Consider the following 55,640-nt stretch of genomic DNA (forward strand, 5'->3'; position numbering starts at 1 on the left):
CGGCTGGCCGATGAAGTAGTCCCCGTCGGCCATGACCCGCAGATCGCACGCCCAGGCGAACTCGGCGCCGAGGCCGAGAGCCGAACCGTTGAGGGCGGCGACGAAGAGGACACCGCTGGCGTTCATGCGGAGGAAGGTCGTGTGCAGACGTTCCAGCTGGAGGGCTCCCCGCATCGGGGTCCTGCGCATCACGGGCCCGAGGAGGCGGGACCGGTCCACGTGCTTCGCCGCGCGTACGACGGCGGCGGCACCGCGTCGGCCGACGGTGGGGCTCGCGGCGCCCTCTTCCTGTAGCCACCGGACCGCGGCATGGCTGACGAACCGCTCGGGATGTGCCCCGGTGAAGACGACGGCACGGATCTTCGGATCGAGGTCGGCTCGGGCGACCAGCCTGTCCAGCTGCTGGGCGATGTCGAGGCCGAACACCTGGTGCCGGCCGCCGTCGACGCGGGCGACCAGGACGGTCCCGCGATCTTCGATCTCCAGATGGCCCTTGTCTTTGTACGGCATGAATTCTGCTCCCGGGCTGCGTTCATGGGGGTGGAAAATGCGGGGGAAGAACCGCGGATGCGTGTCGCAGTGCTGGGGCCGGGTTCCTCCCGGTGGTTGCTGAGTCCGCAACAGGCGGCAGGAGACTGGAGCAGCGGGTGATGAGGTGCCCGAGGGCGGGCGCGCGTGTCCGGGACGGCATGTCATCTGCGATGTGTACGATTGCCGTGAAGAATTACATAACCAAGTTATTTCTGGTGTGTCAACAGTGGAGGCGTGCGAGACATGGCAGGGCGGACGAGGCTTGATGACGCACCGGAACGGCTTGTGCAGGCGGCCATCGGTCTGCTGGCCGAGCAGGGTCCGTCGGCTCTGAAGGTGCGCACGGTGGCCTCCGCGAGCGGACTGTCGACGATGGTGGTCTACAGCCACTTCGGCGGGATCCCCGAGCTGATGAGCGCTGTCGCCGACCACGGGTTCAAGGAACTCGGCAGAGCGTTCGGCCGGGTACCGGTGACGGACGACCCGATCGCGGATCTCTTCGCCATGGCCTTGGCCTGCCGTCGGCTGGCCCGCGAGAACCCTCACCTCCACGACCTGATGTTCGGGCTGTCCACTCGGGCGACGTACCGGCCTCTGCCGGATACGGACCTTCGCCTGAGCGGGCATTCCCCGGCCTTTCGGGAAGCCCACGCCCATGTCACCGCAGCGTGCGAACGGCTCGTGCGCTCCGGCAGGGTCGAGCAGCAGGAACCCGAAGTCATCGCCGCCCAGCTGTGGAGCTACGTGCACGGTTACATCACCCTTGAACTGGCTGAGCATTTCGTCGAGTTCGACGACGCCGTGACGCAGGTCCTCCTGCCGATGGGCGTGAACTTCGCTGTCGGCCTGGGTGACGAGCGGGAACGCGCCGAGGCCTCCCACGAGACCGGCGCGCGCCTGTACGACTCGCTGGTCCAAGACCGTTGAGAGGTTGGGTGGTGGGGCGCAGCTCCGCCGTGTGCGGCTAGGACGACCTGGTCTCCGCGGCAGGGGCATCGGTACCGGGCGTGAGTTGGTCATGCCTCCCCAGCGCTGTGACCTCGCGTTCGAGGGACGGAACCGCCCGGGCCGCGAAGCGCCTCGCCCAGGGCCAGGCCAGCGGTGAATTCAGCGCTCCCTTCGCCCAGTTGGCCACGACGACCGCACGCGGGACGTACACGCGGCTGCGTCGGCGCAGGAGCCCGTCGACGATCGCGGCAGCCGCCCGATCGGAGCTCGTGGTGACGTTGCCCGGATAGGGCAGCCGCCGGCGCAGCCCCTGGAAGGAGGGGAGGTCCGCCTCGGCGCCCCGGACGAGGTCCGTGTCGATCCAGGAGGGGTGCACCAGACCGACCGTGACCCCGAGATGCGCCACCTCCTGGCGGTAGGTCAGGGCGAGCAGCTCGGCCCCGGCCTTGCTCGCGCCGTACGAGGCCATCGCGGCCAGCGGCATGAACGACAGCGCGGACGCCACGACCAGCACGTGGCCCCGGCTGCGCTCCAGGTGCGGCGTCGCGTACTTGAGGGTGCGGAACACGCCGTTCAGGTTGATGTCCAGGACCCGCTCGAACGACGCCTCGTCCGTCTGCCGCACCGTCCCGTACGCCACGACGCCGGCATTGGCGACGACGAGGTCGATGCCGCCCATCACCTCCGCCGCCGCATCGATCGCCGACCGCAGGGCGGCACCGTCGCGCACATCGGCCTCACGCCAGGAAACGGCGGGACCCAGGTCCTCGGCGAGGTCGCGCAACCGATCGGGTTCCAGTCCGATCACGGTCACCCGAGCCCCTCGGGCGGCGGCCAGTCGGGCCACCTTCTCGCCGATGCCGCGTGCCGCGCCGGTGACAACCAGCCTTCTGCCCTGCAAGTCTCGTTTCATGGCGGCAACATAACTTCGTTATTGATGGAGCACAAGAGACCGCGCACCGGTCGCTGCTCGCTCACCTGGTGGGTCTCACGACTGGACGAACCTATGCTGGCCGCTATGAGGCGGACATCCTTCGCGCAGTGGCCCTGCTCGATCGCGCGGACCATGGACCTGCTCGGGGACTGGTGGACGCCGTTGGTGCTGCGGGAGGCGTTCTACGGGATCCGGCGTTTCGACGCGTTCCAGGAGTCGCTGGGGATCGCCCGCAACACGCTGACGGACCGGCTGCGACGGCTGGTGGACGAGGGGCTGCTGGAGAAGCGGCCGTACCAGACGGAACCGGTGCGGTACGACTACATTCTCACCGAGAAGGGGCGCGATTTCTACGGCGTGCTGCTGGTGATGAACCGCTGGGGAGACCGCTGGCTGGCCGGTGAGGCGGGCCCGCCGGTGACCATGCGTCATGAGGTGTGCGGCCAGGAGACCCACGCCGAGGTGGTGTGTGCCTCCTGCGGCGAGCCCATGACCGCGGAGAACACCCGTCCCCGGATGGGTCCCGGCTATCCGCCGCATCTGGCCGAACGGCCGGATGTGCGGGAGCGTTTCGCGGACTGACTCGGCAGCGCCGTAAACCGGTGGCCGCCCTTGACAAGTGAGTCTATCTACGCAACTTTACTGATCAGCTACTGGTAAGAGGGTTCTCGGAGAGGCGAGGAGGCCGCGGGGCCATGGAGTGGACGGGCGCGCGCTATGCGGACAAGCCGACGGTCGAGGTCCACACCTGGATCGCCGTCCCGCCCGACCCGGTGTGGATGCTGGTGTCCGACATCGAGCTGATGCCGCGTCTGAGTCCCGAGCTGCAGTCGGTGGAATGGCTCGACGGCAGGAGCGGCCCTGCTCTGGGGGCCCGGTTCGTCGGCCGGAGCAAGCATGAGGCGCTGGGGGAGTGGGCCACCACCTCCCACATAGTCGAGTACGAGCCGTCGAGCAGGCTTGCCTGGGCGGTCGAGGATCCGCAGCACCCGACGGCGATCTGGCGGTTCACGTTGGAGCCGCAGGACGGCGGCACTCTGCTTCGGGAATGGATGCAGATGGGCCCGGCCCGCTCCGGCCTCTCCTTCGCCATCGACCGCATGCCGGACAAGGAGCAGAAGATCGTCTTCGTGCGCATGCGGGAGTTCGAGGCCAACATGACCCGCACCCTGGAAGAGATCAAGAAGCTGGCCGAGAGCCCCCGGACCCCGGGCGAGGCGAGTGCGTGATGCGTACCTCCACCACGATCGAAGCCTCCGGGGGCGACTGGAGGGAGATCGTCGACTACGTCACCGAGGCGGAAAAGCTCGGGCTGGACATCTGCTGGGTGGCGGAGGCGTGGGGCTCGGAGGCGCCCTCGCCGTTGGGCTATCTCGCCGCGAAGACGGAGCGCATGCTTCTCGGATCGGGCATCATCCAGCTCGGCACCCGCACACCGATGGCCATCGCCCGCGCCGCGATCACACTGTCGCAGATCTCCCAGGGGCGCTTCCTCCTCGGGCTGGGCCCCTCCGGACCGCAGGTGATCGAAGGGCTGCACGGCGTGCCTTTCGCCCGGCCGCTGTCCCGCATGCGCGAGACCGTCGAGATCGTGCGACAGGCCGCCTCGGGGGAGAAAGTCACCCACTCCGGGCGGGAGTTCCAGATGCCACTCCCCGGCGGCGACGGCAAGCCCATGCGTCTGTCCATGCGCGCCGAGTACGACATCCCCGTCTACCTGGCCACCCTCTCGCCGAAGATGCTGCACCTGACCGGTGAGATCGCCGACGGCTGGCTGGGCACCAGTTTCGTACCCGAGGGCGCCCAGGAGGCGTACTTCGACCACCTGGACCGGGGCCTTGCCGACGCCGGTCGCAAGCGCGCCGACCTCGACATCTGCCAGGGCGCCGAGGTCGCCTTCGCGGACGACGAGGACGCGCTGCGCGCGATGGTGGCCGGACGCAAGAAGGAACTGGCCTTCAGCCTCGGCGGCATGGGATCTGCGACCACGAACTTCTACAACAACGCCTACAGCCGCCAGGGATGGGCCGAGGTGGCGGCCGAGGTCCGGACCCGCTGGCAGGCCGGGGACCGGGACGGCGCCGCAGGCCTGGTCACCGACGAGATGGTGCTGGCGACCACACTGATCGGAACCGAGGACATGGTGCGCGAGCGGCTGCGCGTGTGGCGCGACGTCGGTGTCGACACCGTCCGTTTCTATCCCGCCGGTGAGAGCCTCGACGCCCGGCTCGCCACCCTGGGCCGGGCCATCGGCCTGGTCCGCGACCTCGAGGATGAGGCGGCACGGTAACGAGAGGCCAGGGCGCGGCCGAGGAGTGCCGCCCTGGGCCGACGCCATCCACCAGACCCGTTTCAGTCCGACCGGGCGCTGATGCCGTCGGCAGCCAGGCCCGACATCAGCAGGGTGATCGTATGGAACGTCCTGTTCAGGGCGTCCTCCCGGTCCGCCGCGGCGGCGATGATCTGGTTGCCCTCGCACAGGCCGGCCAACAGCAGCCGGGCGGCAGTGGGGACGGGAACGTCCGGTTGCAGTTCACCGCGTTCGTCCAAAGCGGTCAGCAGCCGTTCGATTTGAGGCTGGGCGACGGTGTCGTTGATGTGCCGGTACTGCGTTCCCAGGACCGAGGGTGCCTGGGCCATCAGCTCCCGGTGCAGGGGTCGTCGATCGCCGTCGCCCGCGACGCCCAAGGCCGGCCCCTGGCCACGGCAGCCCTCACCGGACCCGATCCGTACGAGATGACGGGAGCCCTCCTGGCCTGGGGCGCCGCCCATGCGGCCCGGCCGGATGCCGTCCTCGAGCCCGGTGCGCACGGCCCGGTCGCCGCCTTCGGCCTCGACACTCTCAGGCTCGGGGCCGCCGAAGCCGGAGTACACGAAGTCGACGGGGCGTCGGCCCGCCGTCGATGATGGCTGAAGGGGCATAGATCACGGCGCCGGGACGCTGAAGCGGATGCCCGGGGAACCACTGCCGAGGTGGTGAACCACAGGGGCGCTTCCCTCGTCCTCCACCGGCTTCCTCGCGGCGGGCGGTGACGGATGCCGCCTTTGTCGAGTTGATGAACAGGTTGTTGGATCGGGAGCGAGTCGGCCCGTCACCGGAGCCGGCGCCCCAACGGAGAGGAACCTTCCATGGATGAGCAGGGCGAGCACTTCGACGTCGTCGTCCTCGGAGCGGGCCCCGGCGGTTACGTCGCCGCCGTCCGCGCGGCCCAGCTCGGCAAGAGCGTCGCGGTCGTCGAGGAGAAGTACTGGGGCGGCGTCTGTCTGAACGTGGGCTGTATCCCCACCAAGGCCCTGTTGCGCAACGCCGAGCTCGTGCATGTCTTCACGCGCGAGGCGAAGACGTTCGGCATCAAGGTCGAGGGAAAGGTGTCCTTCGACTACGGCGAGGCTTTCCGGCGCAGCCGGAAGGTCGCGGACGGCCGGGTGAAGGGCGTCCACTACCTGATGAAGAAGAACAAGATCACGGAGATCAGCGGGCGCGGCACATTCCGCGATCCGCACACGCTCCAGGTGGCCGACTACGACGGCAACACCCGCACCATCGGCTTCGATCACTGCATCATCGCCACCGGCGCGACACCGAAGCTGCTGCCCGGCACCCGCCGCACCTCCCGCGTGGTGACGTACGAGGAGCAGATCCTCGCCGAGGACCTTCCGCAGTCGATCGTGATCGCCGGCGCCGGCGCGATCGGCATCGAGTTCGCCTACGTGCTGCACAACTACGGCGTGAAGGTCACGATCGTCGAGTTCCTGGACCGGATGGCACCCCTGGAGGACGCCGAGGTCTCCGCCGAACTGGCCAAACAGTACCGGCGCCTGGGCATCGACGTGCTCACCTCCACCAGGGTCGACTCCATCGACGAGTCCGGCCCACAGGTCCGCGTCACGGTCACCGGCAAGGACGGCGCGCAGCAGGTCCTGGAGGCCGACAAGGTCCTGCAGGCGATCGGCTTCGCACCGAACGTGACTGGTTACGGCCTGGAGAACACCGGCGTGGCGGTCACCGAGCGCGGCGCCATCGACGTCGACGGGCGCTGCCGCACCTCCGTCCCGCACATCTACGCCATCGGGGACGTCACCGCGCAGCTGATGCTCGCGCACGCCGCCGAGGCCATGGGCGTCATCGCCGCCGAGACGATCGCGGACGCGGAGACCATGGAGCTGGACTACGCGATGATCCCGCGCGCCACCTTCTGCCAGCCGCAGATCGCCAGCTTCGGCTACACCGAGGCCCAGGCCCGGGAGAAGGGCTACGACGTCAAGGTCGCGAAGTTCCCCTTCACCGCGAACGCCAAGGCGCACGGCCTGGGTGACGCGAGTGGCTTCGTGAAGCTCATCAGCGATGCCAGGTACGGCGAACTGATCGGCGGCCACCTGATCGGCCCGGACGTCACCGAACTCCTCCCCGAACTGACCCTGGCCCAGCAGTGGGACCTCACCGTCCACGAGGTCGCCCGCAACGTCCACGCCCACCCGACCCTGGGCGAGGCCGTCAAGGAAGCCGTCCACGGCCTCGCGGGACACATGATCAACATGTAGCAGGGCGCCCGGCGTAGCGGCAACAGGGCCCGTTGGTGCTCGGATCGGTTTCACGACCTCGAGTTTCCAAAGGGCCCTGACCCCTTGTCGGGGCGCCGCGACCGCCGCACGGTGGCGCGGCGCTTCCCGGGGGAGATGTCTCGCGAGCTCTCGTCCTGGCCGTGGCGCCCGCTCGGTACGGCAGAGACACGGTCGTGGAGCAGGGGCGGTGCCTCTGGGCAGTGAACCTCGGGAAGTCACGTACGCATCGAGGGGCCGTCGACGGCAGGATCCGCAGCCTAGGCCACGGGCAGTGCGGGCTGGGTGACGAGGGAGGCGTCACCGCCCTGGACGGCGTTCCGGGCGCGGGCGGTCGCCTCGTGGGGCACTCCCAGGGGGATGGCGCTGACGTCGGACAGAGGCCCGAACTGCTCCGGGGCGAGCTGGACGTCCAGGGCGCCCAGGTAGTCGTCGAGCTGGGTGAGGTTGCGCGGGCCGATGATCGGCACGAACGAGGTGGACGCCTGGGCGGCAGGCTCACGCAGCCATGCCACCGACACCTGGCGGGCGTGGCGCCGGTCTCCTCGGCGATGGCCAGGACGGTGTCGACGACGGCGGTCTTCTGGTCGGTGCTCTCGGTGTGCACGAGCGTCTTGAGATCGCTCAGCCGTCCCTTCGTGCTGCGGCGGTACTTGCCGGTCAGCAGTCCGCCGCCGAGCGGGGACCACAGGGCGGCGCCGAGGCCCAGGCTTTCGGCCATCGGCAGCAGCTCACGGTCGGGGGTCCTCTCGACGAGGCTGTACTCGATCTGGATGCCCGTGACCGGTGCCCAGTTCTTCAGGTCCGCGAGGGTGGCGGCGCGGGAGACACGCCAGGCGGGGAAGTTGTGCAGGGCGGCGTGGAGGATCTTGCCGGAGCTGACCAGGTCGTCCAGTCCGCGCAGGATCTCCTCCATGGGGGTGAGGTCGTCGGGGAAGTGGACCCAGTACAGGTCGATGTAGTCGGTGCCGAGGCGCTTCAGGCTCGCCTCCAGCGAAGTGACCATGTTCTTGCGGCTGTTGCCGGTCGTGGAGATGCCGGGCTGCGGTCCGGCCCCGTTGGTGAACTTGGTGGCCAGGACGAAGTGGTCCCGGTCGGGGGCGACGAACTTCCCCACCAGCTCTTCGGACTCGCCGAACTGGTAGCCGTCCGCGGTGTCGAGAAACGTTCCGCCGGCCTCGGCGAACCTCTCGAACATCCGGCGCGACTCGTCCGGCTCGGCACCGGCACCCCATCCGGTGCCGAAGTTCCCCGTGCCGAGTGCGTACTCGGAGACGCGAAGTCCGGTCCGCCGTCCGAAGGCCGTGTAACGCATCAGATCTCCTTGGTGCTGATTTCGCATCGATGGCCGGGGCGGGCGGTGGTTCCGGCGCCGGTCCGGACGTTGGCCCGGGCGGTGGCGTGAAGGGGGCGCCCAATGCGTCCTGGGCGGGCGCGTCGGCGACCGCCCTTCCCCGTGCGGCGCGATGCGGGCGTGGCTATGTAAGACGATCGGTCTACTTAAGCCTCCACCGTAGCGGGCCCGACCGGCTTATATAAAACGATCGGTATCCTTAGGGGCGTGACCGAATCTCCCCCCGTACGTCGGCGTCGTGGGCGCGGCGCCCGGGAACGGATTCTCAAAGCGGCGACCCGGCTGTTCACCGCGCAGGGGACCAACGCGACCGGGATGGACCAGCTGTCGACCGCCGCCGAAGTGTCGAAACGCACCCTCTGCACGCACTTCCCCAGCAAGGACGAGCTCGTCGGGGCATACCTGCAGTCCCTGTAAGACGATCTCCTGTCCGCCCTCCCGTCGCCCGCCGAACCGCCACCGAGCCCGCGTGAGCAGCTCCTCGCCGTCTTCGACCGGGAGTTGCCGGAATCCACCGCTCCGTTCCGGGGCTGTCCGTTCCTGAACGTCAGCGTCGAAGTACCAGACCCCGGGCATTCCGCCCATCAGCTGGCCACGGCGCACAAGAAGGAGTTCGCCCGCCGCCTCACGGACATCGCACGGCAGGCCGGGGCCGCGGACCCGGAAACCCTCGGTGAGCAACTGGCACTGCTCTTCGACGGCGCGGTCGCACGGGGCACCGTACTCAACAGCAGCCACACCGGCGCGTGTGCACGGTCCATCGCGGAGTCGTTGGTCGATGCCGCCCTCGCCGACGCCGGCCAGGCAGCCCCGTGACGAGGTCGGTGACCTCTCTGACGTGACAACAGCTGCGACACTGCTGACGTGGAAGACGGCGTCGTGGAACGGCTCTCGGGTGGCCGGGGTCGTGACAGTGAGGCGCCGGTCGCGCACTTCAGTACGCGTCCCGGCGCCTCTCGTCAGCCCCTCGCAGCCACCGCTCGGCCACGACGCTGTCCTGCCCGATGGGATCTCATGGCCGGCAGCCGTCGCCCCTTCGCGAGGGCGCTGCGATCCGGCGAAGGGGCTTTCTGCCGCTACTTGTACATGAACGTCGGGATCAGACCGTTCTCGTGGAAGCCGGTGATGAGTTCGCCGGCCTCGCACTTCGGCGCGGCGTTCGCGACCGCGACCACGTCGTAGGGGCTTCCGTAGTTCCCCATCCAGTGCCACTCTCCGGTCGCCCGGCTCTCGGAGATGCGCTTCTTGAGTTCCTTGCCTTCCTCAGGCGAGAGGGCTCGGTCGGTAGGGATCTCCTGCGTAGTCATACAAGGCTCCTTCGATAGAGGGGGGATCTCCTCCAGAATCCGTCCTCCTCACCCGTCCTGCCACTCGAAGCACTGTGGTTGCATGGGCAACGAGTGAGGCCTGCCCGCACGGAGGCATCAGTCGCAGCTGCACGATGGGCTTCAGCGGACGTCGAGGGCGAGGGCCAGGAGCGCTGCCGAGACCTCGCGGATGACGTGTTCGGCCTCCTGGTACGGAGGCTGGAACGAGGTGCCGCATTCGATGGTGTAGCCGAGGGTCTTGGTGGCGGCCGGGGTGGTGAAGTGGCGGCTGTAGGCGTAGTCGTCGCTGGTGCCGGAGGTGGGGTAGAGGCCGTAAGCCGACTCGAACCCGTAGTCGACGCCACGCACTCCGCGGACTGCGTCGTTCATACGCTCGGCCAGTTCGGCGGCGGTCTTCAGGTCCTGATGGGGAATGAACTCGCCGATGTCGTCGTCCTTGCGGCCGCGTATGGCGTCGAGTGCGGGGTTGCGGAAATTGTCGGTCGGGCTGGTGGACTGGTTCCGGTCCGAGCCCCAGTTGTGCAGGATCACGGGTACGGCGCTGTGGACGTCGACCAGCCAGCGGATGCGCGGATGGGTGTCGAGCGCCCAGACGACGTTGCGGGTCTCGGGCTCCGAGGCGGCGGACGGCCCCCGGTACGTCTGCGGGTCGCAGGGGTTGTCGGAGGTGTGGACGTCCGCGTCGGGGGCGAACTTGGCGGTGTGGTCCCAGAGGAAGTCGAAGTTGCGGTTCAGGTCCACGCCTGCGCAGGACGGGCTGCCGTGTCCGGCCGGTGCCGGACGGCGGTTCTTGCGCCACATCGCGTTGGCCGTCTGGCTGAAGGCGCGGCCGTCGGGGTTCACGCACGGGTAGAGGAAGAGGTTGAGGCTGTCGATGACGTGTCCGACCTGGGCGGCCGTGTACGACGTCGAGCCGTAGCCGAGGCCGGTGCCCAGGCTGTGGGCTTCCAGCAGGTCTGCGGCGAGTGAGACGAGGGCGTCGGGCGGCGCCCATTCGCGGCCGTGGACACCGCCCAGGACCAGAATGCCGTCGACGTCGTCGGCAGGCCTGGCCCCGATCCGCAGCAGGCGTGCCGTGCGGCCCTCGTGAGTGGGGTGGGGCGGCGTGAGAACCTCCGTCGCACCCGGGTGGACGGCGTGCAGGCTGCTGATCGCCGATTCGATCTCGGCCACATTGAGGTACACGGTCACTCCGTCCGGACGCGTGGGTTGTCGGATCGCGGTGTCACTCCTTGCGGCCGAGCCCTCGGGGCACGAACCCCCGGGCCGCGAAGCGGTCGCCCTCGCCGACCTCCTGCTTCCTGGCCTGCCAGTTCTCCGTGACGTTCTCGACCGCGGTGATGTTCACCCGTGGTGCCGACCTGGCCGATCGGGCCGAGTCGAGCTGGTCCTGGCGGAAGTAGACGTCGAGGCCGAGGCCGGTCGGGGTGTCCCGGGCGATGGGGCGGCAGCCGGTGTCGGGCCCGGTCTCCTCGATGAACTTCCGCAGTGCGTCGGCGTTTTCGGCGACGACGTGGCAGCGCAAGACCGTGGGGACCTCGCCCGCGCCGCCCGCGCCGCCCGCGCCGCCCGTGTCGCTCATCGCGCCGGCTGTCCCACTCGTGCCACTGGTGCCGTACGCCCGGCGACCAGTTGGGCGAGCGCGATGGCCTGGGCGGCGTTCACCCGGCCGAAGCCGTAGTCGTCGTTGTGGCCGTTGGCGTCGTAGACGACACCCGGGCCGCCGATCTTGTCGGCCGACTGGTGCATGATCTCGCGCAGTTGGTCGCGGGTCAGGTCGGGGCTGGCCGCCAGCGCCAGTGCCGCGCAGCCGGCTGCGCAGGGGGCGGCGAAGCTGGTGCCGGTGCTCGGGCCGAAGCCGCCTCCGGACGTCGTACTGAAGACATCGACCCCGGGGGCGATCAGTTCGACCTCGGGGCCGCGGGCCGCGTTGTCCTCCCGGTCCTTGTTGTTCGACCGGACCACCGCGATGACATCCGGATGGGAGACCACCTCGTCCAGCATGATGTCGACGTTCCTGCCGTTGCTGGCCGCCCAGAAGATCGGCAGTCCCTTGCCCTGGCGTCCAGTGGCGGCGGCGAATTCGAGGGCCAGCTTCAGCGTGTCGGTCAGGTCCCAGTCCGCACCGTTCGGGCCCAGGCTGCTGACCAGGATGTCCGCGCCTTGCTGCGCGCCGGCTCCGGGCTCAACCGAGGGGTCGGCGGCGTACGACACGGCACGGGCCAGGGTCGTCTGCGTGCCGACCTGGTCCCCCAGGCACGCCACCAGCATGAGCTCGCACTCGGGGGCCGCACCGACCCCGCCGGAGCCGTTGTGCCGGGCGCCGACCATCCCGGCGCAGAAGGTGCCGTGGTCCTCGTCGGGCATGCCCACGGTGTTCTGGGTGAAGGTCACGCCCACCACGCCGCTGCTGTAGAAGCCCGAGCCCGGGTGCAGCGCGTTGGCGAGATCCTCGTGCCGGACATCGAAGCCGTTGTCGATGACAGCGACGCGGATGCCCTCCCCGAGAGTGTGGTCCCACGCCTTCTCGATGTGGACGTCGGCGCCCGGCTTGCCGCCGTTGATGCCGGTGTTGTCCCACTGCCACTGCCTGGGGTACTCGGGGTCGGAGGGGTGGAACCGGGGCGGGACGTGCTCGATGAACGACGGTTCGGCGAAGAGGAAACGGTCGTTGTCGTGCAGCTCCACGGAGGCCGCGAGGGCGTCCTCGGCGGCCCTGGCCCGCACCTCGTACAGGTTCGTCGCGAAGCCGAGTTTGTTGACGACCGTCAGGCCTGCCGCCTCGATCTCGCGCTCCGCCTCCTCCTTCGAGAGCGACGGCTGCAGTTGGACGTTCAGCGCGTCGGTCGCGATACCGATCCTGCCGTTGGGCCGCCGGATGACCTTGCCCGCTGCCTCCGCCCTGGAGATGTCCTCGCCCACGTCGACCGCCGCTCGAGTCCGCCGGTTGGGCCTGACGAACACCCAGTGCGCACGGGCGAAGGCGGCGGTGGTCGCGTCGTCGATTCCCGCGTCGCGCATCGCTCCCCGTGCGCTGGTACCCAGCTCCGCCTCCGCGTCGACGGCGGCCCTGGTACCGTCCGTCTCCACTTTCACCGCGACCACATCGTCGAGTTCCTCCGCCTCGATGAGGTTGCCACGCTGGTAGTACTGACGCGACATCGCACTCGCCTCTTCTCATGGGCGTGGCTCTTCCCAGGGGCGCGGTCGTCCCGGCCGGATACGTCACGGCGACAGGAAACTGCCCGAGAGACAAAACCCCGTTTAGGTATGAAACCCCCTTTCTCGCCAGTCTCCTCGCCTCTTGGAAGGGGAGCAACCGCACGGGGAAGACGACCACGTGCCGGGTGGTGCCCCCCCCATGACCTCCACGAGGAGCCGGCCGCCGGCGGGCGTGAGGGCCCTCGCCGACCTTCGCGGACGCGCGCCGCACCGGGGTCTGACCGCGGACCTCATGGCCTGTGACAAGCTGTGCTTCCCACTGCCCGATCCAGGAGGCCACCATGACTGCAGAGCCCTCAGCGCAGGAAAGTCCGGAGCCGGCCGACATCGAGGAGCCCGCGCCGGCGCCCGAGGACGAAGGCCAGGACGACTTGAAGCGCAAGTTCCGGGAGGCCCTGGCGCGCAAGCGGGGCATGCAGGCGGACGCGGCCGCCCTCGCTGCGAACACGGACGCGTCGAAGATCCGCGGGGCGCACGGCCCGGCTGCGAGCCAGCGGTCGTTTCGGCGCAAGAGCGGCGGCTGAGTCCAAACGGCCGCCGGAGGGGACTCGGCAGGGCACGGTCCGGCTGCCGTGCTTTCCCAAATCGGCACGCGCAGTCATGAACAGGCTGCGACCTCTGCCCCTGTGCTTGGCCGCGCCCAACATGACCATCTTGCTGAAGGGTGCTGCCACGTTGTCAGGCGTCCGGGCAGCCGGACGCCTGACGGTGTGTCGGAGCGTGGGGGAGCCCCGTTCAAGGCCTGTGCGCAGACCGTGACTCACACGGACCCACCCAGCCTCTGCCTGCTGTGACTTGACTGTGACGGGAGGAGTGGCTTCCGCCACAGACGGGTCGGTTCGGCGCTGATGAGGTGGCCGCATGCGTGCCACCCCTCTTGTCTCTCACACCTTGCCCCCGCCCGGACGGGAGTGACGGGCGTGCTGGTGGCTTTCGGTCTCACCGCGGCCTGCGCCGTCGGCTCGCTCATAGCCGCGGCGAGGGTCGTCGCGATGGTGTTCCCCGGTCGGCCCGAGCCCTGGGCGGTGCATCTGCTGCGCCGTGCGGCGGGAACGGCCGCGTGGGCGGCCGCGGCTGTCTACTCGCTGGGATTCCTTGCCGTTTCGATGTCGGAGCAGGCGTTCGGCGACGGCGCGGACTCGATTCCCGCTCCGGACTGCCGCGACGGCTTCGACGCGGAAACGAAACAGGGCCTCTCTCACCATCGTTCCTCGTACCTGCCGCTCCGCTTCGACTGCGTCCGCGACGACGGCACGGTCTACTCCAGTGATCCCGGCTACGTGTGGATGAACTGGGCGACCGTGTCCCTCCTTCTTGCCGCCGCCCTGCTCGCCATCGGCGCGGGCTACGCGAACGAGTTCCGCGCCCGGAAGGCCGCCGTGCGGTCATGACGCTGCTCCCGGTCTTCGTCGACTCGTGGTCGTCTGGGTCACGCTGCGCGGGCCGCCCGTAGCGCGCAAGCGGACTTCCTGGCCGGACTGTCGGTCACCGCCACGGCCGAATTCACCATCGGTGCGCCGGCCAAGGACATGGTCCTCGGCGTGTGGAGTACGCGGTGGCGGACCGCGAAGGGCTCCTCGCCGAGGCTCTGGAGCGGATGGTCCGGGTCAGCCCGCTGCCCGCCGAGGTGCTCGAACGTGCCTACGCCGTACTGTGGCGCAGCTTCCAGCGCCCGGCCTGTACGCCCAGATCGACCACGAACTCGGCGGCGCGGACGTCCTCGACTGCTGGCGCGAAGTGCGGCTGCCCGACGACAGGCTCGCGGCCATCCGCGCGTTCCCGCCGCGCCTGGTGCACATCATGGCCGGCAACGCACCCGGCGTCGCGGCGATGTCCGTCGTGCGCGGCGCGCTCACCAAGGGCGTCAACCTGCTGAAGCTGCCCTCGAACGACCTGTTCACCGCGACCGCGATCCTGCGCACCATGGCCGCGGTCGCCCCCGGCCACCCCGTGGTCCGCTCGTACTCCGCGGTGTACTGGCGCGGCGACGAGACGGTGGAAAGCGTGCTGTTCCGCCCGCAGTTCTTCGACAAGCTGGTCGCCTGGGGCGGCGAGGCCACGATCCGGGGGGCGCCGAGATACGTCGGCCCGGGATTCGAGCTCGTGTCCTTCGACCCCAGGACGTCCATCTCCCTGATCGGCCGCGAGGCCTTCGAATCCCCGCACGCACTGGCCCTGGCGGCCGACGCGGGCGCCGCCGACGCCACGTTCTTCAACCAGCAGGCGTGCGTGGCCAGCCGCTTCCAGTTCGTCGAGGGGTCCTGGGACGACGCGGACCGCTACGCCGCCCTGCTGTACGAACGCCTCGGGGTGGCAAGGGAGTCCAGCTCGGCCGGCGGCCCGCGGGTCCCGGCGGAACTGCGCGAGGAGATCGACGTCCTGCGTTCCATGGAGCCCGAGTACCGGGCGTGGGGCGGATACGACGGCCGGGGCCTGGTCATCCGCTCTCCCGAACCGGTGGGCTTCCACTCCGACGGAAAGATCGTCGACGTCGTTCCCGTCGGCGCGCTGGCCGAGGCGGTCGCCCACGCCGGGGTCGCCACACAGACGGTCGGCGTGTACCCCGACACCCGCAAGGCGGAACTGCGCGATGCCCTCGCCTGCGCCGGCGTTCAGCGCGTGGTCTCGCTCGGCAGAGCGGGCGGCATGCCGCCGGGCCTCGCCCACGACGGCTTCTACCCCGCTGCAACGGCTCATGCGGTGGGTGAACGACGAGTAGCGGCTCGCGCCGCGCCGAACCCGGGCCGCGAGGTCCGTGCCGGAGGGGACGGGAGGCGTACCGGCAGGTGGCGTGCAGAGCCGAGGTGCTCAGGCGCGTCCAGACCCGTGCTCAGCCCACCGCGGTGGGGAGGGCTCGCAGCGTCCGATCGGTGTCCAGGGCTGATCAACCGGTCACCGGGTCAGGCTCGCACCGTCCTTGCCCCATGCCCGTCCATGTTCTGCCTGGTGCCTGGTGCCTGGTGCCTGGCGGAGCAAACCGGCTTCCTACTCACCCGTAACTCCCGCGCGAAGCACGGGACCTCCATGCCTTCCTCGAAGAGGTCAACGGCCGCATCCGTACCTCTTCCCGGCGCCTGCGCAGCTCCTCGGTCAGCCCGCCCCGTCCGGATACCGCATGCCTCCGGCGTACCAGCCCCAACGGACCGCGTCACCGGTCCCGACACAGATCCAGACCCGAACGCCGAAGTCAGTCGACGTCGAAGTGGTTGGTGGGCTCGTCGAGAACGATCTGATCGGGCTCGTCGATGAGCAGCTTGGCGAGCTCGATCCGACGCCGCTCACTTCGAGGGAGTCATGCTGGGTGAGCACGCCGAGACGCAGGCCACCGGAGTGGGTGACGCGCCCGGCGTCGGCCTCCTCCAGCTTGGCGAGCATCCGGATGAGGGTGGTCTTGCCGTCGCCGTCACGACCCACGACACCGACCCGGTTCCCCCTCGGACACCCCGAGCGAGATCCCGTCGAGCAGGGCACGGGTCCCGTACGCCTTGCTGACGTTCTCGACATGGACGAGGTTGACGGCCATTTTGCTCCTGAGGCGGGGTGGTCGACCTTCCGGAGTAGTTGGTGGGCCGGGCTTCGGCGCAATCGCAGGGCATCCGGTTCGGGCGGTCTCGGTTCGGTGCTCAGCGAGGCGGATATCCCGTGCACCTGATCACCTGGGGCCAGCACGAGTCACTCGCAACCTCCCCGACGTCCGCAGGCGACAACGGCTGAGGTCGGGAAACCTCACCGTGGGCCTACCCCCTGGGGTTGAGGGCGCCAGGACCTACCGCCGTGGTTTACCCGGAAAGTCAACCCAGCGGTGAACGCCCGGATGCCCCGCTCCTGAAAAGCTCCCCCCTGATCGCGAGAGACCGCGATCACGACCGTACAACCATGACCGACAGGGGGAACCACCCATGCGCATCCGTACGCTCGCGGCGACCACCACCGCCGTGGCCGCTCTGCTGGCCGGCGCTCCGACCGCGGCCTGGGCCGCACAGCCTTCCGTCTCCGTCGCTGCCGCCTGCTCCATCCACTGGAAGACCAGTGGCGGGTACTCCGGATTCACCGCGGACTACAGCTGGGCCTGGAACACGGTGGTCCAGCAGGGCGCCGTCGGCAACAGCGTCCGTGAGATCCAGTGCCTGGTGAACAACCACGTCTCGCACAACGGGCCGGACCTGGCCGTGGACGGTGACTACGGCGCCGCCACCAAGAGCGCGGTGCGGGCACTTCAGGCCGACTGGAACCGCGATGTGAGCCCCATCGGCGTCGACGGCATCGTCGGCCCCCAGACGTGGCGCGTCCTGCGATCCGCCTAATCCGCAGCACACCGGCCACAACCAACAGGAGAGAGAAAATACAGTGCCAGTTTCTCTGACGAGGGCCCTTGTAAGCGCTGCTGCCGTCATCGGGATCGCCGCTGGCAGCCTTGCGGGTGCAAGTACTGGCTTCGCGGCGTCCCAGCCGGCTGCCAGGCCTGCGGTAAACGTCCAGGACGCCTCCGTGCTCGCGGTGAACAACCTCGGCCTGACCACGACCCAGGCCAAGCACTGGCAGTGCTGGCTGAGTGGATGGGGTTTCGACCCGGGCACGATCGACGGACAGCTGGGCACCGGCAGCTGGAAGGCGGCCCAGAGGTTCTTCAACTACTACGGCGAATACGTCGACGGCAGACTCGTCGTGGACGGCATCGTAGGGACCGGAACAATCAAGGCGCTGCAGAACTGGCTGGACGTGGGCATCGACGGGGTCGCCGGAGCGCAGACAAGGGCCGCTTTTGCGAACTTCAACAACACGAACTACTGCTAGGTCGAACTGACGCACCGCCTGGTCGGGCAGCCATCAGGCTGTCGGACCAGGCCGCATCTGGGCTTCCTCGATACGGCACGGACGTTCGCCCCGACCCGTGAAGCCTTCCTGGACAGCTTTGCAGGCCATGGTCCAGGCGCGGCGAAGGTCTCGCCGATCCGGGCCGGCAGGATCCGACGATGGAGTGCCGTATCAGATGTTGCCCGCCCATCAGTGCACGGGAAGCCAAGCAATCCGATCCGAAAGGTACGCGCATCGATGAAAGCCGAACTCTCCAAATACCGCGCACTGGTAGCAGCTTTCACCCTGGCGGCGGCTGTGATCACTCCGGTGGCAACCGCGAGCGGCGCTCAGGCATACGCGAACTGCGGGAGAACCGCATCCGACCGGGACGGCGGCTCATGGCGTGCCACGGCGAGCGGTGCCCACATGCGTTCCGGCTCCAGCACCGGGTGTTCCAGCAACGGGCTGGCCTACTCCGGAGACGCGCTGGACTACCACTGCTACACCTGGGGCGCGCCGGATTCGCAGGGCTTCACGTGGGCCTGGACATATGCACGGAATACCCGAACCGGCGTACAAGGCTGGCTGCGGAGCGACGTTCTCAGTGACGAACGCAGCTCGGTGTACTGCGGCTTCTGACCGTCGGCAGCCGGACATCGGCCGGCCATGACGACCCCACGCGCGGCGGCCACCCGCGTCGTGTGGGCATGGGCGAGGACCGAGCCCATGTCGTCCCCCTGGGCCGGCAGTCATGCCAGGGCCACCTGCGCAGTCGTCAGGTGTCGTATTCGTCGGGGATGCGCAGGGCGGGGCCGCCGAGGTGGAGGCCGAGGGGGACCACTCGGTCCTTAGGCTCCTCCCATGCCTCTTGACGGCCGAGCGCGGTGAGGTCGAGGTGGGGGTATCCGCTGTGGAACTCCTCGATGCCTCGGCCGAACGTGGAGTAGGTGTGGAACACCTCGTCCCCGACGCGCAGGAACGTGCTGATGCCCGGCCAGTCACCACGCATGCTCTCCGACCATGGCATCCCGGCCTCGGCCATCTCTGCCTCCGTGCGGTGATAGATCTGTACCGGTGCGATCCGGCCGTCGACGGTCGCGTGGAAGTCGTAGTTGAAGTCGTTTCCGTACGAGGAGCACCAGGGGAAGGTCCAGCCCATCCGCTCGCGGAACGCGGCGAGCTTCTCGTACGGCGCGCGGCTCACCGCGACCAGCGTCGTGTTGCGGACGTGCAGCTGCCGCAGGTTGCCGATCTGGTCGGCTGCGGAGGAGCAGCTGGGGCAGCCGGTGTCGCGGGGCTGCTCGGCGCCGTCGGCATCGGTGTCGAAGATCCACATGAATCGGACGCCTCGTCGTTCGTCGCCGGCGCCGAACTCTTCGCCGACGGCGGCTACACCCGCGCCTGAACGACGGCCGGTGGTGCGCATCCGGTTCCCGCGAAGCGGTGGGGCGAGCATCCCAGACCCTCATCGGGGCGGTGCTGCAGGGGCGTGTGTCCTTCCTGGAAACCGCGGGGGTTTCTTACGTGCTCCCGCGGCGTGTTCGTGGGCCCGGTAGGACGCGGAGTCCACGCCCGCCATGGATCAGCCGCCATGGGCATGCCAATCAACAAGGCTGGGGCAGTTACAACATCCGCCGGACACGGCCGGCGGAGCGCTCAGCGGTGGCAGGTGGTGAGGCCCGGGCGCCAGGGGCAGGCGATCCCGGCGAAGCCTCCGTTGTCGACGACATCGACGCTGAGCGTGTCGCCGCCGCGCAGCACCTGACGGTCCTTCACGAGCCCGTCGGCGCCGTCCCGGACCGTCTCGACCAGCCACCGTCCGGGGCCGAAGGCCAGGGGTACTCCGGCCGTGCGGGCGGCGCCGGCGTACACCCCGCTCAGGAACCAGCGGTCGCCGCTGCGGCGGGCGAGGACGGCCTCCCGGCCGGGCAGGCCGGCGAGCAGCCGGGTGTCGTCCCAGGCGGCGGGGACCTGGTCGAAGAAGTCACGGGCGAGCGGCCGGGCGTCGTACGACTCGGGGGTGCCGGCGAACATCTGGTGGCCCGACTCGTAGGCGACACTGAGCCCGGCCTCGGCCGCGTCCGAGTTGGGGCGCAGGCCCACCCGCTGGAAGGCGCCGGGGGTGAAGTCCATGGAGCCGATGACGTTGCGGGTGAAGGGCAGGGTGGTGAGGTGGGCGGCGGTGTTGGTGCGCTTCTCCTCGCCGCTGACGCCCTCCAGGGTCATGACCTGCGGCCAGGTGCGCTGGATGCCCTTGGGGATGGTGGAGCCGTGGAAGTTGACCATGAGGTGGTGGGCGGCCGTCTCCCGGAGGATGACGTCGTACCACTGGAGCGTGGACTGTGCTTCCGAGTCCATGAAGTCGATCTTGACGCCCTTGACGCCCCACCGCTCCAGGGTGGGCAGCCACTGGGCACGTTCCTCGGGCGTGTCGAGGTCGCGCTGGTGGATCCAGACGATGATCCCGACGCCCTTGGCGCGCGCGTGGTCGACGAGTTCGGGCATCCAGCTGTTGGTCTGCCAGTTCGGGTCGGTGGTGTCCCACTCGTCGGCCTTGAAGTACCAGCCGGCGTCGACGGCCTCGTAGGGCCAGTTCCGCTCGGCGGCGTAGTCGACGTACGCCTTCTGCGCCGCGAGGCTCTGACCGGCCTCGCGGCCGCCGGCGAGCCAGGTCCACAGCACCGTGCCGGGCCGGATCCACGAGGAGTCGGCGACCTGGGAGGCGGGGGCGAGGTCGTCGGTGAAGGTGGACCGGGTGACGGTAGCGAGGTCGCCGGTCACCATGGCCCGCCAGGGAGTGGCGAGCGGACCGTCGGTCCGGACCCGGTCGTCGGCGAGCTTGATCCGGTAGGTGCCGGTGCCCTGGTCGTGAGCGAGCCGGGCGCCGGAGTACGCGCCGGTGAGGTCGGACTCGGCGAGCAGGGTGTATCCGCCGTCCGTCGCGAACAGCGCCTGGTGCGAGTACGCGCCGGTGGGGGCGGTCGCGGCGGTGTACTGGGCGAACCGGCCCTCGTTGTCGGCCCGGTAGGTGCCGAGCCATGCGCTCGCGTCGGGCGGCAGGTTGAACGCGGAGGTCTCGCCGAGCACGTCGCCGTACCCGGCGGGCAGGATGTACCGGTAGGCGACGCCGTCGGCGGAGACGCGGACGGCGAGGTCGAGGCGGGCGCCGGAGGAGGTGGCGAACGACAGGCGGGTTTCGTTCATGAGGGCCCGGCGTTCCAGCCGTTTGCCGGACTTGGTCCGGTATCGCTCGTCGACGAGCCGTTCTTTGCGGTGCAGGAAGCGCAGGCCCTGGGACAGGTCGGCCCGTTCCGTGACGATGCCGACGGGCGACGGCTCGATGACCGTCCGGCCGCCACGGGACACCGACAGGCTCAGCGTGCCGGCGGTCGCGTCCAGGGACACCTGCGCGCGGGGTTCGCGCGCCGCTGCCGCGCGCTCGGGGCCGGACACCGACCAGACGCGCCCGGCGGAACCGGCGTCCTGGTCGGCCCGCGCGGGCACGGTCGTGAAGAGTGTGGCCATCAGTCCGGCGCAGAGCGCGGCGACCGCGGTTCTGATCGGAACCGCCATGGGGCCCTCCTGGGGGATGAGGTGGGGTGTCGGTCAAGGTCGTGCCCGGCTCACCGGGGTGCGGGGTGCCAGGCAGGCCGCACGGGGGGCGTTCGGGGGCCGAGGCGGGTGACGTTCGGGGCCAGCCACCATGGCGGCGGGCCCTCGTACTGGTGCGTGCGGACGGCCGCTACGACAGGTCCCTGCGCTGGTGCGTGCGGACGGCCGCTACGGCAGGCCCCAGGCCGGGCCCGGTTCGCTGACGGCGACGGGTGCGATGGTGAGGTCGGGCCGTGTGCCGGAGTGGACGAGCACCTCGCGACCCCGGGGCAGGTCGATGGCGAGGGTGCCGTCGCCCAAGTCCTGGGTGCGGGCCGGGGTGCCGTCGTCCAGCAGCACGGTGAGGGTCCCGCTGAGGCCGTGGCGGAGTCTGAGAGGCTCGCTCGCCAGGCTTTTGACGCGGATGAACCGGGTTGCCCCCGCCTTACGGACGGCGCTGACCAGGAAAGCGCCCTGGGTACGGAAGTCGTGCAGGGTGACGTCCGCCCAGGCGGACGGGACGGCCGGGAACACGCGGATCACGCCGCCCCAGCTCTGGCAGAACATGTCGTGCAGGGACTGCGAGGCGGACAGCGGCGTCTCGATGACCGGACCGGCCTCGGTGTAGTGCGTGTTGGCCTGGCACGGGTAGCGGGTGGTGGGGTCGAAGAACTTTCGCAGGTAGGTGATCGCGGTGTCGCCGTCGCCGGTCATCGCGTACATGGAGGCGGCCCCGGTGTAGCTGTAGCCCCGGTGGGCGGCGGCCAGCGCCTGCCAGCGGACCACCGACTTCGTGATCAGGTCGCGGTTCTCGGGCTGCTCCCAGTTGACGAGGTACAGCGGGTACACCATCAGCAGGTGCGAGTAGTGGCGGTGCGACTGGGCGTACGGGGTGCCGGCGCCGATCATGAAGCCGTTGTCGTCGACCGGGTACGGCGTGAGTTTGGCCAGCACCTCCTGCCAGCGCGGAACCAACTCGTCGTCGACGCCGAGCACTTCCGCCGACTCGATGAGGGTCTGGCAGCCCCAGCGGATCAGAGCGAGGTCGTAGTTGGTGTCCTGCGGTGGCACGACCGGGTATTCGGGGGAGAGCGTGCTCGGCAGGTGGAGCTTGCCGTCGCTGCCCGGGGTGAGGAAGTGCAGGTAGTAGTTGATCGCCCGGCGGAGCACCGGGAAGACCGTGTCGCGCAGCAGCGACTCGTCCATGGAGTGCCGGTAGGACAGCCACACGTTGTGCAGTGCCCAGGTGAGATTGCCGGCTTCGTTACCAGTGCCCGGCATCCCGACGGTGCGGGTGGCGAACATGTCCGAGCTGCGGCCGACACCGGAGCTGTCCGAACGGTAGGCGGCCGGCACGTTGGCGATGAGCTGTTCCTGGTTCTGACGCAGCGTGGTGGCGAGCGAGTCGAGCTCCAGGTGGTTGGCGCCGTGGATGAGCCAGTACTCCAGTTGGACGTTGAGGTTCCACCAGACGGCGGGCCAGGGTGTGGGCTCCAGCCACGGCCCGGAGGTGGCCATGACGGGGCCGCCCGCGCGGCTGGCGGAGGCGACCTTGTAGAGCTGGATCCAGTAGAAGCTCTGCAGGCGCTGATCGGGGAAGGAGACGAAGCTCTTCTGGTAGAAGGCGTGCCACCAGGGGGTGTGCCGTCGTCTGAGGGCCCGGTACGACGCGGCGCGCCGGAGGTTGCGCAGAGAGGCGGCCTCGGCGGCGGTGTCGGAGGGGAAGCTGTGTCCGACGCTGAGCAGCAGTTCGTCGCCGGTGCGGCGGTACGCGGTGGCGGTCTGGCCGCCGCCGATGAGGGGCTGGAGGACCTGCTCGGTACCGTCGTCGGCGGTGCGGGTGGTCCAGGGCGGGTTGACGGTGTAGTCGGCGGGCGGGGCCTCGCTGATGCGCCGGGGGCTGACGGCCTCCTCGGGGTGGAACGTCCAGGTGACCTGTTCGCCGCCGTCGGCCGTCACGCGGGCGGCGAAAACCTCGTCGTGGATGAGTGCGGAGAGGGTGAGGGTGCCCGCGGTGGTGGTGACGGTGCCGGTGAGCTCGGCGTTCCACAGGCTCAGCCGCCAGTCGACGGAGGTGATGGTGCCGACCGGATCGAGGGTGAGGTGTCCGACCGGCAGGCGGCAGGTGCCCCAGCTGCTGCCCAGCTCGGGCCGGTGGTCCTGGACGCGGCCGTGCTGGACGGTGAAGCGGATCCGGTTGGCGCCCGGCTCCTGGTAGACCATGCTGCCGAGCAGTCCGTCGCCGAGGAACGGGCCTTCGTACCAGCGGGTGGGCAGCCTGGTCCACAGCAGGTCCTGGCCGCGCAGGAACGTGTCCCAGGCGCGGTCGGTGGCCATGGTGTCGCGGAGTCTCCAGGGGCGTCTGCCGCCTGCGGCAACTGGCGTGGCGTCTGCCAACTGCTCGGCTGACAAGGGTTGTCCGGCGTGTGCCGTTCCGGGCAGGGCCGCCGCTGCCGCTCCGCCCAGCGCGGTGCCGAGCACGGTTCTGCGGGGCACCGGCGCATGCTTCCCCGGCTGCGAGGTCATCATCGTCCTCCAGACCTGACGGATCATCGATACATCGGGTGTATCGGGAACCTAAGCATGTGCCATGCATCTGTCAATGACCTTAACAGTCCTCTGTTTTCGGCCAGAGTTTGCGCATCGATGGGCGGATTCGGACTTCACGCCCACATCATCATTCTTGGTCGAAGGGCTTGACTCCTCCGATGTATTGGGGTTGCCTGCGTTCGCATTCCGCAGCCTTCTCCCTCACCGGAAGGACACGCGTTGAACAGGAGATCCGTCTTACGCACAGGAGCCGGCCTACTGGCCGGAGGTGCCGCGCTCGCCCTGCCGCCGGCTCCGCTCGCCGGTGCCGCGCCGGCCGCCGACCCGACCGACGGCTGGACGCAGACCGCGTTCACGTACAACTGGCAGAAGCCCTGGAACCTCGACCTCGGCGACCGGCACAGCTACGGCGGCGGCGTCCACCGCATGTGGGTGTACGCCACCGACGAGCCGTTCGAGCAGGGCAGTTCGACCGACCCGCGCACCGAGATGCGCTGGAGGGCCGACTACACCACCGGCAACCACATGTGGGACGCCGACGTCTACATCCCGTCCGGCACCGACGGAGCCTCCTTCGTGCAGACCCTGCGGAGCGTCCGTCCCTCGGGCACCCCCGCCACCGACATCATGCTCAACGCCTACAACACCAACGGCGGAACCGTGCGGCGCTACGACGGCACGGTGCTCAAGACGGGTGCCTACGACACCTGGTTCAACGTGAAGATCGCCCACCAGGCGAGCAGCGGGACCGGGACCGTCAAGGTCTACTTCGACGACTCCCTCGTCCTGACGGTCGACGACCGGGGCCCCGCCACCCGCTACTTCAAGAACGGCGTGTACCACCACGGCTCCGGCCGTGCCGAGGCCCGCTTCCGCAACATCCGCTACTGGAAGAGGTGACCTCAGCGCAGGCAGCCCCGAGCGGGGGTCCCCGGTGTCCCGCAGCAGACCCAGCCGGCCTTCGCGGGCATGGAACTGGCGGGCGGCCGCCACCGGGACGCCACCCCGGATCCACCTCGGCGGGCTGAGCGGCTCGGTCGGCAACCCTCGCCAACCGAGCTGCTCAGCATGGTGTGGGCGTCGTCGTGCCCGCCCGCTAGGAGTCGGCGGACGTGGCGTTGCGTCGGGTCTCCACGAGGTGGATGTCGAGGTACCGGGTGAGGGCCAGCGCGTCCTGGGGCTCGTCGGCCTGGAAGGTGACCCGGCGCAGCAGGCTGACGCCGTCGAGCGCGACGCCTGCGCGGGCGAGGACAAGGGCAAGGACGAGGAGCCACCGCTGCCGCATCGGCCGCTTGGCCTGGGATGGTTCGTTGCGGGCACGTCACGGGTTGATCTCATTGGTTGAGACTTCACCTACTGAGGTGGATCAGGTAAGGCATGCCTTATATGCTGACGCGGCCCCTCCACCCGTTCTGGCGGTCAGGGGACCAGACCACCTCTCCCGCACGACAGGACCCCCATGCGTACGACCTCCCGCGGTCTCTTCGTGGCGCTCGCTCTCACCCCGATGCTGGCCGGCTGCTTCGTGTCCGGAGAGGGCGGCACGGGCGGGGAAGAAGGGGCGGCGAGCAGGCTGAGGGTCGCTCTCGCGGTGCCGCCGGCGCAGGCGCTGTCGCCGTACAGCAATGACGCCACCGTGCTGAGCAAGCTGTCCGTGGCCGAAGGGCTCACCGCGCTGGACAGGAGCGGTGCCGCCGCGCCCGCGCTGGCGAAGTCCTGGAAGCAGGCCGACGACACCACCTGGACATTCGAGCTCCGCAAGGCCGATTTCCAGGACGGCACCGAGATGACCGCCGACTCCGTCGTGAACGCCCTCGACCACGCCCAAGCCGCCGAGCCCAAGCCCCGTGTCCTGAGCGACGTGACGCTCACGGCGAAGGCCGAGGACACCGACACCGTCACGATCACCACGAAGAGCCCCGACCCGGTGCTCCCGCTGCGGCTCGCCAGCCCAGCGCTCGCCATTCTCGCCCCCAAGGCGTACGGCAAGGACGTCACGGTCAGCCCGGTCGGGACCGGAACGGGCCCCTTCGAGATCACGAAGCTGACCGGCAAGACCAAGGCCGCACTGGACCGCTACGACGGTTACTGGGGCGGCAAGGCCAAGGCGCCCGGCATCGACGTGACCTGGATCGCCGACGGCACCGCCCGCGCCAACGCCCTGCGCGGCGGCGACGTGGACATCGCCGAGTGGATCCCCACCGCCCAGGCGAAGCTGCTGGACGACAAGACCCGACACGAAGTGCCGTCCGTACGGACCGACAGCCTCGTCCTCAACACCGGCAGCGGCCTCTTCACCGACCCGGCGCTGCGCGCGGCGGCCCGTGCGGCCGTGGACGGGTCGGCACTCGTCGACTCGGTCTTCGGCGGTTACGCCGACCCCGCAGGGCCTGTTCGGCCCCGCCGTGCCCTGGGCGGCAGACAAGCGCGTCACCGTCACCGGCCGCGCCGAGGCCGCGACCACCGCACAGGTCAGGTCGAAGACGAAGGGCCGGACACTGCGCCTGGCCACCTACACCAACCGCGCGGAACTGCCCGAGGCGGCCACCGTCCTGCAACAGCAACTGCAGAAGGCCGGGTTCACCGCGAAGCAGGACGTACGCGAGTACACGCAGATGGAGGCCGACCTCCTCGCCGGCAAGTACGACGCCCTCGTCTTCTCCCGGGTGACGCTCCTCGACACCGGCGACGCGGTCGCGTATCTGGCGAGCGACTACACGAGCGACGGCGTGTACAACATCGCCCGCCTGAAGGACGCCAAGGTCGACCAGGCCATCAAGTCCGCCGCCGAGGAGAGCGACCCGGCGAAGCGACAGCGGAACATCATGTCGGCCGAGGCGGCGATCCTGCGCACCGACGCCGTCGTACCCCTGGTCCACGAGAAGGTCGTCCAGGGCATCGCCCCCGAGGTCGAGGGCGTGCTCCTCGATCCTCGCGAGCGCTCGCTGATCGACGTCGACACCCGCATGAAGTAGCGGCGTATGAGCGTCAGATCGGTCAGTGCCGATGCCGGCCCGGCCCGGTGGCGCGCGGGCCTCGGTCGCCTCGTGGCCGGGGCGGCGCTGCTGACCGCCGTGGCCCTGCTGCCCTGGCTGTCCGGGAACGACCCCGCGCTGACGGTCCTGCGGGCCCGCTCGGCCGACCAGGACCCGACCCCCGCGCAGCTTGCCGCCATCCGTGAACAACTTGGCCTGGACGACGGGCCGTTCACCCACCTGGCGCACTGGCTGAGCGGGCTGCTCGGTGGCGACGCGGGGACCTCCTGGGTGTCCGGCGAAGCGGTCCTGCCCCAGGTGACGGCAGCCTTCGCGGTCTCCTTCACGCTGATGCTCGGCGCGCTGGTGGTCACGCTCGTGGTGGCCGCTCTGGTCAGTGCCCGCACGCTGTATCTCGGATCGCGGCGGCGGCTGCGCCGGGGGAGAGGGGCCACCGGGGCCGCCGTCCTGGCCGCGCTGCCCAAGTTCCTGCTCGCCTCCCTGCTCGCCACCGTGGGCGGGGTGTGGCTGGGCTGGTTCCCGTCCAGTGGCTGGGCGGGACCGTCGTCCATGGTGCTGCCCGCGCTCGCTCTCGGGGTGCCGTCGGGGGCGATGATCGGCGGCCTGCTCGACCAGGCCCTGCCCGCCGCCTTCCACGAGCCGTGGGCGCGCACCTGGTGGGCCCACGGGTTCGCGCCGGGCCGCATCGCCCGGCATGCGCTGCGTCGCACGTTGGCCGGTGTGCTCCCGCAACTCCTGCCGACCGTCGTGTCGTTGGTCGGCGGTGCCGTCGCGGTGGAGAAGATCTTCAACATTCCGGGGCTCGGCCGCCTCGCCCTGGACGCCGCCATCGCCCAGGACCTTCCGCCCCTGCAGACCGCCGCCCTCGTCCTGGTCCTGCTCGGCACCGCCGCCGGCCTGCTCATCCAGGCCGTGCGTCGCGCTCTGCTCGGCCCGGCACTGCGGGACGGGGCCCTGCCCGCCCTGCACCCGCCGACCCTCCCGCGAAGCCGTCGCAGTCACTGGGTGGCCGGAGCCTGCGCCGCCGCGCTGCTCACCATGGTCATCGCCGGACTGTTCCGCGATCCTCTGCACGTGGACACGGCGGCACGGCTGCTGTCGCCCTCGCCGGCACACCCGTTGGGCACGGATGCGCTCGGCCGTGATCTCCTGGCCAGGCTGGGCCATGGAGCGCTGCGTACCGTGGGCGTGGCCTTCGCGGTGACGGCGGTGTGCACCGTCACCGGGCTGTTGCTCGGCATGGCGGCTCAGGTGGGGGCGGGCCTGACGGAGGCGGTGTCGACCCTGCCGGCCGTCCTTGCCGGCATGCTGGCGACCGCGGTGACCGGCCCGTCCGTGTGGGGTGCCGCGGGTGCGGTCTGCCTGGTCGGCTGGACTCCCTACGCCGCACAGGCCGCGGCCCTGCTGGAACAGGAACGAGCCAGTGGCCACATGCTCGCGTCCCTCTCCTTCGGTGCCGGCCCGGGATATCTGCTCCGCCATCACCTGCTGCCCGCTGCCCTGCCCGCCGTACTGCGCAACGCCCTCCTGCGCCTGCCCACCACCGTCCTCGTACTGGCCTCCCTCGGCTTCCTCGGCCTGGGTGAGCAGCCGCCCACCGCGGAATGGGGCCGCCTTCTGTCGGAGAACCAGCCGTACGTGGAACTGGCGCCCTGGACCGTACTCGGTCCAGCGGGCGCGCTCGTCCTGCTCTCCGTTCTGGCCGTATCCGGTACTGCCGCGGGCCGGAGCAGCGCCCGACGAACGGCCAACCGGTGAGAGCAACACGGCCGGCCCGATGAGCGGTCGCCGCCGCATCGCACACCTGAAGAACCGGCGGGCCCTCTCCCCTCACCACGGGACAAGCTCGTTAGGCTCGCATGATGGGGAGCTTCACCACACATCACCTGCGGGCGCACGACCGTACGCGGTCACCGGTGCAGCGCTTCGGGGCGCTGCGCACGTGCATCACAGAGTTCGCCCCCTACGGGTTCCACGCGACCTATCACCACCTGTGCCGCAGCGCCGGGATTCCGGCCCAGCCCGAGATGGACTCTGAGGCGGTGGCGCGGGCAGTCGAGGAACTGCACGCCGCGCGGGAAGTCTGGCTGGTGCAGTTTCGTGAGTGGCAGGTCCGCCGCCGCGCGCAGAAGGCCGCGGGCATGCGCACTCCCAACCCACCCGAGCCACGACGCCGGCTCTGGTACCCCGATCCGGAGTTCCACCCGGCCGAACCGCTCACGGCAGTCATGCCCCGCATCCTGCGCGCTCCTTCGGGGGATCTGACCGAATGCCCGGTCTGCCGAGCGGACCACGGTACGAAGTCCTGGCATGACGGGTTCACGGCACACGTGCTCTGCGCGGGATGCGGGGCAAGCCTCGCCGGACGGCCCACCCAGCCCGCCCCCGGGGTCGAGGCCGCCCGCGCAGAACGCTGGAACCTGGTCTGGAAACGCCAGGTGTGAGAACGGGCCGCCGCCCGCCGAACGCGTGCCATGATCGCCACGCGCCGACCGCCGGCAGGGAAGAGACGCCGGCCAGTCATTTCGGCCTGGGCAAGGGTTCTCAGGCGTATCCGACGCCGTCAGCCGGTGCGCCGAGCGCGGGTCAGAGCCAGGCCGCCGAGAGCCGTGCCGATCAGCCCCAGTGCCAGGGCCATGGCGCCGGCGACTACTCCGTTGCCGGTGCCGGGGCCGCCGTCGGCGACGGTCAGGTTCACTACGCCCATGACGAGGCCGACCAGTCCGGCCGCCAGGGCCGTAAGGGCCCTGTTCCGCCTGGTGCCGAAGGCGGGACGATGGGCGGAGCGGGCCAGGGCCAGTCCACCCATGACCACGCCGGCCAGTGCCACGACGGCGGCCGTGGTGCCCACCAGTCGCCCGGAGGTCAGGCCGGTGGTGGCAGCCGACTGGACTGCGACGTGCACGGCTGCCGGTGCGGCGAACACGGATTCGACTGCCATGAGAGGCCTCCTGGTCTCCTGCGAAGCGATGTCGCCTCGGTGCGATGCGATGTCGGCCCAGCATGTCCGTCGGGCCCGCCGTCAGTCGTCCGGCGAACGCAGACAGTTCGCGCTGCTGTCGGCGGTCCATACGCCTGCTGCGGGTGCGGCAGACGACCACGCCGGTACCGCGGGCGCGGTAGCCGGCCGCTCGTTCGTGAGCGGGACTCGCCCGTTGTGGCGTCACGGCTAGGGTGCGCGTATGGACAGAAGGCGATGCGGTGTCCCGGCCGGTGTCTGGGACTGGGCGGTCGCCGTCGGCGTGGCGGCGCTGCTGGTGGGCACCGGTCTGGCCGGTGAGAGTTCCACGGCGAACAGCGATCTGCTCGGCTATGCGCTGCTGGCCGGTGGCGGGCTGGTGCTGGCCGCCGGCCGCCGGGCTCCGCTTCTGGTCCTGGCCGCTACCGGATTGTGTGCGGTGGGGTATCAGGCGGCCGGGTTCGACGTGCTCGCGGTCTCCTATCTGGTCGCGGTGTACGGCGCGGTGCGGGCCGGGCACCGTGCCATCACCGTGACGGTGTCCCTCACCACGGTCTTCGCTCTCCACCTCACGGCGCTGGTGTTCCAGGACGAGCCCGTGCGCGAGGCGTTCGGGCGAGGCGGCGGGGTGCTCGAGATCGCCTGGCTGATCGCCGCCTTCGCCGCGGGGGAGGCGGTGCGGCAGGCCGAGCGGCGGGCGGAGGAGGCCGAGCGGACCCGGGAGGAGACCGCGCGACGTCGCGCCGATGAGGAGCGGCTGCGCATCGCGCGGGAGTTGCACGATTCGCTCACTCATCAGATCTCGGTCATCAAGGTGCAGGCCGAAGTCGCGGTCCATGTGGCCCGCAGACTTGGCGAGGAGGTACCGGAAGCGATGCTGGCGATCCAGGAGGCGGGCCGTGAGGCCAGCCGGGAACTGCGCGCCACGCTGGAGGCGTTGCGCGACGACGACACGACCCCGCCGCGTGGGCTCGACGACGTTCCGGCGCTGGTGGAAGGATCCCGGACGTTGGGCCTGGACGCCACGCTGACAATCGACGGGCGGCGGGACGACGTACCGGCCGCGGTGGACCGTACCGTCTACCGGATCGTGCAGGAGGCGCTCACCAACATCGCCCGGCACGCCGACGCCACCACCGCGGTGGTCCGCATCGACTGCCTTCCGGATTCCCTCGCCATACGCATCGACGACGACGGCAAGGCGACATCGGCCACCGCCCCGCTGCCCGGCCTCGGGCTGGTGGGCATGCGCGAGCGCGTCACCGCCCTCGGCGGCTGGCTGCGCGCCGAACCACATGACGGGGGCGGCTTCACCGTCCAGGCCGAACTCCCCGTGGACCGGACGTCATGATCCGTGTCCTGCTGGTCGACGACCAGCCCCTCATTCGCAGTGGATTTCGCGCCCTTCTCGACCTTGAGGACGACATCGAGGTGGTGGCCGAGGCCGCCGACGGCGGCGAGGGTCTGCAACGTGCCGAGGAGTACCTGCCGGACGTCGCGCTCATCGACATCCAGATGCCGGGTGTCGACGGCATCGAGGCGACCCGGCGCATCGCCGCCAACCCGGCCCTGGCCGGGGTGCACGTGGTGATCCTGACCAACTACGGCCTGGACGAGTACGTCTTCGACGCCCTGCGCGCCGGCGCTGCCGGGTTCCTGGTCAAGGACGTCATGCCGGAAGACTTCTTGCACGCCGTACGCGTCGCCGCTCGTGGCGACGCCCTGCTCGCTCCCTCGATCACCCGCAAGCTGATCCACCGGTACGTCACCCAGTCGATCCCCGCAGGAATCGGCACGGGGCTGGAGGAGCTGACCAGCCGGGAGCGTGAGGCTGTTGTCCTGGTCGCGCGGGGTCTGTCCAATGACGAGATCGCCGGAAGCATGGTGATCAGCCCGCTGACCGCGAAAACCCACATCAATCGGGCCATGACCAAGCTTCAGGCCCGTGACCGGGCCCAACTCGTGGTCCATGCCTACGAGTCCGGCCTGGTGACCCCACGCAACTCTTGACCGTGCGTCACGCACAACACCCGCCTCGTGGTGAGCAGGCGAGTCGCCGCGCGGGCTGCGCCAACGACGCGTGCTCGGTCGCGTCCGTGACACGACGTGCTCGCTGCGTCGGAGGCCGCGTACTCAGAGCGCGTGACCTCGCTCGGTTCGGTCGCCACCCGCGACGTCGCGAACGCAGAATCCGCTCGTGCGATGAGGTGCTGACGTCAATAATCGCCGGATGCACGCTGTGAAGCTCTCCGATGGGATCGTCACCCTGTCCCCGCTGCGCTTGGACGATGTGAAGGCGCACCTTGCGGGGGAGGACGAACTGCTGGTGCGCCGGCTCAGCGGAGGTCCCGGGACACGTCAGGGAGTCGAGGCATACATTCGGCACTGCCTGGAACAGTGGGACACCGCCGGGCCGCTCCGTGCTTTCGGTATCCGATCGGGCGCCGGTGACACGCTCACGGGGACAATCGATGTGCGGTTCGCGCAGAAAGGCTTGGCCCCCGGCCAAGTCAACATCGCCTACGGGCTGTATCCGTCCTATCGCGGCCAGGGTCTGGCGACCCGCGCAGTCCACTTGGCCTCCCGATACGCGGCGAGCGAGGGCGCGGCCGAGGCAGTGATCAGGGTGGAGCCGGAAAATCCCGGATCCGCCGCCGTGGCGCTCCGGGCGGGATTCGTCCACCGCGAGCGCCTTCGGGCAGAGGATGGCACCTGGCTGGACTGGTATGCCCGGGGCCTGCGCGACCGGCCGTTCACGGGGTAGGACCGCTGAGCGGAGGCGGGAGGGTCAAAACCCGACCCGTGCCCTCCTCCACTCCACTTCCTTGGCAGCCACCGGGGCATGAACGCTGTACACGTCGCCGACCCGCAGATTGTCCGGGGTGCTGTACTCGCCGTAGGTGCCTATGACGGAGACGGCCACTTGGGAATCGGGCTGCCAGAAGGTACGGAAATACGGGGCGCTCGCCGGGATTTCCGGGATCTCCCACAGGGGGACACCGCGGCGCACCAGCAGACGTTGCAGTTTTTCGAACCGAAGCCTGGGAGTGAACCGCCCGTACCGGGCGCGAAGCGTGTTGTTGACGAGGGTGCGGTCCCGGTACGCGAGCCGGTGCACCTGCAGAGTGAAGTGGTGCCCCGACCAGGGGTGGTGGGCGGAAGCGCGGTCCCAGTAGAACTCGGCGAGGCCGTAGTCACGGCACATGCTGTTGTCGCCGAAGGTGTCCTCAGCGAAGTCCGGCCCAAGGACCTCGGTGACGTGGTCGGGAGAATCCGTGAAGCCGACGCCGAGCAGGGTGCCGGTGGTGACGACGTCCACGTAGAACGCCAGGGAATGCGGGGTCAAGGCTGATCCTCGCCTGATGTGGTGTGGTCCAAGGTGATGTGGGAGACGTTCCGACTCAATCGGACGGAGTGATCGAGGACCACACGCCGAACCACTGCTCGGCGCCGTAGTCCTCGAACCGCTCCACCTCGGTGAACCCCAGCTTCGCCGCGAGGCGCATCGAGCGGAGGTTGGCGGTCTGGGTGGCGAGTGCCACTGGTTCGCCGGGAAGTGCGCCGGCGAACCAGTCGAGGCCGCTGCGCACGCCTCGGCGGCGTAGCCGTGGCCCCACGCCTCCGGCAGGAACAGGTAACCGAGCTCGGCCTTCCCGGCAGCCTGACGAAGGTGTCCCGTTTCGCTGGTGAGCGTGACCTGGCCGATCACCGCTCCTTCGAGATCGACTATGAAAAAGCCCAGGACGCCGACTGGGCACCCTGGGCGTCTCGCGCTCGAGTTCGTCACGCGGTCGAGGGCCACCGAGGTAGGTGCCCACCTCTGGCGAGGCCAGCAACTCGATGACCGCCGGACGGTCCCGGATCTCGGGCTCGCGGAGCACGAGCCTCTCGGTCCTGACCGGGGCAGGTGGCCAGGCGACGGTTGCGAGCTCAGTCATGCCGGCCAGCCAATCAGCCGGCTCGGCACCGCGGCAACCGCGGTTCCCGAGGCGGTCGTTGCATCGGCTTCGACAGCGAGCACTACAACAAGCGCCAGCCCCGCGGCCCTCACCATCTGGCTTCGCACATGATCCGGCAAAACAGTGCCTAGTGGTCCTGATCGTCCGCAGTGGGGTCGGTCTGCCACCGCGCCCGTACCACTCCGTCGCTGTCCGGCATGACAGCGGTGTAGAGAGGCAGGTCCTCGCCCGCATACCCGGACTTGAGCGAGGCCGCGCTCGCAGCGGATATCAGGGAGGACAGCTCGGGGAAGGCTGTTTCGTCGCAAAAGACACTGCGGATACGGCCGTCCTTGTCCTGCCAGACCCCTTCAACGAGGCCGTCCGTGGGGAAGGAGGCAAGGACTGAGTCGATGTCGGAGGACAGGGGCGGCCACGCGGCCAATCGGGCACGGGGTGCCAGGCCGGCGCGCACCGTGTCGATGGTGTCGCAGGTGAGACGGTGCCAGCGCGCGGCACCTTCGACGTGGGTCTCCTCCAGGACCCCGATGCGGCCGGTGGCTACCGCCCGGCGCAGCCCGTCCCAGAAGGCGTCGTCAGCCGCCCGCGGAGGGTCTGTCCCCTCAACCTCCCAGCTGATGTCGTAAGGGGAGGACGCCAGGCGCTCAGGGAACAGCCCCAGCGCACTGGTCTGCGCCAGAGCCGCCTCGCAGTTCCGGCTGCTGCCGATGTAGAGGTACTGATCCCAGCCCACGTGAACCGTGAATACGTCCTCGACTTCCAGTCGGCACCATGCCCCGTTGTCGCGGAGCATCGCCCTGACCAGTTCGAGGCCCGTGTTCAGCGGCACCTGTGCCCCGTCGTGGAAGCCGGGCGGGACAACTGGCTCGGACGAGCCATGCCGAGCGGGCGGGAAGAGGCCCTTCAGTCCAAAGCCGTCCACCACCGGTTCAAGCCCGAAGTGGACAAAAGACGAGACTTGCGGCTCCCGTATGACCAAGTGGTCGACGCCGGTTTCCGCGGCGAATGCAGCGACCGCCTGGAGGTAGGACGCCTCGACCTCGCCGTGGTCACTGCGGGTGTCCTCGGCGCCCGTGCAGTGCCCGTGTTCGTCACTGTCAGCGGGATCGTACTTCGTGACGCGGTAGACGTAGGCCGGCATGACCCCACCCTTCCTCGGATACCCAACCCCAGCCGGTGTCGCGGCGTTTGGTAGGGGACGGCTTTAGTTGAGCGTGCTTGGCCTGCGATCCAGGTGGCTGGGTGATTGTTCCGCGTCCTCGCAAGTTGTGTGCGGCGCCGGGTTCTTGAGTATCTCCGTCAGGGCGGAGATGCTGTGGTCGCCGTAGCCGGCCTCGACGGCTCGCTCAAGCAAGTCATGGAAGGGCTTGTGCCACTCCGTGTCGAGGTTCGCTTCCTTGCCGAGTTCCTCGTCATGCGCGGCTCCAGCCAGAAACAGACTTACCGAGGACGCAGGCTTGCTGTAGTCGCCGCGGTCGATCTCCTCTGCGAAGACCGGCAGCACCGAGTTGATCATATCGAACCACTTGATGCTGAACCGCACCATTGAGGCCACCTCCAGTCCACGCGCCTGGAGAGCTGCCGCACCCTGGAAGAAGCCGACGAGCGCGGGCAGCAGGGTGCCACCCACCGCCATCTCGTACAAGGCGGCGAGATCGGCGTCGGTACCGAGGTAGACGGTGTCACCGCCCAACGCCCGCAGCGTCGACGCGAACTCCTCGAAGACGGTGTTGTCGCCGCCGTAGTACAGGAGGGTGTCCTCAGCTCCGACGGCAGACGGCACGTTCTTGATCGCCCCGCCGAGGTATCGCGCGCCGTGCCCGAGCGCCCATTCGGCCATCTGACGGGCACCGGCCGGCGAACCGCTGTTCAGGCTCACCAGAGCCCGCCCCTTGAGCGTGGCAGCGGCCGGTTCCAGGACCTCGATGGTGCTCTCGTATGTGGTCAGACAGACGATGACCAGCGGACTCGCCGCGACTGCCGCGTCCACGGTCTGCGCGTGAACGGCGCCCTTGGACACGAGCGGCACGGCCTTCGATGCTGTCCTGTTCCAGACGGTGGTCCGGTGTCCGGCGTCAATGAAGGCCTCAGCCAATGCGCTGCCCATCGAGCCCAGCCCGACGACGGTCACGGGAGCGCGGTGGTGCCCGGTCATAGGTCTACTCCTGCCTGATGCCGATGCATCTGAAGCGCAATCTGGGCCGAATACCCGTGGCATCACGCGGAGTTGCTGCCCTCCTGGTGCGACGCCTGATCCATGCTGCGGCGGCACCAACCTTTCTGCAAGTACCTACAATTCTGTCTGGTACCCACAGTTTTGTTAGGGGGAATGCTGGTGCGGAAGCGGAGTTATACCTGCGGCCTGGACGCTGCCATTGACGTCATGGGAGGAAAATGGAAGGGATTGATCCTGTTCTGGCTCGGAGAGGGGCCGCTGCGCTTCGGCACGTTACGCCGAACGGTGGTCGGCATCAGTGAGCGGATGCTGATCCTGCATCTGCGGGAGCTGGAGGCCAGTGGCCTGGTGCACCGCGAGGTCCATCACCAGGTGCCACCGAAGGTGGAGTACTCGTTGACCGAGTTCGGCCACTCGCTCCTTACCGCTCTCACCCCACTCGGCCAGTGGGGCGAGGACCACATAGAGCGTCTCGAAGCCCTCCGTGAGCCGGGCACACGGGAAGGCGGTCGAGATCACCGCGGCGACGCCTCGGCCCCTTGACCTACTGCCCGGCCCTCAAAAGGCACCCCCTGCGTTCCGCCCATCCCCCTGGGCGTTGTCCTCCACCGATTTCGCCCGCGACTCCTCCTCCCGCACGATCAAGCCGAGACACCGGCCACTCGCCCGGCATGGGCTGTACCGGCGCTGGCCGCGCCGGGGTGGCCCGTCAGCCGAGTACGGCACGTCCCTCGGCGATGATGGCCGCGAGTTCCGCGACCTCCGGCTCGGTGAGGGGCGTCAGCGGCGGACGGACCGGACCGGCCTTGACGCCGGAGAGGGTCACCCCCGCCTTCACCAGCGACACGGCGTATCCCGGCACCCGTCGGCGCAGTCGGACCAGGGGATGGAAGAAGGTCCGCTGCAGCGCGTCGATCCGTGCCTGGTCGCCCTCCTCGATCGCCCGGTGGAAGGCTAGGGAGATGTCCGGCGCGAAGGCGAAGGCGGCCGAGGAGTACAGCTCGACGCCCAGTGCCCGGTAGGCCAGTTGACTCGCCTCGGCCGTGGGCATGCCGTTGAAGAACTGGAAGCTCTTGCCGGACGCGCTCAGCGCGTCACGTACGGCGGGGACGATCCGCGCGACGAGGTCGAGGTCGCCGGTGCCGTCCTTCAGGCCGGTCACGGTCGGCAGCTGTGCCACCTCCGCCGCCGACGCCTCGTCGAAGCGGGCGTTCGCCCGGCTGTAGACGATCATTGGCAGGTCCGTCTCCTGGCCGACCGCACGGGCGTAGGCGACGAGCCCCGCGGCGGGTGACTCGACCAGGTAGGGCGGCATGAGCAGGAGGCCGTCCGCGCCGGCCTCGACCGCGGCACGGGCGAACTGCCGGGCCAGACCCAGTGCGCCCCCGGCTCCGGCGTACACCGGGACGCGTCCCGCCGCCGAGTCGACGGCGGTGCGCACGACCGCGGCGTACTCCTCGCGGTCCAGGGCGTGGAACTCGCCGGTGCCGCAGGCTACGAACACGCCGCCCGGTCCGGCGTCGACCCCTGCCGTGACGTGCTGGTGCAGGGCATCGAAGTCGACGTCACCGGTGGTGGTGAAGGGGGTGACGGGAAAGAAGAGAACGCCTTCGAGCACGAGTGGGCTCCTAACGGGTCGGGGAGGTGGGAGAGGTGGCAGGGGTGGCTGTCGAACGGCCGTCGTCCACGGCCTGGTGATCACCGGCGTGCACTACGTTGACGAGCGGTTCTCCGCGTCGCAGGCGCCCGATGTTGTCGGCGATCTCCGCCGCGCGCGCGGCGAAGGTGTCGGTGGTGTGACCTGAGTGGTGCGGAGTCATGAGCACGTTGGGCAGTTCGTGGAAGGGCAGTCGGCTCGGTGCCTGGGGCGGGCCGCACCACCACACGTCCAGCGCGGCGCCGCCGATGACGCCGGAGCGCAGCGCCTCGTACAGCGCCTCCTCCTGCACGACCGGCCCCCGCGCCACGTTGACCAGCAGTGACCCGGGCCCCATGGCGGCCAGTTCGGCCGGTCCGATCAGTCCGCGGGTGGCGGGGTCCAGGGGGACCGTGACCACCACGACGTCGGACTCGGTGAGGAGTTCGAGCAGTCGGTCGTTTCCGCCGACCCAGTCGGGTCGCAGGTCGGCCGGGAACGGGGCGGAGGGGTCGCGCCGCACGGCGCGCACCCGCAGGCCGACCGCCTGGCACAGCCGGGCGACCTCGGTGCCGGTCTCGCCGAACCCGATGATCCCCACACGGCGGTCCCGCACCGTCGTCCCGAAGGGGAGCCCGGGGTCCACGGCCACGTTGCGCCATCGCCCCTGGCGCAGGGCGCGGTCGGCGCCCAGCACGTCGCGGGAGAGCATCAGTACGGACATGAGCACGTACTCGGCGATGGAGCGGCCGTGGTGGTGGGTGGTGGTCACCGTGACTCCGGGGCCGAGCGCGGCCAGCGGGATGCCGTCGTAGCCGGCGCCGACGACGTGGACGAGCCGTAACCGCGCGGCCCTCCGGGCGTCCTCGGCCCGCAGTTGCGAGCCGACGTAGACCTCGACGCCAGGGAGGGCCTCGGAGATGCGTGCCGCGTCCCAGTCGCAGGCGTCCAGCCAGTCGTGGCTTCCTTCCGTACGCGCCTTGAGCGGCTCGTGGAACCGGCTCAGGATGCGGTGATTGAGCATGATGCGCACGAAGAGGTCACCACCGGGGGGTCTTGGGCGAGAAGGACGGGTCGAAGCGGCGCATGTATCCCGTGTCGTCGCGGTCGCGCAGTCCGCAGTCGAGGTACTGCCGGTGGAGGCGGGCGAGTGCGTCCCGGTCCAGTTCCACGCCCAGCCCGGGTGCGGTCGGCACGGCGACGGCGCCTTCGCGAAACCGCAGCGGGGCCGGGTCCACCACGTCCTCGTCGGCGCGCTTCCAGGGCCAGTGTGTGTCACAGGCGTAGGTCAGCCGGGGAGTGGCCGCCGCCAGGTGGGTCATCGCGGCGAGGCTGATGCCCAGGTGCGAGTTGGAATGCATGGACAGGCCCAGTCCGAACGTCTCGCAGATCGCCGAGAGTTGGCCGCAGCGCCGCAGGCCGCCCCAGAAGTGGTGGTCGGACAGCACGATGCCCACCGCTCCCTGGGACACGGCCGGGGCGAGGTCGTCGAAGGAGACCACGCACATGTTGGTCGCCAGCGGGGTCGGGGTCCGCCCGGCCACGGCTGCCATGCCCTCGATGCCCCGGGTCGGGTCCTCCAGGTACTGCAGGACGCCGTCCAGCTCGCGGGCGACACGCAGTGACGTCTCCGTGCTCCAGACGGCGTTGGGGTCGAGGCGCAGGGGGTGATCCGGGAAGGCCGTCCGCAGCGCCCTGACCGCCGCGATCTCCTCGTCCGGCGGGAAGACGCCGCCCTTGAGCTTGATGGAGGAGAAGCCGTACTGGCCGATCATGCGCCGGGCCTGGTCGACCAGCCCCGCCGGGTCGAGGGCCGCGCCCCAGTCGTCGTCCTCCTGGCCGGGGTGCCCTGCCCACTTGTAGAAGAGGTACGCGCTGTAGGGGATTGAGGGGCGCACCGCGCCTCCCAGCAGCTCGCAGACCGGCCGGCCCACGAGCTTGCCCTGGATGTCGAGGCAGGCCACGTCGAACGGTGCCATGACCCGGTCCACGGTGCTGCTGCCGGTGACCATGCCGGCCATCCCGTCGCCGCCCGTGGTGTCGGCGCCCAGTGCCCGCGTGGTGCGGCTCATCAGGTCATGGAGGCTCCAGACGTCCATGCCGACCAGCTCGGCGGCCGTACGGCGCAGCCGCTCCAGGTGCAGAGTGCCGCCGTAGGTCTCACCGACGCCGCTGATCCCGTTACCCGTGGTGATCTCCACGATGGTGCGCAGCGCGTAGGGCTCGTGCACGCCCACCGAGTTGAGCAGGGGCAGGTCGCGGAACGCCACGGGCGTCACGACTACGTCGACGATGCGCTCGGAGATGCCCGCCATACCACGTCCTCATACATAATCGATGTTCGCATATGTAGACATCAGTTGTACGCACGGGCGCGCCGTGGTGTCAATGGGCAGGACGGCTCGACGACGGGGTGCGACGGAGCCGGCCGGGCGCCGCCACCGACGCGCACGTCCCCGGTTCACGAGGCGACGGCCTCCGGTGCGGGGGTGGGCAGGACGCTGTCGGTCATGAAACTCGACAGGTGGCGATATCCGACACCGGACACCGGCGTCCGCGTCCGCGTGCGGTACGCGACGTCCACGCCGAAGTCCTCGAGCCGTCGCGCGACGCCCGTCCGGTCCGGTCTGGTCCGGGTCCAGGCCCAGGGCGCCGGGACGTACTGCGCTCAGCCGCTGAGGACTGCTGTCGGACGCCGAGGACTGCTGTCCCACCCCGGTCCGCCGAGGCTCCGGGCCGGATCTCGCGGAGGTCCGTCATGGGCCGGCCGATGCGCCGGCCGCCGGTCGGGCCAGGCCGCACCGGAGGGCTGACGTCCGAATGACCGATCCTCCGCATGTCTTGACGCTGCCACTGTGCCGGTTTAGCTTCGGCGTTCACAGATGGAGACCGAGTGCGCAAGTGTAGACAACTGGTGGTGCCCGGTCCCAGACCCCCGAGTTCGGAACGACACATCAGCACTTCCCCGGAGACACGCGACGATGAAGTCCTCCGTTTCATCCACCCAGCGCGCCGCACCGCCGCGGCCCCGCAAGACGAGCGCGATGCTCCTGGCGGGCGTCCTGCTCACCTCCAGCGGGTGCGCCGTGGCCAACAGCGCGGGTGGCGACACCGGCCGCGCCGACGGCCGCACCTTACGGGTGGTGCTCACCCAGGAACCGCCGACCCTGGAGCCCTGCGAGGCGTCACTCACCGGCACGGGCGTCGTCGTCCGGTCCAACATCACCGAACCCCTGGTCGAACGAGACCCCACGTCCGGTGAACTGAACCCCCTGCTGGCGACCGGCTGGAAGCAGACCGCGCCCCGCACCTGGACCTTCGACATCCGCTCCGGGGTGACCTTCCAGAACGGCGCCCCCTTCACCGCCGAGGACGCCGCCTTCTCCATCGACCGGGCCGTCAACTCCGACCTCGCCTGCAACGTGGAGGGCTACGTCTTCGGCGACGAGGACCTCGAGGTGAAAGCGGTGAACGACGACCGTCTTACCGTGACCACGAAGGAACCGGACCCCATCCTGCCGCTGCGCCTGAGCTTCGTGGAGGTCGTGCCCCGCACGACCGACACCAAGGCCAAGGTCCGTGTCCCGGTCGGCACCGGCCCCTTCGCCGTCCGCTCCTGGCAGCCCGGAGCGGCGATCTCCCTCGACCGCTTCGACGACTACTGGGGCAAGGCTGCCGACTTCGCGCGGGCCCGCTATGTGTGGCGCAGCGACGCCAGTGTCCGCGCCGCCATGATCGACAAGGGCGAGGCGGAGATCGCCGTCTCGCTGGATCCGATGGAGGCGGAGAAGGGCACGACGGTCGCCTACCCCAACAACGAGACGACCGCCCTGCGGCTGGACGGCCGCGAGGCCCCGCTCGACGACATCCGGGTGCGCCGGGCCATCGACCTGGCCGTGGACCGCGACGGCATCATCGACGCACTCCTCGGCGGTCTCGCCGAACCGGCCGGCCAGTTGGTGCCGCCCGGAGTGGTGGGGCACAGCGACGCGATCGAACCGCCCCGGCAGAACGTCGCCGAGGCCCGCGCCCTGGTGCGGGAGGCGACCGCGGACGGAGTGCCGACCGACCGGCAGATCACCCTGGTGGCCCGCAACGGCATGTTCTCCGGGGTGTCGGAGACGGCGGAGGCCCTCCAGTACCAGATGCAGGAGATCGGGCTGAACGTACGGGTCCGGATGGCCGACACCGCCACCCAACTCCAGTACCAGCTCCGCCCGCTGCCCAAGAACGTCGGCCCCATCGCCCTGCTGATCATGCACGGCAACCAGGCCGGTGACGCGGCCTTCACCACCAGCCAGTACCTGCTGAGCGACGGCCCTCAGTCCACGTTCGGCACCGAGGCTCTCGACCGGCGCATCGCCGCGGCGGGAGCGCTGTCCGGCGAGAAACGTCAGGAGGCCTTCGCCGGTTTGCTCACCGAGCAGAACGAGTCCGTCGTCCAGTACGCCCATATCGCCCACATGAACGGACTGCTCGGCCTGTCACGGTCGATCCGGTACGAACCGGACTCCGCCAGCGGAGACGAAATGCGGCTGTCCGAGGTCCGCTCGGCCAAGGGGGCGAAGCACTGACATGATCCCATTCCTGCGCAAGCGCGTACTCTCCAGTGCCGTCCCCCTGGTCTGCGTCGTCCTGGGCGTGTTCTTCCTGGCCCGGATGACCGGCGACCCAGTCGACCTCTATCTCCCCCTGAGCGCCACCGCCGAGCAGCGCGCGGAGTTCTCCGCCGCGCAGGGCTTCGACCTGTCGATCCCGGCGCAGCTGTGGAACTACCTCGTCGACGCCGCACAGCTGGACTTCGGCACCTCGCTGCGCACCGGGCAGTCGGCGGGCTCGATGGTGATCGACGCGTTCCCCGTCACCCTTCAGCTCGCCGGTGTGACCATGCTGCTGGCGATCACCGGAGCCGTGCTGGTCGGCAGCCTCGCCGCCTACCGGCCCAACTCCGTGATCGACAGGATCGCCAGCCTGCTGTCGATGACGGCCGCCAGCATCCCCGACTTCTGGTTCGCCATCATGGGCGTCCTGGTCTTCGGTGTGAGCCTTGGGTGGTTGCCGACCTCGGGCACGCTCGGCGGCCCCGAGATCTGGGTCCTGCCCATCGCGACCCTGCTGATCCGCCCCTTCGGCGTACTGGTCCAGGTGGTGCGCGGCAGCATGGTCAGCGCGTTGTCCGCGCCCTACGTCAAGATCGCCCGGAGCAAGGGCGCCACGCCCCGGCGCGTGGTCTTCGGGCACGCCCTGCGCAACGCCGCGACGCCGGTCCTGACCGTCGCGGGCGACCTGACGGTGGGTCTGGTCAACGGCGCGGTGATCGTCGAGACGATCTTCGGCTGGCCCGGCATCGGCAAACTCATGATCGACTCCATCCTCCAGCGCGACTTCGCGGTCCTCCAGGCAGCCGTGCTCCTGACCGCCGTGACGATCTTCGCGCTGAACATCCTCGTCGACGTCTGCCACGCGCTGACCGACCCCCGAGTGCGACAGGCGGTGCCGGCGTGAGCGAGGCAACCAGCACGACGCGAGAAGAGACCGACGTCCCGGAGGAAACCACCCCCGACCAGCACCGGCGGCCGAGCCTGTGGCGGATGCTGGGCCGGGACCGGGCCGCGGCCGTAGGGGCCGTCATCCTCACCGTGGTCGCCCTCGTGGCCCTCTTCGGCCGGCTGTTCATCGGCGACCGCGCCCAACGCCAGGACCTGGACGCCTCCCTGCGACCACCGTCCCTGAGCGACGGAATGTACGGGCTGCTCGGCACCGACGTCCTGGGGCGCAGCATGGTGGCCCGGCTGATCGAGGCGGCGGCGACGACGCTGTCCGTGGCCGTCCCGGCGGTGCTGTGCTCGCTGGCCATCGGCTCGGCCCTCGGACTGTGGGCCGGCTACCACGGAGGACGCCGCGAGAGCGTGGCGATGCGGCTCGCCGACGTGATCCTCAGCTTCCCCTCGCTGCTGATCGCGGTGGTCGTGCTGTACGTCTTCTCGCCCAGCGCGCTGAACCTCGTACTGATCCTGGCCGTGACCCGTATACCGGTGTACCTGCGCACCGCGCGGGCCGAGGCGGCGGAACTGCGCAGCCGGCTGTTCGTCGACGCGGCCCGGACCTTCGGCACCCCCAGCCAGGTGATCATCTACCGGCACCTTCTGCCGATCGCCCTGCCGACCCTGCTCACCGTCGCCACCCTCGACTTCTGCTTCGTGATGCTCACCGAGTCGTCGCTGAGCTTCCTGGGCATCGGAATCCAGCCCCCGGACGTCAGTTGGGGCCTGATGGTCGCCCAGGGACGGCAGTACCTCCAGACCGCGTGGTGGATCACCGTGCTGCCGGGACTCGCCATCGTGCTCACCACCGTGTCCGCGACGGTGCTCGCCGCCTGGGCCCGCATCGCCACCGACCCCGCCCAGCGCTGGCGCCTGAGGCTGCCCAAGAAGCGCCGGGCCGTCTCGGCCGCCGTTCCTCCGGAGATGATCCCGTGACGAGCAACACCGCTTCCGCCCCGACCACGACGGACACCCCCGCCCTGGAAGTCGAGGGACTGTGCGTGGACCTGAGCACGCCCTCCGGGACGGTACGCGCCGTCGACGGCGTCAGTTTCAGCGTCCGCCGCGGCCGCACCCTGGCCCTGCTGGGCGAGTCCGGCTGCGGCAAGTCGATGACCGCACTGTCCGTGGTCGGTCTGCTGGACCCCGCGGCGGCGGTCACCGGCGGTGCCGTCCGCGTCCGGGGCGACGACACCCTGCGCATGAGCCCCGCGGAACGCCGCAAGCTGGCCGGCCCGGTCCTGTCCATCGTCTTCCAGGACGCTCTGACCGCCCTCAACCCGGTGCAGCCGGTGGGCAGGCAGATCGGCGAACCCTTCCGCATCCACCAGGGACTCTCCCGGCGCCAGGCCCAGGAGAAGGCGATCGAGCTGATGACGCGGGTGGGCATCCCCGAGCCGAGGCAACGGGCCCGGTCCTATCCCCACCAGTTCTCCGGCGGCATGCGGCAGCGGCTGCTCATCGCGATGGCCGTCGCCCTCGCACCCGACGTGCTCATCGCCGACGAACCCACCACCGCCCTCGACGTGACCGTGCAGGCGCAGATCATGCGGCTGCTGCGGGACCTCCAGGACGAGCGGGACATGGCCGTCGTTCTGATCACCCACGATCTGGCCGTGGTCGCACAGCGCGCCGACGACGTGGTCGTGATGTACGCCGGCACGGTCGTGGAGAACGGACCGGTGCACGACGTCTTCTCCGCACCCCGCCACCCCTACACCCGGGGGCTGCTCGACTCGGTGCCCGAAGGCAGTGTGCGCGGACGCCCGTTGCCCGCCGTTCCCGGCAGCCCGCCCGAGCTGAGCGCGGTGCCGCCCGGCTGCGTCTTCCAGGCCCGTTGCCCGCTGGTGCGCGAGCGTTGTGTCCAGGAGCGGCCGTCCCTGCGTCCGTCGGGCGACGGTCGCTTCGCCGCCTGTCACTTCTCCGAGGAGCTCGACCGTGTCTGAGTCCCGCGCCACCACCGCCGCCCCCGGGCCCCGCGCGGACGGCACCCAGGAGAGCCCGCCGCTGCTGGAGGTACGAGGGGTCACCAAGACCTTCGGCAGCGGCCGGCGCCGGCTGACCGCCCTGGACGGGGTGGACGTACGGATCGGCCGGGGCCAGACCCTCGGGCTCGTCGGCGAATCGGGCTGCGGCAAGTCCACCCTGGCCCGGGTGCTGCTCGGGCTGGAGCGTCCGGACTCCGGCACCGTGCGGTTCGACGGAACCGACCCCTTCGCCCTGCGCGGCAAGGAGTTGCTGGCCTGGCGCCGGCGGGTGCAGATGGTCTTCCAGGATCCCTTCGCCTCGCTCAACGCGCGCATGTCCGCCGCCGACCTGATCGGCGAACCCTGGCGCACCCACAAAGACGTCGTACCGGGCGCTAAGGCCCGCGAGAAGCGGATCCGCGAACTGCTCGCCCTGGTCGGACTGCGGGAGAGCGACGCCCACCGCTACCCCAACGAGTTCTCCGGCGGCCAGCGCCAGCGCATCGGCATCGCCCGCGCGCTCGCCCTGGACCCCGACCTCATCGTCTGCGACGAACCCGTCTCCGCCCTCGACCTGTCGGTCCAGGCGCAGGTGTTGAACGTACTCTCCGACCTGCGCACACGCCTCGGCGTCACCTACCTGTTCATCTCCCACGACCTGTCCGTGGTCCGCTACATCTCGGACCAGGTCACCGTGATGTATCTGGGCAAGGTCATCGAACACGGAGACACGGAGGAGGTTTTCGAACAGCCCCAACACCCCTATACGGCCGCCCTGATGTCGGCCGCCCCCGTCCTCGGCACCGCCCGCACCCACCGTCCGGAGATCCAGCTCCAAGGGGAGATCCCCTCTCCCTTCGACATCCCCTCCGGGTGCCGCTTCCGCACCCGGTGCTGGCGTGCCGAGGACCGGTGCGCGACCCAGGCACCGCCGGTCGTGGTGCGGGAGAGGGCGGACGGGGCCGAACCCCACACGGCCCTGTGTCACTTCCCGTTGGAGGAGACGTCCGCGCGGGCGTGACCGGCCCACCGTCAGATCCGGCCTCTCGAATCCACGGTGGTGCTGCTGCTCGCCGGCGGCAGGACCGTGTCGGTCTGGGGGGACGGGGGCGGGCGGCAGGACCTGCGTGGCCGCGGCCGCGGCTGGGCCCTCGCCCACCACCTCCCGCTCCCTGTCGCCGGAGTGGTCCTCGTCGGCGCCATGGTGACCGTCGCCTGCCACGTCTCGCGACAACCGCCTCCGCAGTGGTCGCCGTCCACCGGACATCCGGCAGTATGACCTTGTGACCCTCATCCGTGGCCCAGGTGACCGTGGCGTCGTCACCGTCGCCGATCCAGTACGGACCCGTCTGGCGGCGGCCGGGGCCGCGGTGGTGACGGCCGGTGCGGGCCTGGGGCTCAGGGCAGTGGCGGCAGGGGACGTGGCCAAGTACGGCGGAGACGCGCTGTACACCGTCCTGATCCATACCCTTGTCGTTCTGACAGTGCCGCGCGTGAGGCCTGTGACGGCCGCCGGAAGCGCGTTGGCGTTCAGTTGGGCGGTCGAGTTCCTTCAGCTCAGCAACGTGCCGGCCGAGCTCTCCGCCCGCAGCTCTGTCGCCCGCCTCGTGCTGGGTTCCACCTTCAACCCACCCGACCTGTTCTGGTACGCAGTGGGCGCGGCGGCGGGCTGGCTCGTCCACACTGCAGCGGGGTCTTTCCTGTCATGCCGGCCGAAGGGACGCGCCTGAAGCCATCTCCATGGCGGCGAAGCCGCAGGCCTGTCGGTACGCGCCGGTCCCTCCTTCCGGCACACGAGGAACTCCCGCGGGACTTCCCGCAGGTCGTGATCCGCGTCCGTCGCTCCGTCGCTCCGTCGCTCGGTCGCTGCGTCGCACCCACGGGCCCCGACTGCATCGACGTCGCGAGCCCCGGCCTGCTGGTCCGGGTTCGCGTCGATTCCAGGGTGGTTGCCTCTGCTTCTCAGCTGACGAAGTCGGCGAGGAGGGCGGCGAATTCGTCGGGGGTGGCAAGGCGGATGCCGAGGGTTTCTGCCTTGGCGCGCTTGGATCCGGCGCCTTCTCCGGCGACGACGAGGCTGGTCTTCTTGGAGACGCTGGAGGAGGAGCGGCCGCCGGCGCGTTCGACGAGTTCGTTCATCTGGTTGCGGCTGAGCTTCTCCAGCGGGCCACTCATCTTTCCCGTCACCACGACCGTCATCCCGTCCAGAGGCAGACCCGCTCCGTCCGCTGGTGCGTGCGGGCTGTCGTCGGCGGCGCCGGTCGCGGGGGAGGGCGGTGTGGCGCCTGGCTCGGTCATGTTCACCCCGGCCGCGGCGAGTCTGTCGATGACCGGGGCGAGGTCGGCCAGTTCGAGGACGATGGACGGGGCCTTCTCGGTGCCGATGCCGTCGACCCGCTGCATCGTTTCGGCGTCGGCGGCGCGGATGTTGTCCATGGTGGCGAAGTAGCGGGCGATGCGCCGGGACATGGACCGGCCGGTGCCCCGGACGCCGAGCGCGCACAAAACCCGTGACAGGGGCTGGTCTTTGGCTGCGCTGATGGCGGTGAGGAGGTTGTCGGTGCTGGTCTCGCCCATCCGGTCCAGGCTCAGGAGCTGGTCGCGGGTGAGGGTGAACAGGTCGGCGAGGTCGGAGACCAGGCCGGCCTCGACCAGCTGAACGACGCGGGTCGCGCCCAGTCCCTCGATGTCGAGCTGGTCGCGTCCGGCGGCGTAGGACAGGGCGGCGACCAGGTGGCAGTTGCGGCCGTTCTCGCAGCGCCAGCGCTGCTCGCTGGTGTCGATGCCCGACCCGCACCGCGGACACACCTCGGGGAAGACGATCGGCTGCTCCTCACCGGTGCGAAGGTGGGCGACCGGTGCTTCGATGCGGGGGATGACGTCACCGGCGCGGTGGACCATGACGTGGTCGCCCAGGCGCAGGTCACGGCGGGTGATGTCGCCGGGGTTGTGGAGGGTGGCGTAGGTGATGGTGGCGCCGTCGATGGTGACCGGTTCCAGGACCGCACGCGGGGCGATGATGCCGGTGCGGCCCACGTTCCACTCCACCTCCAGCAGACGGGTGATCTTCTCCACGGCGGGCAGCTTGTAGGCGATCGCCCACCGCGGGGCACGTGAGCCCGATCCCGCGGCCTGCTGGTCGGCCGCGAGGTCGGCCTTGATGACCACTCCGTCGATCCCGAACGGCAACTCCGCCCGCAACCCCTCGATCTCCCGCACCCGGGCCAGGACCTGCTCGACTGTGGCGGCGGTGACCCCGGGGACGGTGGTGGCGGCCGTCGTGTTGATCCCGTACTCGGCGCTCGTGGCCATCAGGTCGCTGTGCGCGAGCTGGCCCAGACGCTCGGCAAGCACAGACTCGGTGTCGGGCAGCGGCAGCAGGCCATAGCCGAAGAACGTCATCGGCACGGTGTACGCGCGGTCCTTGGCGCGCAGGGTTCCCGCCGAGGCGCCCCGCGGGTTGGCGAACGGCTGGCCGCCGTGCGCGGTGCGCACCTCGTTGGCGTGCTCGAACTGCGCGGTGGTCATGAGGACTTCACCGCGCACTTCCACGGTGACCGGCTCGGCCAGCTGTTCGGGCAGGCCCTCAATGGTGCCGATTGCGTGCGAGACGTCCTCCCCGGCCGTCCCGTCTCCGCGGGTGATCAGCCGGGTGAGGCGGCCGCGGCTGTAGCGGGCGGCGATCGCCAGCCCGTCGAGCTTGGGCTCCACGCTGAATGACGTGACGTCGTGGCCGATGCGCCGGGCCAGCGAGGCGGTCCAGGCAGCGAACTCCTCCGGGGAGAAGACGTTGTCCAGGCTCAGCATCGCCACCGTGTGCGGCACGTCCCCCTCCACGGCCCCGCCGGCGACCTTCCCGGTGGGGGAGTCGGGCAGTACTTCATCGGGGTGATCGGCTTCCCACGCAGAGATGCCACGCACCAGCCGGTCGTACGTGTCGTCGTCCATCGGCGAGGTGCCGCCCGCGTAGTAGGCGGCCGCAGCCTTCACCGCATCCTCGACCGCCTGCGCGTAGGCGGCGGCATCCACGATCTGAGCAGCTGGAGTCGTCATGCCCTCATCCTGCCTGCCACCACTGACAACGCCCCATGGCGAGCTGCCGCCCGGCTCCCTGTCGAGAGGCTGCGGTCGGGCCCGAGTGGTGGATGTCCAGATCACCTCTCTGGCAGATGACCGTGCGTGTACGACCAGGGCGGCCGTGCAAACTCCTGCGCGCCGAGTCCACTCGCACCCAGCTCGCCCTGCGTCGGGCATGCCGTCACGGTGACCCTGTGGACCGCATCGCGGCTGGATGGTCGTCCACGCCAATCGTGTCGACCTGCATGATCGGGACGTCTCGTAGGCTGACTTGCATGAAAGAGGCAGACAGGCAGACAGCAGCCGGGGCCCAAGGCGAGCGCCTGATGGACCCGGCCAGCGGTATTGCGCCTCCGCCGGAGGGCTGGCTCCCGTGCCCATGCTGCGGGCATCAGATGTTCGGCGAGCACGGAGGCTACGAGATCTGCTCCGTGTGCTACTGGGAGGACGACCTCGCGCAGCTGCGGTGGCCGTGGAGTTTCGGAGCCAATGCGGTGTGCTTGGTCGACGGGCAACGGAACTATCAGCGCTTCGGCGCCATGGAGGAGCGATTCCTCAAGAACGTGCGGCCTCCCGCTCACGACGAGCCGTTGGATCCAGGGTGGCGTCCGATCGACCCGTCTCGGGACTCCTTCGAAGAGCCGGCCAGTAGTGGCAAGTGGCCCGATGACCCCAAAGTCCTGTACTGGTGGCGCCTCACTTTCTGGCGACGCAACGCGCACCCGGCAACGCCGCATCCTCGCCCATCGGAGGGCTGAGCCGGCCAGGCTCACCACGGTTGGCCTCCTTGGCTGACGAGGAGACGCGGAATGGCCAACTGGAGTGCATCCCAGTTGGCCACTCCGGTACTCAGCTTGGTGATCAACGTGAGCCGAAGTGCGACAGGTGGCCGCGGTGCCGCGCGTATGCCTGGAGGAGGTGCAATCAAGAACCGGCCAAGAGTCGGGCCCTGCTCTGGCCTCTTGCGCTCGGACGACGTTCCCCAGGTTCCACGAGTCCTTCGCGGAGCCGGGGCGAGGCACTCCGGGCGGGAGGGCGAGGTAGGGCCGGTCAGGTCAGGTCAGGTCAGGTCAGTACGTCGCGCAGCAGCCGCGCGTTCTTCACCACCTGGCTCGATCCGGTGCGCCCCGCGGCCGTCGTGACCTCGGATATCTCGCCCTTCGCCGCGCAGCGGGAGGCGCAGTCGACGCCGAGGGCGAGCAGTGGTCCGGTGCCCCGGACCACGGGGTCGCGCAGCAGGAGGGGCAGGACGGTCTCGAGCACGGACCAGACGGTGGCGTACGCGCCCGTATCGGCCGCTGTCCGCAGGGAGGCGGTCACCCGGTTCGCCTCGACCCATTTGCTGCGCAGCATCTCGGCCAACTGCCGCCCGAGCAGGCGGGCGTCCAGCTGTTCCCGCGCGGCGAGCACGAGCAGCGCGTCCACGGCCGCGTCGCGTTCGCCCTGCTGGTCGTACGTGAGGGTGTACGCCAGTGCCAGGTGCAGCGCGAATCCCGCCGGGCCGCCCGACTCCGCGGCGAACGGCAGGGCGTGGGCCCAGCCCCGCATCGACACGCGGTACCCGAAGTAGTCACGGGCGAGCACGAGTTCGCGGTGGTGCGGCAACTGGGCCAGCCAGAAAGGGACCATCGGGTTGTGGAGGACGCTGTCGTGCGGCCCGATCAGGGTCGCGGCGGCCGGGAGCAGCGGAAGGCCGGGGGCCGGCTCGGGGGGCAGGTGGCTCAGCCATTCCGTCGGGTGCCTGCCCGAGTGGGCGGCGGGCCAGTCTGCCGGCCCGGAGTCCCAGTGCGGCAGACCGCCCTCGCGCAGCCACTGAGCCAGCCGCTGCCCGGCGTCGGACTGGAGTTCCCCGGCCGCGCCCAGCACCTTCTCGTCGGCGGTCGGGGTGACGCGCAGCAGTGCCTGGGCCAGGTCGACCGGCGCGGGCGTGATGCCGAGTCCGTCGAGCACCGAGATCCGCCGCACGAGCACGGCGGCGTCCAGCGCACCCGTGGCATCGGTCGGCACGGCCAGCAGGAACGGCTGCGCGCCGGCCTCGATGATGTCGATCGCCTCGGCCAGGCGCGCCCGCAGCAGCTCCCCTGCCGGGGAGGCGGCGTTGCGCTTGAGGCGGGTGGTGAAGTCGTACTCCCTCGGCTCGTCGCCCCGCAGCGCCCTGGCCACGTCGTACACGTCGGACTGGGTGAAGTCGACGACCTCACGAGGCTCCTTGCGCATGACCGGCTTCAACGCCTGGGCCAGCGCGGCCCGGTCGAGGTGCGCGTGCCGGACCAGTCCGTCCAGGACACGCTCGAACGTCACCACTTCCTTGTCGTTCGCGACGACCGCCGCGAGCTCCTCGGCGACCTCTACGGCCGTCTCGATGGGCCCCGGCACCGTACGCGGCTCCGGCACGACGAGCAGCAAGTCGGCGTGCTGGTCGGTGAGTTGGCTGGCGAGTCGGTCCGTGAGTCGGTCCTGTTCGGTGCCGAGCAGATCGGCGGCCCGGGCCATGAGACCGGGGCTGATCCGTGCGGCGGCCGTGCGCAGTTCGGGCAGTACGGAGCCGCCCGCGGCCTTGAGGTGCCGGGCGATCACGTCGAGGGCGCGCTCCTGCAGGTCGACGTCCCGGTGGTCGAGGGCCGTCGCCGCGTCGAGCACGGTCCGGGCGGCGCGCGCGGGGTCCTTCCGGGCCGCGCGGGCGAGCCGGGTGAGCTGGGCGCGGACCAGCTTCTTCTCCGGTCGTAGCAGCACCCGCCCGCACACCTCGGTGAGCACGTCGGGCTCCAGCAGCCCGGCCTCGTCCAGGCCGATCAGGACCTCCTGGGCGTAGGAGGCCACCGGCGACGACAGGTCGAGCAGTGCCACATGGTCCCGGAGGGCGAGCGCGTTCTCGGCCGGGGTGAGGGCGAGGGCGCGCAGGTACGCGAGCGGCGGCGCGGTCTCCGCGCGTGTGCCGTCCTGCAGGAGCCGGGCGAGCAACGGCTCGGCCAGCGCTACACGTTCGCGGGTCACGGAGGCGTGTTCCACCGGTGTGAGGGCGAGTTCCGTCAGCGCGACCGCGCAGTTCCACCCCCACGATTCGGAGCCGGCCAGGTCCGTGAAGACGCGCCGGATCAGCGCGGCACGGTCGACCAGACCCTCCTCGGCGAGGCTGATGAAGACGCCCAGTCGGGCGTCTTCCCTGATGTACGACCGGCCTCTGGTGGTGAGCGAGTGGTGTAACGATTCCACGCCGAGGTACACACCCGGTCGCTCCAGCGCCAGCGGGAGGAGCATCGGCGACAGGTCGTCCGCGCGCAGCCGCTCCAGGAAGGTGGCACCCGGCTGGGGACCGCCGCGCAGGTGCGCGGGATACTCCCAGGTGTTGTCGCGCCAGCGCAGCCAGCTCGCGATGAACCCGTCGGAGGTCGGGACGGGACAGCCGGTGTCGTGGACGAGGTGTTCGACGAGGTCGGACCTGACGGTCTTCCCGGGCGTCGACCGGTCGGCGAGTTGTGCGACCAAATCGGCCCGCCAGACAACGGGGTGGAGGTTCACGACGTCGAGCATCCAGGCGCCGCCGAGGGGCAGAAAGAGCGAGTCGGCGCCGTTCTCGGGCCGCAGGATCCAGTCGGCCGCGGCCATGGGATCGGTCCGGCAGCCGAGTTCGGCGGCGAGCTGGGCGGCCCTCTCCTCCTCCGGGACGTGGTACCAGCCGGCTCGCAGCGGCGCGCGCCGGGCCTCCAGGGCCTCGGCCTGTGCCGCGCGCTCGTCCGGCGTCAGGGCGCCGAGTTCCCGGAGGACGCCCTCGACGTCCCCTGCTTCCGCGAGGTGGACCAGTTTCATCGTGCCGTCTCCGATCCCTCAACAGCAGTCGCTTCCGCGTCCGCCGCCGTGCCGCGCACCATGCCCACCGCGAGCACGTGCTTGCAGGGGCCGCGCCCTCCCCGGTACTTCGCCCACCAGAAACAGGTGCAGCTCAACCGGCCCGACGCGTCATCGGCCCGGACCACATGGGCGTCGTCGCCCTTCCCGACCCGGGCCAGCGGCCCGTCGAGCCGTACCGCCCCGTCCGCGACGAGGGCCCGCGCCCCGCGCAGCCGGGGGTTGCGCGTCTCGGCGGCGCCCGCGCGGTAGGGCAGATGGCGGTGGAAGTACGCCTCCTCGGCGAGGTCGTAGCCGATCTGGCCGGACGTCCCCAGCATGGTCAGCGCGGCGCGCACCCGGGCGGCCGGCAGACCGGCCTGTGCCGACAGATCGGTGACATCGATCCTCGGCTCCCAGGCCAGCAACTCGGCGACCCGCTCCGCGTCCGCCGCCGCGGGCCCGGTGGCGAGGTCGTGCAGCACTCCGCCCTCGCCGGAGAAGCCGCGCGAGGCACCCGGGGAGAGCAGCAACGTCAGCCGCGCGCCCGGAAGTTCGGCCTCCCAGGCGACGGGGGCCGCCCCGTCCACGGCGTCCGCGGCGGCCGGCGCGTACACCCGTACGGTCGTCGCGTGCCGCAGGACCGTCTGGAGGGTCAGAAGCCGCTCGGGCCCGGGCAGGCACACGGCACCCGGCGCCGGTCTGGTCGTGGGACGCAGTGTGCGGCCCGCCGGCACCACCCAGCGGCTCGTACGGGCATCGGGCCGCTGGGTGGGCCGGGGCAGCGCCCGCAGCACGGCGGCCGCCTCGACTGCGGGCACCTCGGCCCGAAGGGCGAAGCCCGCCGCGAGCACCTGGGCTTCGGCGAAGCCGCGCAGCCAGCGCTCCGGCAGCGGGACCTTCTTCTCCACGAACTCGCCGTCGAAGGTCTTGACCGTCAACTCCTCGGGCCCGACGGCCAGATGGAGGGGGTCGAGCCCGCCGAGCCCGGCCAGGGCCCGCCGCAGGGGCAGGTTGACGTCCACGTTGGTGGTGCCGTGTCCGACGTCGTCACCGTCGAGGCCGGGTGCGAGGACGTCGAGCCGGGCGTAGACACCGCAGCAGCCGGAGAAGGACTCGAACCGGAGCCGGTCGCCGTCGGCCGTCACCACCGGGTCGAGCGAGCTTGTCACGCTGGGCCGGTAGTAGCGGGCGGCGGCCACGTCGGCGACCGTGAGCAGCGCTGTCGCCGCGGCGGCCGGCGCGGTCAGGAACCCGCTGAAGAACCGGGGGTTGGCCGCCTCTCCTGCCGGGGTGGCACCGCCGGAGGTCTCCAGCGCGAGGGTGCGTCCGGCTGTGGATTCGTGCACGGCCGAGGGACGTAAGTAGGAGTAGGACTGCATGAGTTGGGTCACGCGCACACGCTACGGCCGAGGACTGACACCGGTCCGCAGGGGCACCCGCACACCGCCGGAGACATGCGCCGCCGTGTTACGAGTCGGCGCCGTGCTCGGGGCCGCGGCTGGCGATGAAGAGGGTGGCGGTCTGCTCGATCCAGCGTCGCTGGCGGTTCGGTGAGCTCCTTGCCTGACCGACGCCGGTGACGGCAGGCGGCTGCCGGGCCTCACCGGCTGAGGACTCCCCCTGCTCCGGGACCTCGCGCCGTACGTTTCAGGCGTCCGCGCCAAGGTCTTTCCGCATGGCGTCGCGGAGGGACTGGTACGCCTCGTCGTACCGCAGTCGGCCCGTGACGTACTCGTTGCTGTCCCGGCTGCATCCGTCGGCGACGACGTCGCGCAGGTCGCGGAGCCGGCGGAATGAGTCATCCGACGGCCCGACGATGTAGCGAGGCGCACAGATGGAGACCTCGTAGCGCAGGGCTGTGCATGCTTCGAAGGCTTCCCATACGGCACGCGTGCGTTGGTGTGGATCCGGGTCTGGCTCTCGCACGGCGACGCGGCAGGTGTGCCGGGCCGTCGCCAGGGCGGCCAAGTAGGAGACGTAGAGGGAGCGGCGGGTGTCCCTGTGCTGGTCGCCGCGTTCCCTTCTCCAGCGGCGATGGTCCAGGAGACCGGCTGATGCTGTGGCGATGGCACCGCCCACTACGGTGCTGGCCAGCGAGATCCACTCCATTGGCGTCCCCCGTGAGCTGAGCTGTTCAGTGTCATAGCGTGCTCCGGTTCGTGTGCGACGTCGAGACGGCCGGGGTCGTTCCGTGAAGGCGACCGCGAGGGGGGCGTCGTGTCTCGACCGGTGCCCGTGGCAAGCGGACAGGAGTACAGCCATGAGCGCTCCCGGCCCGCCCTGCACCGCCCGTGCGTGGCCATACGATGCGCCAGGAGTAGTTTGACGAGCCTCAGCACTGAGCGGCATGGCTGGTGGGGCATCACAGGAGGGCCGCTTCTCGGCTGAGTTCCGTAGCGAGCGACGGCCTTGGCGTGCAGCAGGATCCGCTATGATCGTTCTCGAGCTGGCAGCCGAACTCCTGGTTGCCGTCGCTGCGTTGGTGGTCCAAGGAAAGACGTCCCGCTTCCTGCGGGGAGATGCAGGTGCAAGGCCTGCCCAGCGCTCCAACAAAAGCCCCATCCCGCGTTGCGCGGGGTGGGGCTTCGGCGTTGCCAGGGAGATCACCCTGCTCGTGACCTCATGAACCAGCCCTTGATCGAGTGTGTCGAACGCGGCCGCAGGATGAGACCTGCCCAGTTCGG

Annotated in this window: 51 protein-coding genes and 4 pseudogenes; 29 read left to right on the top strand and 26 right to left on the bottom strand. The window is 70.0% G+C overall.

The window, feature by feature from the left end; translation table 11 throughout:
- Window positions 1–510, bottom strand: a pseudogene (locus KUM49_RS38785) (enoyl-CoA hydratase/isomerase family protein); the annotation flags it as partial.
- Window positions 511–774: 264 nt separating this feature from the next.
- Here KUM49_RS38785 and KUM49_RS38790 point away from each other — a divergent pair.
- Complete coding sequence (locus KUM49_RS38790; protein ID WP_217241647.1) at window positions 775–1,458, top strand: TetR/AcrR family transcriptional regulator; 684 nt, start codon at window positions 775–777, stop codon at window positions 1,456–1,458.
- Window positions 1,459–1,495: 37 nt separating this feature from the next.
- On the opposite strand, the gene KUM49_RS38795 is transcribed toward KUM49_RS38790, so the two are convergent.
- Window positions 1,496–2,392, bottom strand: coding sequence for a short-chain dehydrogenase/reductase (locus KUM49_RS38795; RefSeq protein WP_217241648.1), 897 nt, complete (start codon window positions 2,390–2,392; stop codon window positions 1,496–1,498).
- Window positions 2,393–2,497: 105 nt separating this feature from the next.
- Between KUM49_RS38795 and KUM49_RS38800 the strand changes: the two genes are divergently transcribed.
- The 3 genes from KUM49_RS38800 (at window position 2,498) to KUM49_RS38810 (ending at window position 4,703) form a co-directional block, all read left to right on the top strand.
- Complete coding sequence (locus KUM49_RS38800; protein ID WP_217241649.1) at window positions 2,498–2,995, top strand: helix-turn-helix domain-containing protein; 498 nt, start codon at window positions 2,498–2,500, stop codon at window positions 2,993–2,995.
- Window positions 2,996–3,108: 113 nt separating this feature from the next.
- Window positions 3,109–3,642 carry an SRPBCC family protein gene (locus KUM49_RS38805; protein ID WP_217241650.1) on the top strand — a complete coding sequence of 178 codons (534 nt, stop codon included), beginning with the start codon at window positions 3,109–3,111 and terminating at the stop codon, window positions 3,640–3,642.
- On the top strand, window positions 3,642–4,703 hold the full coding sequence (locus KUM49_RS38810) for an LLM class flavin-dependent oxidoreductase (protein WP_217241651.1): 1,062 nt from the start codon (window positions 3,642–3,644) through the stop codon (window positions 4,701–4,703). The genes KUM49_RS38805 and KUM49_RS38810 overlap by 1 nt, the downstream gene beginning before the upstream one ends.
- Before the next feature lie 62 nt (window positions 4,704–4,765).
- Here KUM49_RS38810 and KUM49_RS38815 read toward each other — a convergent pair whose 3' ends face one another.
- A complete protein-coding gene (locus KUM49_RS38815) occupies window positions 4,766–5,287 on the bottom strand; it encodes a hypothetical protein (RefSeq protein WP_217241652.1) in 522 nt (173 codons plus the stop codon).
- Window positions 5,288–5,542: 255 nt separating this feature from the next.
- Here KUM49_RS38815 and lpdA point away from each other — a divergent pair, with 255 nt between their 5' ends.
- Window positions 5,543–6,955: a dihydrolipoyl dehydrogenase gene (lpdA, locus tag KUM49_RS38820; RefSeq protein ID WP_217241653.1), complete on the top strand. Its 1,413-nt coding sequence runs from the start codon at window positions 5,543–5,545 to the stop codon at window positions 6,953–6,955.
- Here lpdA and KUM49_RS38825 read toward each other — a convergent pair.
- The gene (locus KUM49_RS38825) at window positions 6,945–8,288 is read right to left on the bottom strand and encodes an aldo/keto reductase (RefSeq protein ID WP_254402441.1); all 1,344 of its coding nucleotides are present in this window, start codon (window positions 8,286–8,288) and stop codon (window positions 6,945–6,947) included. The genes lpdA and KUM49_RS38825 overlap by 11 nt on opposite strands.
- 246 nt (window positions 8,289–8,534) lie before the next feature.
- Here KUM49_RS38825 and KUM49_RS49200 point away from each other — a divergent pair, with 246 nt between their 5' ends.
- Window positions 8,535–8,744 carry a helix-turn-helix domain-containing protein gene (locus KUM49_RS49200; RefSeq protein ID WP_308406950.1) on the top strand — a complete coding sequence of 70 codons (210 nt, stop codon included), beginning with the start codon at window positions 8,535–8,537 and terminating at the stop codon, window positions 8,742–8,744.
- A gap of 84 nt (window positions 8,745–8,828) precedes the next feature.
- Window positions 8,829–9,143: a hypothetical protein gene (locus KUM49_RS49205; protein WP_254402442.1), complete on the top strand. Its 315-nt coding sequence runs from the start codon at window positions 8,829–8,831 to the stop codon at window positions 9,141–9,143.
- 260 nt (window positions 9,144–9,403) lie between these two features.
- On the opposite strand, the gene KUM49_RS38835 is transcribed toward KUM49_RS49205, so the two are convergent.
- The 4 genes from KUM49_RS38835 to KUM49_RS38850 form a co-directional block, all read right to left on the bottom strand.
- On the bottom strand, window positions 9,404–9,634 hold the full coding sequence (locus KUM49_RS38835) for a hypothetical protein (protein WP_217241654.1): 231 nt from the start codon (window positions 9,632–9,634) through the stop codon (window positions 9,404–9,406).
- A 141-nt stretch (window positions 9,635–9,775) separates the two neighbouring features.
- The gene (locus KUM49_RS38840; RefSeq protein WP_217241655.1) at window positions 9,776–10,840 is read right to left on the bottom strand and encodes a M14 family metallopeptidase; all 1,065 of its coding nucleotides are present in this window, start codon (window positions 10,838–10,840) and stop codon (window positions 9,776–9,778) included.
- Window positions 10,841–10,880: 40 nt separating this feature from the next.
- Window positions 10,881–11,237 carry a hypothetical protein gene (locus KUM49_RS38845; protein ID WP_217241656.1) on the bottom strand — a complete coding sequence of 119 codons (357 nt, stop codon included), beginning with the start codon at window positions 11,235–11,237 and terminating at the stop codon, window positions 10,881–10,883.
- Window positions 11,234–12,817 (bottom strand): S8 family serine peptidase, encoded by a 1,584-nt coding sequence (locus KUM49_RS38850; protein ID WP_217241657.1) that lies wholly within the window; start codon window positions 12,815–12,817, stop codon window positions 11,234–11,236. Before KUM49_RS38850 ends, KUM49_RS38845 begins: the two co-directional genes overlap by 4 nt.
- A gap of 341 nt (window positions 12,818–13,158) precedes the next feature.
- Here KUM49_RS38850 and KUM49_RS38855 point away from each other — a divergent pair, with 341 nt between their 5' ends.
- The 3 genes from KUM49_RS38855 (at window position 13,159) to KUM49_RS49210 (ending at window position 16,126) form a co-directional block, all read left to right on the top strand.
- A complete protein-coding gene (locus KUM49_RS38855; RefSeq protein WP_217241658.1) occupies window positions 13,159–13,401 on the top strand; it encodes a DUF5302 domain-containing protein in 243 nt (80 codons plus the stop codon).
- 396 nt (window positions 13,402–13,797) lie between these two features.
- On the top strand, window positions 13,798–14,268 hold the full coding sequence (locus KUM49_RS38860; protein WP_217241659.1) for a hypothetical protein: 471 nt from the start codon (window positions 13,798–13,800) through the stop codon (window positions 14,266–14,268).
- 262 nt (window positions 14,269–14,530) lie between these two features.
- Window positions 14,531–16,126 (top strand): acyl-CoA reductase, encoded by a 1,596-nt coding sequence (locus KUM49_RS49210; RefSeq protein ID WP_308406951.1) that lies wholly within the window; start codon window positions 14,531–14,533, stop codon window positions 16,124–16,126.
- On the opposite strand, the pseudogene KUM49_RS38870 reads toward KUM49_RS49210, so the two are convergent.
- A pseudogene (locus KUM49_RS38870) lies at window positions 16,068–16,400 on the bottom strand (ATP-binding cassette domain-containing protein); the annotation flags it as partial. The gene KUM49_RS49210 and the pseudogene KUM49_RS38870 sit on opposite strands and share 59 nt — an antisense overlap.
- Window positions 16,401–16,776: 376 nt before the next feature.
- Between KUM49_RS38870 and KUM49_RS38875 the strand changes: the two are divergent.
- From KUM49_RS38875 to KUM49_RS38885, 3 genes are all read left to right on the top strand, one after another.
- Window positions 16,777–17,181: a peptidoglycan-binding protein gene (locus KUM49_RS38875; protein WP_217241660.1), complete on the top strand. Its 405-nt coding sequence runs from the start codon at window positions 16,777–16,779 to the stop codon at window positions 17,179–17,181.
- A 184-nt stretch (window positions 17,182–17,365) separates the two neighbouring features.
- Window positions 17,366–17,671 (top strand): peptidoglycan-binding domain-containing protein, encoded by a 306-nt coding sequence (locus KUM49_RS38880; protein ID WP_308406952.1) that lies wholly within the window; start codon window positions 17,366–17,368, stop codon window positions 17,669–17,671.
- A 258-nt stretch (window positions 17,672–17,929) separates the two neighbouring features.
- Window positions 17,930–18,313, top strand: coding sequence for an SH3 domain-containing protein (locus KUM49_RS38885; RefSeq protein WP_254402445.1), 384 nt, complete (start codon window positions 17,930–17,932; stop codon window positions 18,311–18,313).
- 136 nt (window positions 18,314–18,449) lie between these two features.
- Here the strand turns inward: KUM49_RS38885 and KUM49_RS38890 are convergent, their stop codons facing one another.
- The 3 genes from KUM49_RS38890 to KUM49_RS38905 form a co-directional block, all read right to left on the bottom strand.
- Window positions 18,450–19,010: a DUF899 family protein gene (locus KUM49_RS38890; RefSeq protein WP_254402446.1), complete on the bottom strand. Its 561-nt coding sequence runs from the start codon at window positions 19,008–19,010 to the stop codon at window positions 18,450–18,452.
- Window positions 19,011–19,330: 320 nt separating this feature from the next.
- Window positions 19,331–21,247, bottom strand: coding sequence for a glycoside hydrolase family 97 protein (locus tag KUM49_RS38900; protein ID WP_217241662.1), 1,917 nt, complete (start codon window positions 21,245–21,247; stop codon window positions 19,331–19,333).
- A 207-nt stretch (window positions 21,248–21,454) separates the two neighbouring features.
- Window positions 21,455–23,791 carry a Tat pathway signal sequence domain protein gene (locus KUM49_RS38905; protein WP_217241723.1) on the bottom strand — a complete coding sequence of 779 codons (2,337 nt, stop codon included), beginning with the start codon at window positions 23,789–23,791 and terminating at the stop codon, window positions 21,455–21,457.
- Window positions 23,792–24,034: 243 nt separating this feature from the next.
- Between KUM49_RS38905 and KUM49_RS38910 the strand changes: the two genes are divergently transcribed.
- A complete protein-coding gene (locus tag KUM49_RS38910; protein ID WP_217241663.1) occupies window positions 24,035–24,715 on the top strand; it encodes a polysaccharide lyase family 7 protein in 681 nt (226 codons plus the stop codon).
- 196 nt (window positions 24,716–24,911) lie between these two features.
- Here KUM49_RS38910 and KUM49_RS38915 read toward each other — a convergent pair whose 3' ends face one another.
- Entirely contained in the window at window positions 24,912–25,100 is a 189-nt protein-coding gene (locus tag KUM49_RS38915) for a hypothetical protein (RefSeq protein ID WP_254402447.1), read from the bottom strand.
- A gap of 174 nt (window positions 25,101–25,274) precedes the next feature.
- Here KUM49_RS38915 and KUM49_RS38920 point away from each other — a divergent pair.
- The 3 genes and pseudogenes from KUM49_RS38920 to KUM49_RS38930 all read left to right on the top strand — a co-directional run bounded on the left by KUM49_RS38920 (window position 25,275) and on the right by KUM49_RS38930 (window position 29,255).
- Window positions 25,275–26,790: pseudogene (locus tag KUM49_RS38920) on the top strand (ABC transporter substrate-binding protein).
- A gap of 6 nt (window positions 26,791–26,796) precedes the next feature.
- Window positions 26,797–28,569 carry an ABC transporter permease subunit gene (locus KUM49_RS38925; protein ID WP_217241664.1) on the top strand — a complete coding sequence of 591 codons (1,773 nt, stop codon included), beginning with the start codon at window positions 26,797–26,799 and terminating at the stop codon, window positions 28,567–28,569.
- Between the two features lie 104 nt (window positions 28,570–28,673).
- Window positions 28,674–29,255, top strand: coding sequence for a hypothetical protein (locus KUM49_RS38930; RefSeq protein ID WP_217241665.1), 582 nt, complete (start codon window positions 28,674–28,676; stop codon window positions 29,253–29,255).
- Between the two features lie 119 nt (window positions 29,256–29,374).
- Here the strand turns inward: KUM49_RS38930 and KUM49_RS38935 are convergent, their stop codons facing one another.
- The gene (locus tag KUM49_RS38935) at window positions 29,375–29,752 is read right to left on the bottom strand and encodes a DUF6223 family protein (protein ID WP_254402448.1); all 378 of its coding nucleotides are present in this window, start codon (window positions 29,750–29,752) and stop codon (window positions 29,375–29,377) included.
- Between the two features lie 241 nt (window positions 29,753–29,993).
- Between KUM49_RS38935 and KUM49_RS38940 the strand changes: the two genes are divergently transcribed.
- The 3 genes from KUM49_RS38940 to KUM49_RS38950 all read left to right on the top strand — a co-directional run bounded on the left by KUM49_RS38940 (window position 29,994) and on the right by KUM49_RS38950 (window position 32,534).
- On the top strand, window positions 29,994–31,121 hold the full coding sequence (locus tag KUM49_RS38940; protein WP_217241666.1) for a sensor histidine kinase: 1,128 nt from the start codon (window positions 29,994–29,996) through the stop codon (window positions 31,119–31,121).
- A complete protein-coding gene (locus tag KUM49_RS38945; protein WP_217241667.1) occupies window positions 31,118–31,780 on the top strand; it encodes a response regulator transcription factor in 663 nt (220 codons plus the stop codon). The genes KUM49_RS38940 and KUM49_RS38945 overlap by 4 nt, the downstream gene beginning before the upstream one ends.
- A 220-nt stretch (window positions 31,781–32,000) precedes the next feature.
- Entirely contained in the window at window positions 32,001–32,534 is a 534-nt protein-coding gene (locus KUM49_RS38950) for a GNAT family N-acetyltransferase (protein ID WP_217241668.1), read from the top strand.
- Between the two features lie 24 nt (window positions 32,535–32,558).
- On the opposite strand, the gene KUM49_RS38955 is transcribed toward KUM49_RS38950, so the two are convergent.
- From KUM49_RS38955 to KUM49_RS38970, 4 genes and pseudogenes are all read right to left on the bottom strand, one after another.
- Entirely contained in the window at window positions 32,559–33,116 is a 558-nt protein-coding gene (locus tag KUM49_RS38955; protein WP_217241669.1) for a hypothetical protein, read from the bottom strand.
- A 55-nt stretch (window positions 33,117–33,171) separates the two neighbouring features.
- A pseudogene (locus tag KUM49_RS38960) lies at window positions 33,172–33,708 on the bottom strand (GNAT family N-acetyltransferase).
- Window positions 33,709–33,856: 148 nt separating this feature from the next.
- The gene (locus KUM49_RS38965) at window positions 33,857–34,870 is read right to left on the bottom strand and encodes an RNA-binding protein (RefSeq protein ID WP_217241670.1); all 1,014 of its coding nucleotides are present in this window, start codon (window positions 34,868–34,870) and stop codon (window positions 33,857–33,859) included.
- Window positions 34,871–34,933: 63 nt separating this feature from the next.
- Window positions 34,934–35,884 (bottom strand): NAD(P)-dependent oxidoreductase, encoded by a 951-nt coding sequence (locus KUM49_RS38970; protein WP_217241671.1) that lies wholly within the window; start codon window positions 35,882–35,884, stop codon window positions 34,934–34,936.
- 174 nt (window positions 35,885–36,058) lie between these two features.
- On the opposite strand from KUM49_RS38970, the gene KUM49_RS38975 reads away from it, so the two are divergent.
- A complete protein-coding gene (locus tag KUM49_RS38975) occupies window positions 36,059–36,448 on the top strand; it encodes a helix-turn-helix domain-containing protein (protein WP_217241672.1) in 390 nt (129 codons plus the stop codon).
- A 166-nt stretch (window positions 36,449–36,614) separates the two neighbouring features.
- Here the strand turns inward: KUM49_RS38975 and KUM49_RS38980 are convergent, their stop codons facing one another.
- The 4 genes from KUM49_RS38980 to KUM49_RS50025 form a co-directional block, all read right to left on the bottom strand.
- Entirely contained in the window at window positions 36,615–37,523 is a 909-nt protein-coding gene (locus KUM49_RS38980) for a 5-dehydro-4-deoxyglucarate dehydratase (protein ID WP_217241673.1), read from the bottom strand.
- A gap of 10 nt (window positions 37,524–37,533) precedes the next feature.
- The gene (locus KUM49_RS38985) at window positions 37,534–38,565 is read right to left on the bottom strand and encodes a 2-hydroxyacid dehydrogenase (RefSeq protein ID WP_254402449.1); all 1,032 of its coding nucleotides are present in this window, start codon (window positions 38,563–38,565) and stop codon (window positions 37,534–37,536) included.
- A 16-nt stretch (window positions 38,566–38,581) separates the two neighbouring features.
- Window positions 38,582–39,856, bottom strand: coding sequence for a glucarate dehydratase family protein (locus tag KUM49_RS38990; protein ID WP_217241675.1), 1,275 nt, complete (start codon window positions 39,854–39,856; stop codon window positions 38,582–38,584).
- Between the two features lie 146 nt (window positions 39,857–40,002).
- Window positions 40,003–40,125 carry a hypothetical protein gene (locus tag KUM49_RS50025; RefSeq protein WP_302185554.1) on the bottom strand — a complete coding sequence of 41 codons (123 nt, stop codon included), beginning with the start codon at window positions 40,123–40,125 and terminating at the stop codon, window positions 40,003–40,005.
- Between the two features lie 397 nt (window positions 40,126–40,522).
- Here KUM49_RS50025 and KUM49_RS38995 point away from each other — a divergent pair, with 397 nt between their 5' ends.
- The 7 genes from KUM49_RS38995 to KUM49_RS39025 are packed head-to-tail and all read left to right on the top strand — an operon-like array spanning window position 40,523 to window position 46,781.
- On the top strand, window positions 40,523–42,115 hold the full coding sequence (locus tag KUM49_RS38995; RefSeq protein WP_217241676.1) for an ABC transporter substrate-binding protein: 1,593 nt from the start codon (window positions 40,523–40,525) through the stop codon (window positions 42,113–42,115).
- A 1-nt stretch (window position 42,116) separates the two neighbouring features.
- Complete coding sequence (locus tag KUM49_RS39000; protein ID WP_217241677.1) at window positions 42,117–43,046, top strand: ABC transporter permease; 930 nt, start codon at window positions 42,117–42,119, stop codon at window positions 43,044–43,046.
- On the top strand, window positions 43,043–44,020 hold the full coding sequence (locus KUM49_RS49215; RefSeq protein ID WP_217241678.1) for an ABC transporter permease: 978 nt from the start codon (window positions 43,043–43,045) through the stop codon (window positions 44,018–44,020). Before KUM49_RS39000 ends, KUM49_RS49215 begins: the two co-directional genes overlap by 4 nt.
- Window positions 44,017–45,030 carry an ABC transporter ATP-binding protein gene (locus KUM49_RS39010; protein WP_217241679.1) on the top strand — a complete coding sequence of 338 codons (1,014 nt, stop codon included), beginning with the start codon at window positions 44,017–44,019 and terminating at the stop codon, window positions 45,028–45,030. The genes KUM49_RS49215 and KUM49_RS39010 overlap by 4 nt, the downstream gene beginning before the upstream one ends.
- The gene (locus KUM49_RS39015) at window positions 45,023–46,072 is read left to right on the top strand and encodes an ABC transporter ATP-binding protein (protein ID WP_217241680.1); all 1,050 of its coding nucleotides are present in this window, start codon (window positions 45,023–45,025) and stop codon (window positions 46,070–46,072) included. Before KUM49_RS39010 ends, KUM49_RS39015 begins: the two co-directional genes overlap by 8 nt.
- Before the next feature lie 39 nt (window positions 46,073–46,111).
- Entirely contained in the window at window positions 46,112–46,330 is a 219-nt protein-coding gene (locus KUM49_RS39020) for a hypothetical protein (protein ID WP_217241681.1), read from the top strand.
- 13 nt (window positions 46,331–46,343) lie between these two features.
- Entirely contained in the window at window positions 46,344–46,781 is a 438-nt protein-coding gene (locus KUM49_RS39025) for a DUF2809 domain-containing protein (protein ID WP_308406956.1), read from the top strand.
- Between the two features lie 232 nt (window positions 46,782–47,013).
- Here the strand turns inward: KUM49_RS39025 and ligA are convergent, their stop codons facing one another.
- Window positions 47,014–49,104, bottom strand: coding sequence for an NAD-dependent DNA ligase LigA (gene ligA / locus KUM49_RS39030; RefSeq protein ID WP_217241682.1), 2,091 nt, complete (start codon window positions 49,102–49,104; stop codon window positions 47,014–47,016).
- Between the two features lie 299 nt (window positions 49,105–49,403).
- On the opposite strand from ligA, the gene KUM49_RS39035 reads away from it, so the two are divergent.
- The gene (locus KUM49_RS39035) at window positions 49,404–49,886 is read left to right on the top strand and encodes a CPCC family cysteine-rich protein (protein ID WP_254402450.1); all 483 of its coding nucleotides are present in this window, start codon (window positions 49,404–49,406) and stop codon (window positions 49,884–49,886) included.
- Window positions 49,887–50,193: 307 nt separating this feature from the next.
- Here the strand turns inward: KUM49_RS39035 and KUM49_RS39040 are convergent, their stop codons facing one another.
- The 3 genes from KUM49_RS39040 to KUM49_RS39050 form a co-directional block, all read right to left on the bottom strand.
- Window positions 50,194–52,935, bottom strand: coding sequence for a DUF6493 family protein (locus KUM49_RS39040; RefSeq protein WP_217241683.1), 2,742 nt, complete (start codon window positions 52,933–52,935; stop codon window positions 50,194–50,196).
- A complete protein-coding gene (locus tag KUM49_RS39045; RefSeq protein WP_217241727.1) occupies window positions 52,932–54,335 on the bottom strand; it encodes an SWIM zinc finger family protein in 1,404 nt (467 codons plus the stop codon). The genes KUM49_RS39040 and KUM49_RS39045 overlap by 4 nt, the downstream gene beginning before the upstream one ends.
- 268 nt (window positions 54,336–54,603) lie before the next feature.
- Entirely contained in the window at window positions 54,604–55,065 is a 462-nt protein-coding gene (locus KUM49_RS39050; protein WP_217241684.1) for a hypothetical protein, read from the bottom strand.
- Between the last annotated feature and the right edge of the window lie 575 nt (window positions 55,066–55,640).

It is taken from the genome of Streptomyces sp. AC555_RSS877, from assembly GCF_019049245.1.
GTDB lineage: Bacteria > Actinomycetota > Actinomycetes > Streptomycetales > Streptomycetaceae > Streptomyces.

What these genes read in the sequence shown, in the direction of transcription:
- KUM49_RS38965 (WP_217241670.1), bottom strand. Translation starts at nt 34,870, where the DNA reads ATGCCGGCCTACGTCTACCGCGTCACGAAGTACGATCCCGCTGACAGT.
- KUM49_RS38900 (WP_217241662.1), bottom strand. Translation starts at nt 21,247, where the DNA reads ATGGCGGTTCCGATCAGAACCGCGGTCGCCGCGCTCTGCGCCGGACTG.
- KUM49_RS38875 (WP_217241660.1), top strand. Translation starts at nt 16,777, where the DNA reads ATGCGCATCCGTACGCTCGCGGCGACCACCACCGCCGTGGCCGCTCTG.
- KUM49_RS38995 (WP_217241676.1), top strand. Translation starts at nt 40,523, where the DNA reads ATGAAGTCCTCCGTTTCATCCACCCAGCGCGCCGCACCGCCGCGGCCC.
- KUM49_RS38800 (WP_217241649.1), top strand. Translation starts at nt 2,498, where the DNA reads ATGAGGCGGACATCCTTCGCGCAGTGGCCCTGCTCGATCGCGCGGACC.
- KUM49_RS38825 (WP_254402441.1), bottom strand. Translation starts at nt 8,288, where the DNA reads ATGCGTTACACGGCCTTCGGACGGCGGACCGGACTTCGCGTCTCCGAG.
- KUM49_RS38950 (WP_217241668.1), top strand. Translation starts at nt 32,001, where the DNA reads ATGCACGCTGTGAAGCTCTCCGATGGGATCGTCACCCTGTCCCCGCTG.
- KUM49_RS38915 (WP_254402447.1), bottom strand. Translation starts at nt 25,100, where the DNA reads ATGCGGCAGCGGTGGCTCCTCGTCCTTGCCCTTGTCCTCGCCCGCGCA.
- KUM49_RS38890 (WP_254402446.1), bottom strand. Translation starts at nt 19,010, where the DNA reads ATGTGGATCTTCGACACCGATGCCGACGGCGCCGAGCAGCCCCGCGAC.
- KUM49_RS38845 (WP_217241656.1), bottom strand. Translation starts at nt 11,237, where the DNA reads ATGAGCGACACGGGCGGCGCGGGCGGCGCGGGCGGCGCGGGCGAGGTC.
- KUM49_RS38805 (WP_217241650.1), top strand. Translation starts at nt 3,109, where the DNA reads ATGGAGTGGACGGGCGCGCGCTATGCGGACAAGCCGACGGTCGAGGTC.
- KUM49_RS38930 (WP_217241665.1), top strand. Translation starts at nt 28,674, where the DNA reads ATGGGGAGCTTCACCACACATCACCTGCGGGCGCACGACCGTACGCGG.
- lpdA (WP_217241653.1), top strand. Translation starts at nt 5,543, where the DNA reads ATGGATGAGCAGGGCGAGCACTTCGACGTCGTCGTCCTCGGAGCGGGC.
- KUM49_RS38970 (WP_217241671.1), bottom strand. Translation starts at nt 35,884, where the DNA reads ATGACCGGGCACCACCGCGCTCCCGTGACCGTCGTCGGGCTGGGCTCG.
- KUM49_RS38985 (WP_254402449.1), bottom strand. Translation starts at nt 38,565, where the DNA reads ATGCTCAATCACCGCATCCTGAGCCGGTTCCACGAGCCGCTCAAGGCG.
- KUM49_RS38795 (WP_217241648.1), bottom strand. Translation starts at nt 2,392, where the DNA reads ATGAAACGAGACTTGCAGGGCAGAAGGCTGGTTGTCACCGGCGCGGCA.
- KUM49_RS38810 (WP_217241651.1), top strand. Translation starts at nt 3,642, where the DNA reads ATGCGTACCTCCACCACGATCGAAGCCTCCGGGGGCGACTGGAGGGAG.
- KUM49_RS39040 (WP_217241683.1), bottom strand. Translation starts at nt 52,935, where the DNA reads ATGAAACTGGTCCACCTCGCGGAAGCAGGGGACGTCGAGGGCGTCCTC.
- KUM49_RS38835 (WP_217241654.1), bottom strand. Translation starts at nt 9,634, where the DNA reads ATGACTACGCAGGAGATCCCTACCGACCGAGCCCTCTCGCCTGAGGAA.
- KUM49_RS39050 (WP_217241684.1), bottom strand. Translation starts at nt 55,065, where the DNA reads ATGGAGTGGATCTCGCTGGCCAGCACCGTAGTGGGCGGTGCCATCGCC.
- KUM49_RS38850 (WP_217241657.1), bottom strand. Translation starts at nt 12,817, where the DNA reads ATGTCGCGTCAGTACTACCAGCGTGGCAACCTCATCGAGGCGGAGGAA.
- KUM49_RS38975 (WP_217241672.1), top strand. Translation starts at nt 36,059, where the DNA reads ATGCTGGTGCGGAAGCGGAGTTATACCTGCGGCCTGGACGCTGCCATT.
- KUM49_RS38855 (WP_217241658.1), top strand. Translation starts at nt 13,159, where the DNA reads ATGACTGCAGAGCCCTCAGCGCAGGAAAGTCCGGAGCCGGCCGACATC.
- ligA (WP_217241682.1), bottom strand. Translation starts at nt 49,104, where the DNA reads ATGACGACTCCAGCTGCTCAGATCGTGGATGCCGCCGCCTACGCGCAG.
- KUM49_RS38945 (WP_217241667.1), top strand. Translation starts at nt 31,118, where the DNA reads ATGATCCGTGTCCTGCTGGTCGACGACCAGCCCCTCATTCGCAGTGGA.
- KUM49_RS39035 (WP_254402450.1), top strand. Translation starts at nt 49,404, where the DNA reads ATGAAAGAGGCAGACAGGCAGACAGCAGCCGGGGCCCAAGGCGAGCGC.
- KUM49_RS39045 (WP_217241727.1), bottom strand. Translation starts at nt 54,335, where the DNA reads ATGCAGTCCTACTCCTACTTACGTCCCTCGGCCGTGCACGAATCCACA.
- KUM49_RS39000 (WP_217241677.1), top strand. Translation starts at nt 42,117, where the DNA reads ATGATCCCATTCCTGCGCAAGCGCGTACTCTCCAGTGCCGTCCCCCTG.
- KUM49_RS38885 (WP_254402445.1), top strand. Translation starts at nt 17,930, where the DNA reads ATGAAAGCCGAACTCTCCAAATACCGCGCACTGGTAGCAGCTTTCACC.
- KUM49_RS38925 (WP_217241664.1), top strand. Translation starts at nt 26,797, where the DNA reads ATGAGCGTCAGATCGGTCAGTGCCGATGCCGGCCCGGCCCGGTGGCGC.
- KUM49_RS38935 (WP_254402448.1), bottom strand. Translation starts at nt 29,752, where the DNA reads ATGGCAGTCGAATCCGTGTTCGCCGCACCGGCAGCCGTGCACGTCGCA.
- KUM49_RS38940 (WP_217241666.1), top strand. Translation starts at nt 29,994, where the DNA reads ATGGACAGAAGGCGATGCGGTGTCCCGGCCGGTGTCTGGGACTGGGCG.
- KUM49_RS38905 (WP_217241723.1), bottom strand. Translation starts at nt 23,791, where the DNA reads ATGACCTCGCAGCCGGGGAAGCATGCGCCGGTGCCCCGCAGAACCGTG.
- KUM49_RS38990 (WP_217241675.1), bottom strand. Translation starts at nt 39,856, where the DNA reads ATGGCGGGCATCTCCGAGCGCATCGTCGACGTAGTCGTGACGCCCGTG.
- KUM49_RS38790 (WP_217241647.1), top strand. Translation starts at nt 775, where the DNA reads ATGGCAGGGCGGACGAGGCTTGATGACGCACCGGAACGGCTTGTGCAG.